The 44,893-nt window shown below is 38.9% G+C and carries 42 protein-coding genes (1 of these 42 running past the window's edge); 12 read left to right on the forward strand and 30 right to left on the reverse strand.

Translation table 11 applies throughout. The features are described from left to right. Positions 1–1,218, forward strand: partial view of a sensor histidine kinase gene (locus ACTJKN_RS26245; RefSeq protein ID WP_440828581.1) — the 3' portion only. Its footprint begins 159 nt before the window's first position; only the last 1,218 of its 1,377 coding nucleotides appear in the window; its start codon lies off the left edge, out of view; the stop codon is at positions 1,216–1,218. 91 nt (positions 1,219–1,309) lie between these two features. Here ACTJKN_RS26245 and ACTJKN_RS26250 read toward each other — a convergent pair whose 3' ends face one another. Continuing rightward, the gene (locus ACTJKN_RS26250) at positions 1,310–1,696 is read right to left on the reverse strand and encodes a hypothetical protein (protein ID WP_440828582.1); all 387 of its coding nucleotides are present in this window, start codon (positions 1,694–1,696) and stop codon (positions 1,310–1,312) included. A gap of 159 nt (positions 1,697–1,855) precedes the next feature. Here ACTJKN_RS26250 and ACTJKN_RS26255 point away from each other — a divergent pair, with 159 nt between their 5' ends. Together ACTJKN_RS26255 and ACTJKN_RS26260 are read left to right on the forward strand one after the other, a co-directional pair. Beyond that, on the forward strand, positions 1,856–2,671 hold the full coding sequence (locus tag ACTJKN_RS26255) for an AraC family transcriptional regulator (RefSeq protein ID WP_440828583.1): 816 nt from the start codon (positions 1,856–1,858) through the stop codon (positions 2,669–2,671). A 76-nt stretch (positions 2,672–2,747) separates the two neighbouring features. After that, positions 2,748–4,301: an FAD-dependent monooxygenase gene (locus tag ACTJKN_RS26260; protein ID WP_440828584.1), complete on the forward strand. Its 1,554-nt coding sequence runs from the start codon at positions 2,748–2,750 to the stop codon at positions 4,299–4,301. Between the two features lie 83 nt (positions 4,302–4,384). Here the strand turns inward: ACTJKN_RS26260 and ACTJKN_RS26265 are convergent, their stop codons facing one another. Beyond that, positions 4,385–5,116: a DUF3667 domain-containing protein gene (locus ACTJKN_RS26265; RefSeq protein WP_440828585.1), complete on the reverse strand. Its 732-nt coding sequence runs from the start codon at positions 5,114–5,116 to the stop codon at positions 4,385–4,387. A gap of 5 nt (positions 5,117–5,121) precedes the next feature. Continuing rightward, a complete protein-coding gene (locus tag ACTJKN_RS26270) occupies positions 5,122–5,370 on the reverse strand; it encodes a hypothetical protein (RefSeq protein WP_440828586.1) in 249 nt (82 codons plus the stop codon). Between the two features lie 85 nt (positions 5,371–5,455). Here ACTJKN_RS26270 and ACTJKN_RS26275 point away from each other — a divergent pair, with 85 nt between their 5' ends. Next, positions 5,456–6,214 (forward strand): response regulator transcription factor, encoded by a 759-nt coding sequence (locus ACTJKN_RS26275; protein ID WP_440828587.1) that lies wholly within the window; start codon positions 5,456–5,458, stop codon positions 6,212–6,214. Positions 6,215–6,288: 74 nt separating this feature from the next. On the opposite strand, the gene ACTJKN_RS26280 is transcribed toward ACTJKN_RS26275, so the two are convergent. Next, positions 6,289–7,029 (reverse strand): SDR family NAD(P)-dependent oxidoreductase, encoded by a 741-nt coding sequence (locus tag ACTJKN_RS26280; RefSeq protein WP_440828588.1) that lies wholly within the window; start codon positions 7,027–7,029, stop codon positions 6,289–6,291. Positions 7,030–7,121: 92 nt separating this feature from the next. Between ACTJKN_RS26280 and ACTJKN_RS26285 the strand changes: the two genes are divergently transcribed. After that, positions 7,122–7,514, forward strand: a complete 393-nt coding sequence (locus ACTJKN_RS26285; RefSeq protein WP_440828589.1) for a winged helix-turn-helix transcriptional regulator — start codon at positions 7,122–7,124, stop codon at positions 7,512–7,514. 174 nt (positions 7,515–7,688) lie between these two features. Continuing rightward, the gene (locus tag ACTJKN_RS26290; RefSeq protein ID WP_440828590.1) at positions 7,689–8,147 is read left to right on the forward strand and encodes a DinB family protein; all 459 of its coding nucleotides are present in this window, start codon (positions 7,689–7,691) and stop codon (positions 8,145–8,147) included. Positions 8,148–8,812: 665 nt separating this feature from the next. Here ACTJKN_RS26290 and ACTJKN_RS26295 read toward each other — a convergent pair. From ACTJKN_RS26295 to ACTJKN_RS26345, 11 genes are all read right to left on the reverse strand, one after another. Beyond that, on the reverse strand, positions 8,813–9,781 hold the full coding sequence (locus ACTJKN_RS26295; protein WP_440828591.1) for a helix-turn-helix transcriptional regulator: 969 nt from the start codon (positions 9,779–9,781) through the stop codon (positions 8,813–8,815). Between the two features lie 50 nt (positions 9,782–9,831). Beyond that, positions 9,832–10,422, reverse strand: a complete 591-nt coding sequence (locus tag ACTJKN_RS26300; RefSeq protein ID WP_440828592.1) for a YdeI/OmpD-associated family protein — start codon at positions 10,420–10,422, stop codon at positions 9,832–9,834. A 107-nt stretch (positions 10,423–10,529) separates the two neighbouring features. Beyond that, entirely contained in the window at positions 10,530–11,048 is a 519-nt protein-coding gene (locus tag ACTJKN_RS26305) for a DinB family protein (RefSeq protein ID WP_440828593.1), read from the reverse strand. A gap of 64 nt (positions 11,049–11,112) precedes the next feature. Beyond that, on the reverse strand, positions 11,113–11,601 hold the full coding sequence (locus ACTJKN_RS26310; RefSeq protein ID WP_440828594.1) for a putative immunity protein: 489 nt from the start codon (positions 11,599–11,601) through the stop codon (positions 11,113–11,115). 255 nt (positions 11,602–11,856) lie between these two features. Further along, positions 11,857–12,018 (reverse strand): hypothetical protein, encoded by a 162-nt coding sequence (locus tag ACTJKN_RS26315; protein WP_440828595.1) that lies wholly within the window; start codon positions 12,016–12,018, stop codon positions 11,857–11,859. Positions 12,019–12,089: 71 nt separating this feature from the next. Beyond that, a complete protein-coding gene (locus ACTJKN_RS26320) occupies positions 12,090–13,826 on the reverse strand; it encodes an STN and carboxypeptidase regulatory-like domain-containing protein (RefSeq protein ID WP_440828596.1) in 1,737 nt (578 codons plus the stop codon). Continuing rightward, positions 13,826–14,785: a FecR family protein gene (locus ACTJKN_RS26325; RefSeq protein ID WP_440828597.1), complete on the reverse strand. Its 960-nt coding sequence runs from the start codon at positions 14,783–14,785 to the stop codon at positions 13,826–13,828. The genes ACTJKN_RS26320 and ACTJKN_RS26325 overlap by 1 nt, the downstream gene beginning before the upstream one ends. 10 nt (positions 14,786–14,795) lie before the next feature. Then, a complete protein-coding gene (locus tag ACTJKN_RS26330; protein WP_440828598.1) occupies positions 14,796–15,380 on the reverse strand; it encodes an RNA polymerase sigma-70 factor in 585 nt (194 codons plus the stop codon). A gap of 137 nt (positions 15,381–15,517) precedes the next feature. Next, positions 15,518–16,612, reverse strand: coding sequence for a hypothetical protein (locus ACTJKN_RS26335; RefSeq protein WP_440828599.1), 1,095 nt, complete (start codon positions 16,610–16,612; stop codon positions 15,518–15,520). A gap of 167 nt (positions 16,613–16,779) precedes the next feature. Further along, positions 16,780–17,574, reverse strand: coding sequence for an SDR family NAD(P)-dependent oxidoreductase (locus ACTJKN_RS26340; protein ID WP_440828600.1), 795 nt, complete (start codon positions 17,572–17,574; stop codon positions 16,780–16,782). 264 nt (positions 17,575–17,838) lie between these two features. Continuing rightward, positions 17,839–18,414 carry a Crp/Fnr family transcriptional regulator gene (locus ACTJKN_RS26345; RefSeq protein WP_440828601.1) on the reverse strand — a complete coding sequence of 192 codons (576 nt, stop codon included), beginning with the start codon at positions 18,412–18,414 and terminating at the stop codon, positions 17,839–17,841. Between the two features lie 120 nt (positions 18,415–18,534). Between ACTJKN_RS26345 and ACTJKN_RS26350 the strand changes: the two genes are divergently transcribed. Then, positions 18,535–19,275, forward strand: a complete 741-nt coding sequence (locus ACTJKN_RS26350) for an SDR family oxidoreductase (protein ID WP_440828602.1) — start codon at positions 18,535–18,537, stop codon at positions 19,273–19,275. Between the two features lie 155 nt (positions 19,276–19,430). Here ACTJKN_RS26350 and ACTJKN_RS26355 read toward each other — a convergent pair whose 3' ends face one another. From ACTJKN_RS26355 to ACTJKN_RS26385, 7 genes are all read right to left on the reverse strand, one after another. Next, positions 19,431–19,793 carry a hypothetical protein gene (locus ACTJKN_RS26355; RefSeq protein WP_440828603.1) on the reverse strand — a complete coding sequence of 121 codons (363 nt, stop codon included), beginning with the start codon at positions 19,791–19,793 and terminating at the stop codon, positions 19,431–19,433. A gap of 87 nt (positions 19,794–19,880) precedes the next feature. After that, positions 19,881–21,011 carry a sensor protein KdpD gene (locus ACTJKN_RS26360; protein WP_440828604.1) on the reverse strand — a complete coding sequence of 377 codons (1,131 nt, stop codon included), beginning with the start codon at positions 21,009–21,011 and terminating at the stop codon, positions 19,881–19,883. 325 nt (positions 21,012–21,336) lie between these two features. Further along, positions 21,337–22,407 (reverse strand): porin, encoded by a 1,071-nt coding sequence (locus tag ACTJKN_RS26365; RefSeq protein ID WP_440828605.1) that lies wholly within the window; start codon positions 22,405–22,407, stop codon positions 21,337–21,339. 166 nt (positions 22,408–22,573) lie between these two features. Then, positions 22,574–23,134 (reverse strand): K(+)-transporting ATPase subunit C, encoded by a 561-nt coding sequence (locus tag ACTJKN_RS26370; protein WP_440828606.1) that lies wholly within the window; start codon positions 23,132–23,134, stop codon positions 22,574–22,576. Between the two features lie 128 nt (positions 23,135–23,262). Further along, on the reverse strand, positions 23,263–25,290 hold the full coding sequence (kdpB, locus tag ACTJKN_RS26375) for a potassium-transporting ATPase subunit KdpB (RefSeq protein WP_440828607.1): 2,028 nt from the start codon (positions 25,288–25,290) through the stop codon (positions 23,263–23,265). A 29-nt stretch (positions 25,291–25,319) separates the two neighbouring features. After that, positions 25,320–27,038, reverse strand: coding sequence for a potassium-transporting ATPase subunit KdpA (gene kdpA, locus ACTJKN_RS26380; protein WP_440828608.1), 1,719 nt, complete (start codon positions 27,036–27,038; stop codon positions 25,320–25,322). A 37-nt stretch (positions 27,039–27,075) separates the two neighbouring features. Then, a complete protein-coding gene (locus tag ACTJKN_RS26385; RefSeq protein ID WP_082035969.1) occupies positions 27,076–27,153 on the reverse strand; it encodes a potassium-transporting ATPase subunit F in 78 nt (25 codons plus the stop codon). Between the two features lie 539 nt (positions 27,154–27,692). On the opposite strand from ACTJKN_RS26385, the gene ACTJKN_RS26390 reads away from it, so the two are divergent. Both ACTJKN_RS26390 and ACTJKN_RS26395 read left to right on the forward strand, forming a co-directional pair. Further along, positions 27,693–27,878 carry a hypothetical protein gene (locus ACTJKN_RS26390; protein WP_440828609.1) on the forward strand — a complete coding sequence of 62 codons (186 nt, stop codon included), beginning with the start codon at positions 27,693–27,695 and terminating at the stop codon, positions 27,876–27,878. A 94-nt stretch (positions 27,879–27,972) separates the two neighbouring features. Then, positions 27,973–28,611 (forward strand): Crp/Fnr family transcriptional regulator, encoded by a 639-nt coding sequence (locus tag ACTJKN_RS26395; RefSeq protein ID WP_440828610.1) that lies wholly within the window; start codon positions 27,973–27,975, stop codon positions 28,609–28,611. Between the two features lie 69 nt (positions 28,612–28,680). Here the strand turns inward: ACTJKN_RS26395 and ACTJKN_RS26400 are convergent, their stop codons facing one another. From ACTJKN_RS26400 to ACTJKN_RS26430, 7 genes are all read right to left on the reverse strand, one after another. Next, the gene (locus tag ACTJKN_RS26400) at positions 28,681–30,168 is read right to left on the reverse strand and encodes a redoxin domain-containing protein (protein WP_440828611.1); all 1,488 of its coding nucleotides are present in this window, start codon (positions 30,166–30,168) and stop codon (positions 28,681–28,683) included. A 4-nt stretch (positions 30,169–30,172) separates the two neighbouring features. Next, positions 30,173–31,294: a redoxin domain-containing protein gene (locus tag ACTJKN_RS26405; RefSeq protein ID WP_440828612.1), complete on the reverse strand. Its 1,122-nt coding sequence runs from the start codon at positions 31,292–31,294 to the stop codon at positions 30,173–30,175. Between the two features lie 39 nt (positions 31,295–31,333). Beyond that, positions 31,334–32,713: a RagB/SusD family nutrient uptake outer membrane protein gene (locus ACTJKN_RS26410; protein WP_440828613.1), complete on the reverse strand. Its 1,380-nt coding sequence runs from the start codon at positions 32,711–32,713 to the stop codon at positions 31,334–31,336. 11 nt (positions 32,714–32,724) lie between these two features. After that, entirely contained in the window at positions 32,725–36,108 is a 3,384-nt protein-coding gene (locus tag ACTJKN_RS26415) for a SusC/RagA family TonB-linked outer membrane protein (RefSeq protein ID WP_440828614.1), read from the reverse strand. Between the two features lie 179 nt (positions 36,109–36,287). Further along, entirely contained in the window at positions 36,288–37,280 is a 993-nt protein-coding gene (locus tag ACTJKN_RS26420) for a FecR family protein (RefSeq protein ID WP_440828615.1), read from the reverse strand. Positions 37,281–37,441: 161 nt separating this feature from the next. Next, complete coding sequence (locus ACTJKN_RS26425; protein ID WP_440828616.1) at positions 37,442–38,038, reverse strand: RNA polymerase sigma factor; 597 nt, start codon at positions 38,036–38,038, stop codon at positions 37,442–37,444. A gap of 393 nt (positions 38,039–38,431) precedes the next feature. Next, the gene (locus ACTJKN_RS26430) at positions 38,432–39,397 is read right to left on the reverse strand and encodes a phosphatidylinositol-specific phospholipase C (protein ID WP_440828617.1); all 966 of its coding nucleotides are present in this window, start codon (positions 39,395–39,397) and stop codon (positions 38,432–38,434) included. A gap of 172 nt (positions 39,398–39,569) precedes the next feature. On the opposite strand from ACTJKN_RS26430, the gene ACTJKN_RS26435 reads away from it, so the two are divergent. Genes ACTJKN_RS26435 through ACTJKN_RS26445 form a run of 3 tightly spaced genes read left to right on the forward strand, consistent with a single transcriptional unit; the run spans position 39,570 to position 42,467 of the window. Further along, positions 39,570–40,754, forward strand: coding sequence for a glycosyltransferase family 87 protein (locus ACTJKN_RS26435; protein ID WP_440828618.1), 1,185 nt, complete (start codon positions 39,570–39,572; stop codon positions 40,752–40,754). Beyond that, entirely contained in the window at positions 40,751–41,683 is a 933-nt protein-coding gene (locus tag ACTJKN_RS26440) for a glycosyltransferase family 2 protein (protein ID WP_440828619.1), read from the forward strand. Before ACTJKN_RS26435 ends, ACTJKN_RS26440 begins: the two co-directional genes overlap by 4 nt. Before the next feature lies 1 nt (position 41,684). After that, positions 41,685–42,467, forward strand: a complete 783-nt coding sequence (locus tag ACTJKN_RS26445) for a polysaccharide deacetylase family protein (protein ID WP_440828620.1) — start codon at positions 41,685–41,687, stop codon at positions 42,465–42,467. Positions 42,468–42,491: 24 nt separating this feature from the next. On the opposite strand, the gene ACTJKN_RS26450 is transcribed toward ACTJKN_RS26445, so the two are convergent. Further along, a complete protein-coding gene (locus ACTJKN_RS26450) occupies positions 42,492–44,258 on the reverse strand; it encodes a S8 family peptidase (RefSeq protein WP_440828621.1) in 1,767 nt (588 codons plus the stop codon). Positions 44,259–44,893 lie beyond the last annotated feature (635 nt).

Here is a 44,893-nt window from a genome sequence, read left to right on the forward strand (position 1 = left end):
CAGATTGCTTCTAACTACACCAACTTTTCGCTTAGAAACCAGCAGAAAAAAGTACTCCAAAACATCAATAAAAAGGGAATAGATTATTACTTCGAAGGGGATAACAGTTATGGAAGCTACACCATGCTGAAAGATGAATACATTGCACTCGAAACGGTAGCACAAACACTGAAATTAGATACCATACGCGATACCAAACGTATTGTAGAACAAGATACCATCGCGTATCGGGTACTGAGTTTTACTTTTCAAAAAAACCAAAAAAACTATCTCTTAGAAATCGGTAAAGCCACCGCCAGTATCAACCTTTATAACGATGCGCTCCAACGTTTTGCTTTGTACGTGCTCATCATTCTTATTGCCTTAAGTATTATTATAGATTTGATTTTTACCCGGCAGTTAATTAAACCACTCGGTCAGATTATCAAATTAAGGCTAACCAATAGCCGGTTTCCCTTTAAAAAGAAACATGGCCATATCAACACCAGTACACAAGACTTTAAATACCTCGATCATTCGCTCATTTCATTAATGGACCAGATTAACGAGGCTTTTGAAAAGGAGCGTGAATTTACGGCCAATGCCTCTCATGAGTTTATGACGCCCATTAGTATTTTACAAAACAAGATGGAAAACCTGCTTACTGAAGAATCGGCATCCGAAGCGGTACAGGAACACATTGTTGATATGATGAAAACACTGGAGCGGTTAAAGAAAATATCGCGTTCGCTCCTACTCATTTCAAGAATAGAAAATGAGCAATTCTCCAAACAGGATGAGATAGAACCGCAAACGCTCTTTAATGAAATAGTGGAAGAAATAGGCCATAGGCTCGAAGAAAAAAACATTCAGATCGACATCAACCTTAGCCATAACAAACGTTTAAGCCACATCAACCATGATCTTTTGTTTCAGCTCTTTTATAACTTAATTAACAATGCCATTAAGTTTAACAAAGAAAATGGAAGTATTCAGATTTCAGATCATCTTGAAAAAGGTTATTATTCTATTCAGGTTAGCGATAGTGGCCAGGGTATTAAAGCAGAAGATATACCACATGTATTTGATCGTTTTAAAAAAACCGGCCATGCCGAAAATGCGGGCTATGGGTTGGGGCTTGCCATTGTAAAAAGCATAGCGAATTACTTTAACTTAAAGATTCAGGTGAATTCAATCCCGGGGGAAGGAGCAAGTTTTAAAGTTATTTTCGAGGTATAAGATTAAAAATGTCATTTGTTACGTTTGATATAGATTTCCACAGCAATGGTCACAACTACACAGATGGCAAGAAAAATTAATGTCCAAATCCTCATCGATTTGCCTTGATATATTCAAAATAAGCTTTTGCACTTGCTAAAAAATTCACTCTGTATAAAGCTAAAGAATAGATGATCAAACCGGTAAACAGGGGAATCTTGTTCTCAATTGCACTATCATTGAATATCGCTGGTATCAGGATCAACATACTCAGAGCAGTAAGTACAGTAAAAAGATTTCGAGCCCAACTATAGCCTTTAAATACCAGGTAGAGCATCAGTCCTGTTAGCACTAACCTAATAACTTGCACTACAAGTTTAGACTTATCTATGTACCCCAAGGCCACATGATAAGTTACCAATACATATATGCTGAACAAAAGCATACTTGCCAATGAGCGAAGAATATCGTTCCTGCCCTTTTTTTCAAATTCATCCATGAGAAGCGTCAGATTTTTTTCTGATAGACGAATATAATCATTAGCCACCCTTTCAAGAAATCAGATAACGAAAATCCTTACGAAGTTTTTGCCAATTGAAAATAAGTATAATTAGCACTATACTTGCATGCAATCCCCTAGAATATGCCGCAATTAAAAATGCATCATCAAGAATTCGAACCTCCAGAGGAGCTGCAGGATACGATAAAGTGCTTTTGGTACAACAGAAGAGTATCTGGAGCAGAGCTATCAAGCTTTGAAGTTGTACCTGATGGTTACGCAGAGATTATTTTTCACTTTGGCAGCGGCTGTAACATTTCTTCCAATGGTGAATTGCAACCCTTACCCTCACCTTTTATGATGGGATTACTTAACCAGCCTGCTATTTTTTACGCAAAAAACCGTTTTGAGATCGTCGGGATCAGGTGCTTTCCATGGACTGTATTCGATTTGCTCGGTCTCCCATCCAACAAACATGGATTACATATATTTGAGCACCCCATGGCCCAGCTTCAACCCAAACTGAGCGCATTTATTCTTGATGGAAAAATAGATGAGGCGGTGGCAGAAGTAAAGCAATATTTCTTACAGGCAAGGGCGCAGGTTGCTGCGAACAGCATGTTGTTCAAAGCTGGAATGGCAATGCAGGAAGCAATGGGTACTATACCTGTGAGTGAGGTTGCGGCGGCGGCCCATGTAACAGTGCGCACATTGGAAAGGAACTTTAAACGATCTTCTGGCCATACAGTTAAAGATGTATCGGGCCTGATGCGTTTTGAGCAGGTACGCAACCGATTGTGGCATGATCCAAACGCCAACCTGGCCAGTTTGGCGCATGAGTTTGGTTTTACGGATCAGCCTCACTTGAGCAGAGAATTTAAACGTTATAGTGGCACTAGCCCTGCAGCATTCGCCCGAAAGGCAAAGAAAGGCAAACAGGCGTTAAGCAACGACCTGCTTAATCTCTCATCCTGAACCCAACGGAGAATTGTCGCGTTTATACAAGCCTAACTTAAGTACATTGCTAAATTTTGTGTTTCAATCATACGATATGAACACAACACTTAAAAAAAAAACCAAACACATACCTGCTTCTTACGATGTTATCATTTCTGGTGCAGGCCCTGTAGGCCTGTTCCTGGCCTGCGAATTGGCCTTAGCCAAATGTCGGGTATTGATACTCGAAAAAACAGTAGAGGCTCACTCTCCTTTAAAACAGCTTCCCTTCGGTATCCGTGGCTTATCGGCACCAACTATTGAAGCGCTTTATCGCCGTGGCTTGCTTCAAGAACTTGAAATACATAAACACCTTAAAAACCCTCACCAAAATGCTGTGCAGGGAGCCCGCCGCCAGGCAGGGCACTTCGCTGGTATTCCATTTCATGACGGCGATATTGATATCACCCAATGGAAATATCGCTTACCGAATGCTACACCTACCAGTTTAATTACTGAAATGGAGGAGCTGGAAACGGTACTTTCCCGACGTGCAGTAATCTTGGGCGTTGAAATTAAACGAGGTTTTGCCGTTACGGGTCTCCATCAAAATGACAAAGGTATAACTGTACAGGCGAGTGCGCATTCTTTCGAAAGTAAATGGCTTGTAGGCTGTGATGGCAGCCGGAGCGCAGTACGCAAAACCGGCGGTTTCGAATTTGCCGGAACTGAGCCCGAATTTACAGGTTACTCAGCTAAGGTAGACATACTCAATCCAGAGTTGCTTAAACCAGGCCGAAACATTACTTCAACAGGGATGTACATGCAATCGCAGCCAGGTTACCTGGCCATACAGGATTTTGATGCTGGTGCATTTCATGGTTCGGCAAAGCCAGTTACACGAGAACATCTGCAAGAGGTACTGCGCCGTGTTTCAAACACCGATGTCACCATCAGTACACTCCATATTGCAAGCACCTGGACCGACCGGGCAAGGCAAGTTACAAGCTACCGCAACGGACACATAATTTTAGCTGGTGATGCTGCCCACATCCATGCACCATTAGGTGGCCAGGGGCTTAACCTGGGTTTGGGTGATGCCATGAACCTGGGCTGGAAACTTGCAGCCACCATCCAGGGAAAAGCTCCCGAGGGTTTATTAGACAGCTACAGCATAGAACGACACCCAATTGGCGCACAGGTACTCGATTGGTCCCGTGCTCAAGTAGCAATTATGAAACCCGACCCTAATGCCCGTGCCTTACACGCCATTATTACCGATCTTATCAATACCACTGATGGTGCCACCTATTTTGCGGGGAGGGTTTGGGGTGTTTCTACTCAAATTAATATAAATGGCATGCATCCACTGGTTGGTTGCAGTGTTCCTAACTTTGAATTTGAAAACGGAACGGAAATTGGCGAACTAATGTACAATGGCCGAGGAATACTGCTTGATTTCGACCAAAACACTTCAATCAAAAAGTTAGCTAGTGAATACAATGGACAAATTGATTATATTTCGACAACTGCGAAAGAACAATTGGGGTTATGTGCTGCACTGATCCGCCCTGACGGAATTGTAGCCTGGGCTACAGATAATGTGATGGAGATTAGCGAACTGCAGAAAGCAATGGCAAAGTGGTTTGTAAATCAGCATATTGATTAACATAAAAAAAGGATGATCATAAGTTCTAAGTCGCATCTATTTTTGATAGCGATCATGGTAAAATATGGAAATTTCATGTCTGTTTAATGTTTGATCAACACATCGATTAAAACTCCAAAAATCACTAATACGAGGCCAAATGTTAACACTCCCAAGCTATAAGCAATAATTGCTTTTAAGTAGCTTGCCACTTTTTTCCCATTAAAAAACTGCGCTATAGCCCATGTAGTATAAACTGCCCCTGTAATGCCCGAAACTTTCATGAAACTGATTTTACTAAGTCCTTCAGCAATGGCAAAAAACGAAATGATTAACATGCCAATTCCCATTACAAAGCACAGCAGGATCAATATTTCGAAGAAGTTGTAGCTGTATTTTTTAAAAAATAATTTTAACCACAAGGAAATGCAAACACCCATTAAAATATTGGCATAACCATAATGCCCCTGTACCCAATCGAAAATTAAACCAATGCTTGTTTTTTTTACCTCCTTAAATTCAACATAACCTTCCTCGATATGGAAGAAATGACTAATTACGGTATAAATTAACGAGCTAACGATGATAAATATAACCGGTTTTACCAAACGGCTCCGGTTCCCGGTAATGAATATTCTAATATTTTGGCCGGGCCTGATGAGCAGTTCTTTTACGGTAAACAATATTCCTTTTTCGAAATGTAGAATATGTTGTATTTCGTGTAAGATATAGTGCGCATCTACCCTTTTAACATGCGCCGGCTGACCACAACGGCCACAGAAATTATTATTTACAACATGACTGCAGTTTTTGCAATTTATTAGATCAGGATGCATATAATTTATTGATTAATATTTGTTGTATTACGTAATCTGATCTCATCATTTACCGATTTTATGGAGATGTAAATAGGCAGCCAGGTGATGGGCAGCACCATTACCGGGATGAATAATACCAATTTTGCCTTGAGAAAAAACAAGACTAAAGAAATAAGCACTCCTAATATGATAAATGCAATTAAGGCACCCTTTAACTTCGACCTGGTTTTATTTAATTCTGCCAAGCTTAATTCAGACCATTTTTTCATCATTCAAAATCTTTTCTATAAAAGTGGGTACAAAAATATTTTCAAAGGCTACACTTTAGTGTAAATTTGCTATTAAGCCATCCCTTAAATGAAAGACAACATCGCCTCCGCTCTGCTGACCAAGAATAAAGTTGAAAAAATATCAACCGAAGATCTTCAGCAGCAAGATTATATGGAAGCTATAAAAGCTTTTGCACGTTTAACCTACGAAAGCGTATATGTTATCGATTACGAAAAAATGGCATTTGAGTACGTTTCAGAAAATCCTTTATTTTTATGTGGTTATTCGCCTAACGAAGTTTTGGATTTAGGCTATGAATTTTATTTTAAAAATGTACCTGAAAAGGATCTCATATTATTGAGTCTGATTAACGAAGCGGGATTCGATTTTTTCGCAAAATTGCCTGGTGGAGAAAAAAAACAATATAGCATTACTTACGATTTTCATCTGATTAACCCGGAAGGTAAAGCCACACTGATTAACCATAAACTCACCCCCTTATTTTTAACTGGCGAAGGGAAGATGTGGAAAGCGATGTGTATTGTCTCCATCTCGCACCATCAGCAGGCTGGTAATATCTGTATTTACAAACAAGGCACCGATGATGTGTGGGAATTAAATATCGAAAGTAAAATCTGGCAGAAATCACAGAAACCAAAACTCAGCAAGAGGGAAATCGAAATATTGCAATTGCACGCCCAAGGTTTAACCATTAACCAAATTGCCGAAAAAATATTTGTCGCCTCTGATACCGTAAAGTATTATAGGCGACGGATTTTTGAACGATTGGAAGTGAGTAATATGGTTGAAGCCCTTTCACGTGCGGTTAATAGTAAGATGATTTAGTATCATCTTTTTTTACGATATTTTGGCCAAGGTTTGTCGCCCCGACCAAAGCCTGGCTTTACTGGCGGGTTGCTTTAAGCGTTCAATCCACCATCGATTGTTAAAAACGAACCGGTGATGTATCTGGCTTCTTCGCTTGCAATAAAGCTTACAAATGATGCAATATCTTCTACCGTACCGTAATCTGGCAAAGCCATACGGGTTCTCAAGAAATCAGCCAATGGTGCATCTGCGGGATTCATATCGGTATTTATTGGTCCGGGCTGAATCAGGTTTACCGTAATTTTTCGAGCACCAAGATCGCGTGCTAAACCGCGTGTAAAACCCTGAAGCGCCGATTTGCTCATGGTATACAAAGTGGTTTCAGGACCAAGAGCGTTATCGCCCATGTTGCTGCCAATGGTTATAATCCGGCCACCTTCGGGCATGCCTTTTACCGCAGCTAAAGCGGCCACAAAAACGGCTTGTACATTAACGGCCATAATTTCATTATAGTCCTCTAGAGTATGTTCCTCAAAGGCTTTGCCAATGTAAATACCGGCATTATTGATCAGGATATCAATGTGGCCAAAATCGGCAATTGTTTTAGCCACTGCGCCAGTTACTTCTACTGATACAGTACTGCTTGCTTTTAATGCCACAGCAAGCCCACCTGCAGCTTCAACCTCAGCCACTACGGCCAAAGCTTTTTCGGCTGAATTGGCATAAGTAAATACTACTTTCGCACCTTCGGCAGCTAATCTTTTTACAATCGCTGCACCTATGCCCCGGCTTCCTCCAGTTACCAAAGCAATTTTATCTGTTAATTTTTTCATGTGTATATTTTAAATTTTCTACTAAATTAGAAGAGATACTTTACATTTGCAGGTAAGCAACAAATTGTTAGGTACTAACAAAAAAGTAAGAAATGAGAAAAGAAACATCAACCAATGCTTTGAACGAAAAAATGATGATCGACAGCTGTGGCATGTCTTCATCGCTGTCCGTAATTGGCGGCAGGTGGAAACCCGCAATATTGTGTCGCCTTTCTTATGGCACCATGCGGTATGGCGAGCTTAAAAAAGACATTTTAGGCATATCAGAACGGATGTTGGTGGCGCAGTTAAGAGAACTGGAAAAAGACCAGATTATTACCCGGGTTGTTTTTCCGGAAGTACCGCCAAGAGTAGAATATCGCCTAACCGATTTGGGCCGTACCATGAAACCGATGCTGGATGCAATGTCTGACTGGGGCAATATGTACCGTGGACACATCAACCAAATGCAAGATTTATCTGCTAGCGTATTGCAAGACAAATAATGGAACAAGATGAACTTGTTTTATGATCGTTAAAAGCTATTCCTACCTTCCAGATTCAAAAAATAAATAGAAATTTAATAAAAAAAAATATGTTGTTTTTCGGCTGACAAACAGCTGTCATAGGCCAGTCTTAGTTTTGTTCTATTAAATTAATATAACAAGATGTCAGCAACTATGATTACTAAAAGCGAATTACTACAGCATTGGTTAGGCCACAGAAAACTAACCAGAAAAACCATCGAAAAATTTCCCGAGAAAGAATTATTCGAATTTTCGGTCGGTGGAATGAGGCCTTTTTCTTCATTAATTAAAGAGTTGTTATCGATTAATGTTCCTGGTTTAAAAGAAATGGTTACCAGAGAAACAGCTCCTTTTAGTCATGATCTCCCGCTTAATAACAAAGAAGAGCTACTAGCAAAATGGGATGAGGATACCCCAAAAATTGTGGAATACTTTAACCAAATCGCTGAAGATCAGCTTCACGAAACAATTAAATTATTCGGGCAATACGAGTTTTCGATCATTAGCCACCTGTTGTATTTTATCGATAACGAAATACACCACCGTGGGCAGGGCTTTGTATATTTAAGGGACTTAGGCATTGAGCCTCCATTTTTCTGGGACCGTTATTAAAAAGCAGGAGACTGTATCATAAAGGCTATTTCACCTCAGATGCTGTCATGTTGAGCCTGTTGAAACACCTTATGAGGTATTTAAATAAGCCCTTCAAGCAACCATTGATGGACTCAATAGAAAAATCGTAATTGCGAGGAGGAACGACGAAGCAATCTTTCATGCGAGTGTTCCTTGCATAGAGATTGCTTCGTCGGCTGGAAAAGCCTTCTCGCAATGACGATACTTGGAGCGGATTTATTATCTTTTAAATTTTCCCTTCATTTTTATAAAATAAATTATCCCTACCATTGACGTTCTTTTATAATCACCTAAACATGAATGATTTATGTCCGTTTTTTATTTCCGCCCAACTAGGCCGTAGCACTATATCTCCGTTCTACTTAAATCCGGCCTAACAAATTTTTCGGGCTCTACTGACCAAGCCCTATTACTGGCTTTGAAAGAAAACGGCGAAGCCCTCATGAATGCAACTGAAAGTTACAAACAACAAATGAATAAATTTTCAGCCGGCATTTTTTGTTTCTTTTTGATGCCAAAAAGAAAGAGCTCTTCGGCGGCGGCGAGCCGAGGCAAGACTGTGGCGTATTGCAAAAGAAATCAATTATACGTCACTCATATTGATTTTATAAAATAAACTATCCGTCAGGATGACAATTCTATATTTATGATACAACCTCTTTGTTTTGTATTCTCTTCAAACCAGCTTCCATTATTTCAATCAGCTCATTGTTTAAATAGGCTGGTTCTATAATGTCGGCAACATCAACAAATTTAACAAACCAGCGCACAAAAGAAACCACAGAAAGGGAGCAATCGAAATACATGATCACAAAATCATCTGAAATTTCTTCGCTTGTAAATCCGAAAATCTGCCGTTCCCAATATAAAAAATGCGCATACTTCCGGTCTACCCTGATTTCGACTTTCATCATATTTTCAGATAGACTTTTATCCCTGAATTCGTTAATTGGTGGGTGTGCAATAGTAAAGCTTTCTTCAAGCACCAGAACTTTTTTAATTCTGTCTAACCTAAAATTGCGGTAATCTTTCCTTAAATGGCAATAGGCCAAAAGATACCAAAGACTGTGCTCGTAGAATACACCGATTGGTTCTACAGATCTGCCAACCGTATGAATATCGCCACTTTTGAGGTAATCGATATGGGTTATTTTTTTCTTTAAGGTACTATTGAGTAAAACATCGATAATGTTCGGCAGGTAATCATTCGATTTAAAGTCGTTTTTAAGATGTATAGCATCTTCTAAATGCAGGAAATCTCTTTTTTGATTCACCTGAAAAGAGCTTTTTATTTTGATGAGTGCCGCCTCAAAATGTTTTTTAATAAACTCGGTTTCATGTTTCTGCATCACTTTTTCGGCAACCATTAAACTGAGAATTTCTTCCTGACTAAACCTTGATGGCTGCAGCCTAAACCCTTCCATAATCGAATAACCAGATCCTGATTCATTTACGATCGGAATGCCGGCAATCTCCAGTGCTTTTAAATCCCTATAAATTGTCCTTAAACTGATTTCGAAGCGCTTTTTTAATTCTTCAGTAGTGACTACGGATTTAGATTGCAACAGAAAAAATATCTGTAATATCCGGTCAAATCTTTTGGTAATATCCATTTTTAAAAATGTAGGTATTTATTAAACAGCTAATTTAGATGGTTTGCCCTTTAGCGCAGAAATTGCTTAGGCAATACGTTTTCTGATGAAGATTTTACAAGTTCAAGAATTCTGTTTTGCCGGGTTTCTGCTCTTTTTGCCAGTACAATCCATTGTAAGATGGCTTTCTTAGCGGATTTACTTAGGCCAAGAAAAAAAATCTTTGCGTCTTTATTGTTTTTAAATTCTAAGGCTAAATCTTTAGGTATTTTAAGTGTTTCTACTGCATCTAAAGTAGTCCATGACCCATTTTGTTTAGCTTTTTTAATGGCTTCTAAACCTGCTTTTGCGATAAGCTTTTGTGTCAACAGGCGCTTTACCTTTTCCTTATTGATTTTCGACCAAACGCTATTGGGTTTCCGTTTACAGAAAAACTGCATAAACGTGTCGCTATCTATGGACTTTTTTATACTGTCTATCCAGCCAAAACACAGGGCCACATCTACAGCTTCGCTCCAGGTGATGCTTGGCAAACCCGAACCTTTTTTGCCATAAACAAGCCAAACCGACGATTTAAGTTCGTGATGGGCGGCTAACCATTCCCGCCATTCTTTGATGTTGGCAGGACAAAAAGTTTCTATATCTTTTACTTTGTTTTCCACTATCTTGCAATTAATAAAATAATTTTCCGGAAGACATGCCCCATCAATTATTTTAAACATGCAACAAATTTAGCAGACGGAGTGACAACCCTATGGCAGTGGTGATTTTAAACTTGTTTATAATTCTTCACTACCGCTACGGTAACCATCAATTGCCCTACATGGCGCATGGTATGCTCTGCCGCATGGAACAACAAGCCGATAACAGTTGAAGGGAGTCCTGCGCGACCTACGCCTCTATAATCGGGCAATGTGGTTGCATCTGTACTTTTGATCTGCGCTAATGCAAGATCTACCTGTTTGTTGAAACGGTTAACAAGATCTGCCACGGTATATCCCGCTGCCGAATCTTTACCCTCTTCAGCCAACTGGGCAAACTGAAATTCAGAAAGACCTTCTGCCCTGGCATAAGTAAATACCCGATCGAGTACCCCACTTAAATGCTGAAGATGAAAACCTGTAGATGCCATTCCGGCGGGGCGTTGCCAAAGCAATTCGATTGGGAAGTTGACCATATACTCATTAATCTCTTCTCTTGCTTGTAATAAGGCATGTGCTACAGGCTGTAACATCGGGATAATTTCGGGCAGCGGCCCTCTTTGCCAAACTTCTAATTGTTGCGCCATTAATATTTATTTTTTAAAATTTAAGATCCGATTTAAAGAAACCATTACCTTAATTAAAACATTTTTATTCGGTTTGAGGCTCTTCTCCTTCCTTGGCTATTATCTTCTTTAATGTTTCCAATTGCCAGGTACGTTCGGCTTTAATCCGGTTTAAATCTTTAGGAAAAGCTAAGCCAATGGTTTTAATTGCGTAATCAGCGCATACCATAGCATGCTCCCTCATGTGCCCAACACCTACCGCCTGACCAGCCGTTCGAATGGCATTTTTCGTCACCTCGGTGCTACAAGCCCTGGCAAGCTCATGAATTCTGAAACCAGCTTGTCTGACCTCGTGAACACTTGCTTTTCCAGCTTGCCAGCGTCTATTTATTTCGAATCCGATTTCAACAACAGATAAATCTATAATTTCATCCGGCAAACAGGTTAACACATTTTTCGCACACTTAATGGCCCACTTTGCTAAAGAGGCCTGATCTGTTTGCGCGTAAATGTTATCAATTTCAGCTCTTAGATCGCTATCATCAACTATTTTAATTTTCGGTATAGTCGGCATAAACTTTAAACTAGTTAACTCCTTCTTTATTCAGTTTCAGGCGGCAGCGCTCCTTCTTTATCTGGATAATAGATTTCAAAGGCATAAACAAAAATAACTTAGTCAATATTAAAGAAAAAGCTGGCAATTCAAACAGCGAATACAGTAGAATACCTAGTTTACAATGAAACGGTAGGCCTTAAGGTTAAGCATCTGTTCTGCGTTTTTAAACGATGACGCAAGCAGGAGTCAAATCCTTTATAATGACTAATGTAACTAAATATAGGCAATGGTTACAATCACAATCCAGATCAAGCTAAACACACCTCCAAAATAAAACATTGGCATGTTTTGTTTCAGGTTCTTCTTAACCAGGGCAGCGTAAATGATCCACCCAAAAAAGGCAATAAAATATAGCGGAACCGCAAATAATAACATAAGATTAAAATTGGTAATCAAATATAACCATTTAATTAATTGAAGTCATAAAATTGACAAAAATAAACGAACTATAGAGAAACCGTAAAGCCAAAATTCCAACCTAACCAACCTTGTGCACCGTTTTTAAAATGACGACTCCAGACAGGCGCCACGTCTTTTTTATAATTTTCGCCAGAAATGGCTTCTCCCTTCACGTAATAGGAATACGCAGGTCCTGCAAAAATAGCAAGCCTCGACAAAGCGTTAAACTGCAGATTTGCCTGTAGCCTGTAGAGGTTGTTTGCTTCTTCAAAATTACCTAGATATATGGATTGAATGGTTCCTTCGGCGGCGATAGCAAAACGTTTGTTTAATATAAAATCATGACCAAGGCCTAATCCAAAAGTAAATGCCCGGACAGTATCTGAAAAATTTTTACCTGCAATTAATAAGGTATATAATTTGGCATTTCCGGTTTTAAAGGCGACATTGGTATTGATTAGCTCATTGCTATATACCGTTATTTTGCGATAGCCATCATTGGATAGGTTGATCAACCCGATACTGATACCGGATGATGAATCGGCCAGATTTACCACAGACAGTTGAAAACCATCCATGTTTTTAGCCTGGTTAACCAATCCGGCAAGCTGCATGCCCTTTAAACGGCCCGAGGTTTTATTCATTACACCTGCCAGCTGAACACCTGTGGTATTTTTGCTCACATTAATCAGTCCGGCTACCTGCGCGCCTTTAACATCTTTGCCTGCAAGGTTGCCTACCCCCGCCAATTGCAGCCCCCTTACCTTACTTTCTACCCTGTTTAACAAACCGGCCACCTGTACACCATCCATATTGAGATTTACATCGTTGTACGCGCCTGAAAATTGAGTACCTTTTACCGATCCACCTACTACATTGAACAAACCCGCCACCTGAATCTTTTTAATATCGCCTTTAGTTAAATTAAACGCACCCGCTACTTCAAAACCATTTGTTCCGGCAGTATAACCACCAAGTATATTTAAAGATGCCTTGTTTACTACACTAGAACTCATGCTGCCATGCGAACTTAGGCCAGGGGTAAACGATGCCTGAAATGGTGTCTGTGCCAAAAAATCAGGAATATTCAGGTTTTGGATGCGTTGCTTTGAGGAGAGCAAAAAACGCCATATTCCGCGCCCCCCAAAAGTATTGGTGAAAAATGCGCCTTTTTCTTTGTCCGGATCTTCGTATTTCTCAGGTTTTATATTGATGTCAGCCAGGAAAACCAGGGCTGTATCGCGATAGGTTTCTTTACTTGCCGTTAAAATTACGCCATTATGCTCGCCTCTAAAACGCAATGTAAAATAACCGTTGTTATCTGTAAGTGCAGCCTGAAGCAGCTTTTTTTCGTAAACACTGGCCTGTTTAACCTTATTGCCTGTTCTGGTATCAACCACATAACCGCTTATTGCATATTCATTATCGCCATTTGCAATGTGCGCTGCTTCTATTGTTAAATGATTTACGGCATAGCGAAGAATAATGTATCCGGCATTTTCTTTATAATCTACCTTACCATCAAATAGCCGATCTAAAACCTCGCGTACCGGAACATTTTTAACATTAAGGCTAACCAGACTATCCTGCCTGAACAGCACACCATTGTAAGAAAAATAGAATCCGCCAGCCTTGCTTATCATCTGCAAAACATTGCCAACCCGTTCTTGCTTAACATTTAAGCTTACTCCTTTGGATAAATTTCTTCTATAATCGACTGCGGTAACCTGTGCGCTACAATAACCCGAAATAAAGAGCAATAAAATAATTAGTCTTGTCTTCATTATTTTTTAGCAGACAACAAAATGGTATTGCCGTTACGTGATAACTTTAAATTTAAGGTTTGGCAGATAATTTCAAGATTCTGGTTTACCGATCCCATTTTTAAAGTGGTATTAATTGTTAAGGCTTTAATCTTTTCATCCAAAGTGATGTTGCTTCCGTAAGCCTCATTCAAAGCATTTACCAGCTTGGATAAAGAAATGTTATTCGCCTGAAACAGATTGCTACGATAGTAATTATAAAGCTGATCGGTACTTTGTTCTTTTATCAGTTTACGGGTATTGTTATTAATGATAATCTTTTCACCCTTATAAAGCTTAATCTCATCATTGGCCAGGCGAACCTTCACAATTCCGGTTTCTACGTTAATTTCGGTATCCTTTTTTATATGCTTGATATTGAAGGACGTACCCACTACTTCTACACTGATCTTTTCGATATCAATTACAAAAGGGTGCGCTTTATCTTTGGCCACATCAAAAAACACATCACCTTGTTCCAAATTCAGTTTTCTGTTGTTTTTAAAGTTAGTGGCATAGCTTATTTTGGTATTCTTGTTTAAGGTCAGCGCTGATCCATCAGGTAAGGTTTCTGTACGTACCTGGTAGGTAGCCGCGAGTTCGGTATATTTTCCTGGGCCGTACAAACTATATGCGATCCATCCACCTATGGCAATAAACAAAACTGCTGCTATCCTTAGCCAAACTTTACCAGCATTTAACCGCTTAATGTTGTCGCCCCCTGGTTTTAAATCTGCTCTTCTCGCCTTAAAACTTGCCCACGCCTGCTCTTCATCCCTTTTGTTATCATTTTTTAGGGTGTTGCTTACCTGCCAGATGGTTTCTAACTGCGTAAAATGCTTTTTATTGGCTTCGGCAGCGTCTAGCCACTTTTCTACCTTTTCGTTTTCTTCTATAGTACTTTCTTTTAGAAGAACCTTTATCAATAATTCATCAGTCATGCGCTTTCTTCTAATTAAAAAAATCGTTGTAATACCATAATCCGAGTAAAATAAACACCAGGAAATCGGCAAGTTTTAGCCTTAAAATCCTTAAAGCTTTTCCCATTTGATTTTCTACCGTTTTGATTGAGAGACCTAAATGATCGGCAATTTCGCGGTATTTCAATTCTTCGAACCTGCTCATTTGAAAAATGGTGCGGCATTGTTCTGGTAAATGGTTCAAGGCATCTTTTAAATGCTGCTGTAGTTCAGTAAATTCGATTTTTGCAGCAGCAGGTTCATGTTCTGTATTCATGGTGTGTACCGTAAATTCCTGGTATTTGCTTTTGGTTTTTTCCTGTTTAATGTAGTTTAAACTATCGTTGTAAACACATTTGTAGAGGTATGCTTTTATAGATTGTATTCTAAGGTTTTCTCTTTTTTCCCAAAACTTTAAGAACATTCCCTGTACAATTTCTTCAGCAACATCTTCATCTTTTAAAATCACCTGAGCATAAGCGTGCAGTGCATTGTAATGCGTTTTGAACAAATGTTCAAATTCGGTATCATCATGGTATTGATGGCTAATTTCGGAAGATACTGCTGTTAATTCCACGGGTTTAATTGTAATCAAATATATAGGTTTATTAATTATTGAATTTTGAATGATTGATTGAGTGAGTGTTGGATGTATGCGAAACTCAATCATTCCCTCATTCAAAATTCAGTCATTCAATCATTAAATCATTCATCTTAAAAACTAATTGCCAAACCACCTGTATAACCTAAAAATAGTGCATGTAGGGTGTTGTCTTTTCTATCCCAGCTTTTCACATAGTGTTTCTGTAAGGTTTTTCCCTCTTCGGTATTGGTTGATACAAAATTGAACGACGGACCAGCAAAAATTTCTAAATTCTGGCCTATCCTAAGCGAAGGCAGTAACTGAAACGTAGATTTGAAATAATTGCCCCGTTTAAAGTTTTGTAACGAACTCCCGGTAAGTTCTGCATTTAACCTGAAGTGTTCTGATTGAAAAAAGTGAGCACCTAAACCTGCTTCGAAAGCGTAAACTTCATCTTTATTTTTAAAGTTATAACCAGCGCCGATAATACCATATAATACTTTCCCGCCCGATCTGAATATGGCCATGGTAGTTAAATTCTGGTTGGTAGTTAAAGCAATACTTTTCTCGCCATTTTTAACAATATTGATAATGCCGATCGGATAATCGCTGCTATCGGCCACGTTAATAAAACCTGCAAGCTGAACGCCTTTCACTTTCTTTGCCACATTGATAAAACCTGCAATTTGCGATCCTTTTACATCGGCGGCTTTATTCATAAAACCTCCTACCTGCACGGCAGAAACATTTTTAGAAGTCCAGTTCATAAAACCAGCGACCTGAGCACCGCTATTTTCTTTTGAGATATTGGCGAAACCTGCTATAGCAGCCCCATTCCCTCCACCATAGGTATTGATAAAACCTGCAAACTGTGCCCCACTTGCTTTGCCACCAATGTGGTTAGAAAAACCTGCGAACTGTGTACCGCTTGCATTTTTACGCACGATATTGGAAAGGCCTGCAAATGAGAGTCCTTTTTCTGCTGCCGAAACACCAACCAAAGCGTTTAAAGAAAATACATTTGTATCTAGCGCTGCATGGGTTCCGTTTGTGCTTATTGGGTATACAAAACCAATATTTACTTTACCTTTTTTGCTTTCTTGGGCAAAACCATTTAATCCAATACTTAATAATATCGCTAAACCCAATGCTTTAACACCAGATGCATTTTTGAAGCTGATGTTTGTTGCACAGCTGTTTTTAATTTTTGTCGAAGTTGTGTTCATTTCTGTCTAATTTTAAAATGAGACAACAAACACGACACTTACCCCTACGTGCAGCAAAAAAATATTTCTGTGCACACCAATATTATTAGAAGTCTTTTTTCAGCATCCGAAATGATAAATTAAAAGTTCACTAGCATAATATAAACGCCTAAATCAGCTATAATATACTATAATATCGATCTCACTAAACCGCCTTCTACCCTAATGGCAGCGCCATTGGTTCCGGAGGCTAACGGACTTACATAAAAAGTAACGGCATTTGCAATTTCACTCACATCAAGAAAGCGTTGCAGTAAGGAAGTGGGCCGCATGTTCTTAAAGAAATCGGCTTCTACCTCAGCAATAGTGATGTTTCCATTTTTGGCTAAATCTTCAATAAAAGTACCTACACCTTTTGATTTGGTAGGGCCGGGCAAAATTGAATTGACGGTTACCCCGGTACCTTGAGTTAATTCTGCCAAACCACGGCTAACGGCCAGCTGTGCAGTTTTAGTCATGCCATAGTGGATCATTTCATCCGGGATAAACACAGCCGATTCGCTGGAGATAAAAATAATCCTGCCCCAATTTTTCTTTAACATCTTAGGGAAGAGTTGCCTCGACAACCTGATTCCACTCATTACGTTAACTTCGAAAAACCTAAACCAATCTTCATCACTGATCTCTTCAAAAGCTTTAGGTTCAAAAATGCCTGCGTTATTGATCAGAATATCTATCTCCGGTAATTTATCGATCAGGTTATTTACTTCATCGGCTTTCGAAAAATCAGCAGCTATTCCTGAAATAAATTCATTCCCGGCAATACCTTGCAATGATCTGACTGCATCGTCTACACCGCTTTGCGACCGGCCATTGATAATTACTTTTACACCTTCTTTTAATAAACTTTCGGCAATCGCGAATCCGATCCCAGCGGTAGAGCCGCTTATAAAAGCCGTTTTATGCTTTAATTGTAAATCCATTTTTCCTTTTTAATAATGTTTATACTAAAATAATTATTGCCCTAGGGTTATACAAACTGAACAATTTTTTGGGTAAAAAGTGTCATAGGAATATGCTAAAATGAATGGCAAGGCTACAAAAATCGGTACTGTTTCGAACAGGGGCGGGTTAAAGCAAGAAATGCCAAAATAGCCTCCTTTATCATCTTCCAATAAACATATTTTCTTATTCCATGGACGTATCCCTGATCAGTTAGGTGATTAACGTTTAAGTTAAGATAATCACTAGTTATTGATCTGCCTTCTGATCCTGGATAAAGATTGTGGCGTGATTCCTAAATAAGAAGCTACATCAGTTAATGATACGCGCAGGGCAATGTCGGCCTGACGGGTAACAAACAACCGGTATCTATTGGCAGAATCCTGCCCCAAATAGACATTTCGGATATTGATCTTGTCTATTAAAGCTTGTTGTGTAATCTGATCAATAACTGTTTTAAGATATGGTACCTGTTCGTAAAGTTTCAAAAGCGCTGTTCTGTTAATCCCTAAAACCTCACAATTGCAGGCTGCCTGTATACATTCTTCTGCCGGTATCTGCTTATGGAAACTATTCAATATCGTACAAAACTGGTTTTCTTTTAAAAAATAATGGGTCACTTCATTCCCCTTTTCATTTCGGATAACAATCCTGAGTACGCCGTCAACAATAAAAAAAAGTTCTTTGCTAATACTGCCTGGCTGGGAGAGCGCTTCTCCTTCTTTAAACATTTTGGGATTAAAGGCTTCCACGATATACTGCTCTTCTGCTGCCGAAATTTGATGGTACAGTTTCAGGTAGCTGATAAGTTTGTTCGGCATTGGAATTTATATATAGTATGGAATTGAGTTGAACAAAAATACAGGCTCAGACCGTTTTTACCAATTGGTAAGTGAATTGGTTGTTGATATCTCAAAATTTGCACTTCAATTTACAACATCATGAAAATAAAAGCAAATGAATTTACACTGAAAGGAAAAACAGTGATTATATTGGGTGGAAGCTCGGGCCTAGGTTTTGCAACCGCACAGGCCGCAGCGCACGATGGCGCAAAAGTGGTAATCGTTTCTGGTAATGAAAACAGGATTAATGAGGCGTTAAAATCCTTACCCGAAAACTGCAAAGGCTTTGCCGTAGATCTGAGTAAAGAAGAAAACATTAAGCAGTTTTTTAATTCAGTCGAACCTTTTGATCACCTGGTATATACCGCAGGCGAAAATATAGTATTGAATACGATTAATGAAACCAGCCTGGAAGATGCCCGTCAGTTTTTTACCTTAAGGTATTGGGGGGCTTTTGCTTCAGTTAAATATGCAGCAAAAAAGATTAAAGCAGGCGGTTCTATTAATTTAACAGGAGGTATTGCCAGCCCGAGACCAAGTGCCGGCTGGGGCGTAGCGGCCAGTATTTGTGGCGCCATGGAAGGTTTTACCCGTGCAATGGCTGTAGAACTGGCACCAATACGTATAAATTCGGTATCGCCAGGTGTGGTTAAAACCAATTTATGGAACAGCATGAGCGATGAGGATAGAAATAACCTCTATGTCGGTGTAGGTGAACGTTTACCTGTAAAGCGTGTTGGAGAAGCCAGCGATATTGCACAGGCATTTTTATACACTATGAAACAACAATACGGCACAGGGCAAGTAATTGTGGTAGATGGTGGTTCGGTATTGGTGTAAACCACAATAAAGAAATCGTCATTTCGATCAGCGTATAACGTGGTCTGGAAACCAGGTAGTGCTTAGCGAAGCTAAATCATTGAGATCCCCCATTTCATTACCTTTCATCCGATAGCGATTGGATCGAGATGACGACTTTCCGCAACTCCAAAATATCACACAATTTGCCGTTTTAATGCTTTAAGTTGCGTTGCTAATAATACGCCTCCAAGTGCTGCGGTGAGAAAAACGCCTTCAAAAATCAACAATCGTTTTTTCTTTTTAAAGCCGCGGTAAAAGGTATGTGCTGCAATAACCCCCAAGCCAACAAACTCTATATCTCTTTGTACCCTTTTCGACGAATCTTTACTTTTAACCAGCACAATGCGCAATAATTTATCGATTAAACTGATGTTTTTAGAAACACCTTTTCTAATCTGTGCCTTACTCGCCGAAGCGCCCAGTTTCTTAGCCGCTGTTTGTAATCCTGTAGTGGTGATCTCGTTGATCAATTGTATTTTGGTATCTTTTTTTTCCATATTGCTTCTATAGGTCTTATTATTTCAACCCGATATAAAGGGATATGGTTTTGATTATTTGAGAATGATGTGACTAGCCATCGTTATTTACGATAGGATAACCAAGTCAATATCCTTCATCGCCAGATTCTTCAGTAAACCATTAAAAACTGCTGTACGCAGAATGACCTGAAAAATATTAAGATGGGGTTTCCCGATACAAATGGTGGTAATTTCTTTCTCGTTGGCAATATCGATGATGGTTTTGGTTATCGCATTACTCTTTACCTTAATCACTTCGGCCCCAAGCTCGGTAGCCAGTTTAAAATGGTTAATCAGATGGCGCTGCTTATCGAGTTTAATACGTTCCATGCTTTCACTATCACTCTGCACATACAGTACAATCCATGGCGACCGGTAATAGGAAGCCAGTCTTGCAGTTTTCCTGATCACTACCCCTGCAGTTTCGGCATTAGAGGAAATACAGGCTAAAAAACGTTCAGGCCGAAGTTTGATTGATTTTGGAATTTCGGTCTGGATTTTCCGTTCTACCTGGTGCACCACCTCTTTTAAGGCCAGTTCGCGCAGTTGAAGAATTTTATCGGACTGAAAAAAATTGCCAAGTGCCCTTTCAATTTTCGATTGATCGTAAATTTTGCCTTCTTTAAGCCGGGTAACCAATTCGTCAGCGGTAAGGTCGATGTTTACGATCTCGTCGGCAATTTCCAATATCTTATCTGGAATACGTTCGGTAACCAATATCCCGGTAATCTGCTCAATTTCCTCGTTAATGCTTTCCAGGTGCTGAATATTTACGGCCGAGATCACGCTGATTCCTGCCTCAAGTAAATCGAAAACATCTTGCCAGCGTTTGGTATTTTTGCTTCCTCCTGCATTGGTATGGGCAAGCTCATCAACAATAACAATCTCAGGATGGCGATTCATAATTCCTTTTAAGTCCATCTCTTCGATTTCCTTGCCACGATAGAAAATTTTCCTTCGCGGAATAGTGGGAAGGCCTGCAACAAGGGCTTCTGTTTCTGCTCTTTTGTGGGTTTCAACATAGCCGATACAAATGTCTACCCCATTCCGCAACAGCGCATGAGATTCCTGGAGCATCCGGTAAGTTTTACCTACACCGGCACTCATGCCGATATAGATCTTGAGCTTTCCGCGCCTCGATTTTTTTACCAGATCCAAAAAGTGCCTGACCGATTCTTCTTTTTGTTCTTCTTCCATGATCATGTACTTTTCAGCTGTTTAATTTTAGTTCGAATAGTGGGTCGTCATCTCGACTGAAGCGCAGCGCAATGGAGAGATCTTTGAACTATGTTACCGAAAAGTTTAAAGATTTTCTCCATTACGCTACCGATGAAACCTGTGAAACAAGCAAGCATGCCTTCAGTAAATAAAAACAAATGCTTAAATCGGTAAGCTTCAGTCGAAATGACGATATTATTTCTTTTAAATTCAAATGTCATTTATATTGATTTTTATAAATAAATTACCTCTCAGGATGATAAATCTTAAAGAGTAATCCTCATACCCACGCAGACGAATCGTATTAAAATGAAACCGCTATACTCGCTGTAAGGGCTGCATTCGCATTTACCGCAGCGCCATCTCTTGCAAATATTTTGTCTTTACTATCATAGGCTTTTCCTTCCAATCTGATTACTGCATTTGCTACGGGCGAATAATCAAGATTTAACGAGTAACCCTTGGTTTTAAAACCCTGTGGCGTTCCGGTTGCAATAAAAATTCCATTTTTATCTTCATAATATTCGAATCTTCCGGCAACTGCCCATCTTGGTGCAAATTTATATTGTAGAATTGCTACCGGTGAGATCACCTCATTTTTATCATCACTTCCTTTTTGTTTTTGCTGCGTTCCGTAATCAAATCCAAGGGTTACACCAAATTTATCAGTAAGCTGAAAGATGCCATAAATATTGTGGTAAAACCTGTTTACCCTAACCGAATCGGCCCCTTCCGTTCCAAGATAATTGCTGTAGTTTACCGTAATCTTAGCTGTTGGTTTCCAACTTAATTGAAGTCCACCTGCGGGTTTGTTGTTTCCATTCTGGCGGCTAATGCGTTGCCATCCGTTCAGATAAAGTGCCGTTGCCGTAAATTTGCCATCTTTGGTACCATAGGTAATTTTCGCACCCGACTCGTAATAAGGGGTATTCTCTGAAGAAATATTCCTGGTGAGTACCCAACAGTCTTTCGAAACCGCACCTTCAAAACCAATGTGTGAAGAAAAGATTCCGGCGTCGATCCAAAGGTTTTCCGACTTCGATAATTTTACGCCTGCATTGGCCTCGAAGATATTTTTTAATACCCCAGGTTCGGCAGCAAGATTGGCATTGGCATAAGTTCCGGCCATGACTGCTAAGTTTGCGCGGATATTTCCTGTATCATAGGCGGCTTTAATAAATCCAAGGTTCAGGTTAACTTCGTTTGCACGGTTATGTGAATAAATAAACCCCGGTCGGTTATGATCGGCTGGTTTGTTAAAATCGTATCCATAATAGGCCTCAAGATAACCCGTTACTTTAATTTTGGGTTCATCCTGTGCTTTTGCAAAAAAAGTGATGGTAAGTGTAGCGGCAAGTAATAATAATTTTTTCATCTGTATTCTATTTATTTTATCTGATTTTTTTATTGAGTAAAGTATAGCACGATCGTCATCTCGATCCGATAGCTATCGGATGAAGTGCAGCGGAATGGAGAGATCTTAAACAGGCAGTAACTAGATCTATTCACTACGGTCGGACGATTTATCGTTAAACCACCATTTAAAGCTCATCAAGGGCAAGGTTTAATTTCAACACATTTACCGATGAAGGACCAAAAACACCCATAAACGGTTTAAGGGTATTCATTGCAATAAGTTCTTTCACCTTTTTCGCATCTATATTTCTGGCTTTTGCAACCCTCTGGATCTGAATCGCGGCGCCTTGCTCGGAAATATTTGGATCAAGCCCGCTTCCTGATGCAGTAACCATATCGGCAGGGATATCTGATTTCTTGATGCCCGGATTGTATTTTAATAAAGTATCAATACGCGACTGCACTTCCTTTAAATAATCGGGGTTGGATGGCCCTTTGTTAGAACCTGCAGAACCAGCTGCATTGTAAGCAACCGCCGATGGTCTGCCCCAGAAATACTGCGGTTTGGTAAAAGATTGACCCAACAAGGCATAACCAACTGTTTTACCATTTTTGGTGATTTTTTCTCCTCCACCGTTCCCTTTAGACATTTTGCCAATAAAGGCCACAGTGATTGGATATACTACGCATAACAGTACCAACAGTACTAGGGTTAAGCGGATGGATTGAATGATATACTTTTTCATGATGATAATTTTAATTTTTCTTTGCTGTCATGCTGAGGGACGAAGCATCTTTGATTTAAGGCAGTGCCAGATTTTAGGGGCTTCCCTTTCGCTTGCAGATTCTTCGCTGCACTCAGAATGACAGGTTTTTAAACAAATAAGCCAACCAATAAATCGATTATTTTAATCCCTATAAATGGGGCTATTACACCACCAATACCATATATAAACAGGTTTCTGCGCAATAAGGCAGTTGCGCCGATAGGTTTGTAAGCTACCCCTTTTAATGCCAGAGGAATCAGGATTGGAATAATGATGGCGTTAAAAATTACTGCCGACATGATGGCTGATTCTGGTGAGTGCAGGCCCATAATGTTCAGGCTTTGCAAGGCAGGAATTGAAGCGATAAACAATGCCGGAACGATGGCGAAATACTTGGCCACATCATTCGCGATGGAAAAAGTGGTCAGCGTACCACGTGTAATTAGTAACTGTTTACCGATCTCTACGATTTCGATCAGTTTAGTGGGGTCGTTATCCAAATCGACCATGTTACCTGCCTCTTTTGCAGCCTGTGTTCCACTGTTCATGGCTACACCAACATCGGCCTGTGCTAAGGCAGGTGCATCATTGGTTCCATCCCCCATCATGGCTACCAATTTACCTAAGTTCTGTTCGTCTTTGATGTAGTTCATTTTATCCTCGGGTTTGGCCTCAGCAATAAAATCGTCAACACCGGCTTTCTCAGCAATATATTTAGCTGTTAATGGATTATCTCCGGTAACCATCACAGTTTTCACACCCATTTTTCTTAAACGTTCGAAACGTTCACTGATCCCTGGTTTAATGATATCCTGTAATTCGATTACGCCAAGGGCTTTTTCATTTTCAGATACCACGAGTGGCGTTCCTCCATTGGTAGCAATGGCCTTTACATGATTTTCGATATCGGAAGGAAAAATATTCCCAGCTTTTTCTACAATATTCCTGATCGAATCGAAGGCTCCTTTTCTAATTCGTCTTCCTTCAAGGGTGTCTAATCCACTTGAGCGGGTTTCTGCAGTAAATTTGATAAAAGTAGATCCCTGAGGTGTTCCGGCAGACATAACACCCTGATCAGCAGCAAGTTCTATGATTGATTTTCCCTCTGGGGTTTCATCGGCCAAAGAGCTCAGCAGACAGGCATCAGTAAAAGCTTTAATATTTACACCTGCTGTTGGATAAAAATTGGTCGCTTTACGGTTACCAATAGTGATCGTTCCAGTTTTATCTAAAAGCAATACATCAATATCTCCTGCAGTTTCTACCGCTTTACCTGATTTGGTAATTACATTGGCTCTTAATGCCCTGTCCATTCCGGCGATACCGATGGCAGATAAAAGTCCGCCTATAGTGGTTGGGATCAGACATACAAACAGCGAGATCAGTGCAGCAATTGTAATCGGCGTATTGGCATAATCAGCAAAAGGTTTTAGTGTTATGCATACGATGATAAACACCAACGTAAAACTGGCCAGTAAAATGGTTAAAGCAATTTCGTTTGGTGTTTTCTGGCGCGATGCACCTTCAACCAAGGCAATCATCTTATCTAAAAAGCTTTCGCCTGGGGCAGTACTCACCTGAACTTTAATCTCATCAGATAATACTTTTGTACCGCCTGTTACCGAAGATTTATCGCCTCCCGATTCGCGGATTACAGGAGCAGACTCGCCGGTAATGGCCGATTCGTCGATGGTGGCAATACCTTCAATAATCTCTCCATCAGTTGGTATGGTATCGCCTGTTTCGCAAATAAACACATCGCCTTTTTTTAACTGATTAGATGAACGGATTTCGATGGTTCCATTAGCCAAAATTACTTTTGCGGGTGTTTCTTCTCTTGTTTTACGAAGACTGTCTGCCTGTGCTTTTCCTCTTGCCTCTGCAATGGCTTCGGCGAAGTTTGCAAACAACACAGTAAGCAAAAGCACTAAAAAGATGAAGAAATTGTATAATGGCGATCCTTGTCCACTGTGGCTAAAAGAGTATACGGTAACATAAGCCATTACCAGCGTTCCGATTTCGACGGTAAACATGACCGGGTTACGCACCATTACCCTCGGATCTAGTTTGATGAAAGATTGTTTTAGCGCGGTCTGCACCAAGGCAGGTTCGAACAATTTATTATTGGGTTTCATTTTTTTATTTATTATGTGATTTCACAGATTTATTTAAGCATGGTAAAATATTCCGCCAAGGGTCCTAAAGTCAGAGCAGGGAAATAAGATAATGCGTTCAGCACCAGAATAACTGCAAAAGTCATCAGGGCAAAGGTTTTGGTATCTGTTTTAAGCGTACCGGCTGATTCGGGTATGAATTTTTTAGCACCTAATAATCCGGCGATGGCAACAGGTCCGATAATCGGTAAGAAACGGCCTAGAAAAATCACAATGCCTGTGGATAGATTCCAGAAGATATTGTTATCGCCCAATCCTTCAAACCCTGAGCCGTTGTTGGCGTTGGATGAAGTCATTTCGTATAACATTTCTGAAAATCCGTGGAAACCAGGGTTATTGAGCCAATTTTTAGGTTGTACTGCCCATGCGGCATCGCCATGACTTGTAATAACATAACTTGCAATGGCAGTTCCGGCAAGGATTAAAAACGGACTTAACAAAGTGATAATGGCCGCAATTTTAATCTCTCTGGCCTCCACTTTATGCCCAAGAAACTCCGGCGTTCTTCCCACCATCAAACCTGAAATAAATACAGCAACAATGAGGTAAATGAAGTAATTCAATAAACCTACGCCGCAACCCCCATAGAATGAATTAATCATCATTCCAAGTAATTGCCATGTACCTGACATCGGCATGGTACTATCGTGCATGCTGTTTACCGATCCGGTAGAAATAATTGTCGTCACAGTTGCCCAGTAAGCAGAGGCAGCCGGGCCAAAACGGACCTCTTTACCTTCCATTGCTCCCGTTGTTTGTGAGATACCCATTTTCGCTAAAGCTGGGTTTCCGCCCAACTCCGAGCTAAGCATCGGGATGAGCAGCATAAACAAACCAATGGTCATTACACCAAAGATGGTCCATGCTAGTTTTTTCCTGCAGATGAAATAACCAAATGCAATTACCATTGCAATAGGAATGATTACCTGCGCAATCAGCTCAACCATATTGGTAAAATAACTTGGGTTTTCAAATGGATGTGCCGAATTGGCTCCAAAATAACCTCCACCATTAGTGCCTAAATGTTTAATGGCAATCATTTGAGCAGCAGGCCCTCTCGAAACATGTACGGTATCGCCTTGCAGGGAAATAAATTGATCTTTACCCTCATAACTTGCCGGGGTACCGTTAAAGGTTAAGATTAGCGCCATCACAAAAGATAATGGCAATAATAAACGGGTAATAGATTTTACAAAGAATTCCCAAAAGTTGCCAAGCTCGCTAGTTGTTTTATCTCTAAAAGCTTTGAAAAGGACAACTGCAGCCGCAATACCGGTTGCGGCACTTACAAACTGAAGAAACATGAGCACATATTGCTGGGTAAGGTAACTTACACCACTTTCGCCCGAATAATGTTGCAGGTTACAGTTGGCAACAAAACTGATAATGGTGTTAAAAGCCAAATCTGGCGACATCGCAGGGTTGCCGTCGGGATTGAATGGAAGTTTATCCTGAAAGATGAGTACAAAAAAGCCGTAAAACAACCATAATATATTAATGGTAAGCAGTGCTTTTAACTGCTGTTTCCAGTTCATCTGTTCTTTAATATTGATTCCGGAAAGCTTGTAAATGCCAGTTTCCAATGGTTTTAAAAAATCTGTCCAGACTTTTTCTCCTGCAAAAACCTTAGCCAGGTATTTACCCAATGGTATTGCGATGACCAGGGTGAGCAGGAAGGTGGCGATAATGCCTGTTGATTCAGTGTTCATTTTTTGATTTGTTAATTATCCTCCGTAGAGGAGAGGATTAAAATTTTTCGGGTTTGATCAGCACGTAGATCATATAGATAAATACGGCGATGGCGATAATGAATAATGCGATCATAATGTTAGATTTTTTCGAACCAGTCGATTGATTTGTAAGTAGCCCAGCAGAGCAGGATTAGGATTAAAAAAATGAGTATGGTCATGATTGTATTGATTTTACATGCCATTAGCCAACTCTTATACCACAAAAGGAAAACAAATCATAAACAAATGTTTTACAGTTAGTTACAAACAAATAGAGCTTTTAAAATTAAATTAGACATAAAAAACCCTTCCATTTTGGAAAGGTTTTTTTCATTTGGGAAGAGATGATATCGTTGTCATTCTGAACGAAGTGAAGAACCCGAAGGCTCTGCGAAGCAAATCTTTAACGATTGCTCTGTTCAATCTCTTGTTATGTCCTGCTGAACTAACTCTTGCCTTAGTCTCTTGCTAAAACCTCATAATATAATTCCGTGTTCTCCGAGTCTCCGTGGCAAAAAACTAAAGCCTTAGCGAGACGCTAAGACTAGAAAAGCATTAACAAGTCAAAAAACTTTGTTGCCACATTACACGTATGTCAGTTAAAACGCAAACAGACGTATAATGAGAAAGGGCATGGTAATACAAATCGATCAATCGTTTGGCTTTGGACTTATACAAGATGAAAACGAACAGGAAATTGCATTTTGTTTAGCAGATCTTAATGAAAGTATTAATACAGGTGACCTGGTAGAATTCAAAATCGAACTAATGGCGCATGGGCTTACGGCCACCAACCTTCGCCTATTATTATTTATTTAAATACACGTTTCAGATTATTTTTGTATATTATATAACAGCAGGATGATTATTTATCAAAAAAGATCTCTTTTTGAACCTAAAAGTTTATAACATTATGCCCAATTCTAACAACAGTTCTTTTGTACGGCCACTTCTCCAGTATATGGAACAATACCATAAGCTTTCCAGTAGCCTTATTGCACAGTACGAAAAACATTGCTCATTAGTCACAATCAGAAAGAATAAACACATTGTTTCCCCTATTGATAGTAATGCAGCACTTTACTTTGTAAAAAGTGGCATTGTTCGTGGTTTTATAAAAGATGGGGGCAAAGATATTACCACCTGGTTTTGTTTTGGGAATAATATTGTAGGCGCCATTCGTCACCCTGATTTACAATCTAACCACTCTGTAGAATATTTACAGGCGTTAGAAGATTGCGAATTGATCCGCATTCCTTATACGTTAATCGACTATGCGTATTCCCATTTCGAAGAAGCCAACATTATCGGGCGAAAACTTTTAGCGGTACATTACTATGCTGCGTCTGAAAGATCTATACTGGCCAGAATACCCAATGCATTGCGACGGTACCAAAAGCTGGCAGAAAGCGGAAAAGTAGACTTAAACAAAATACCGCTACGCTATTTGGCAAGCTATTTAGGAATGAGATTAGAAACCTTAAGCAGGGTTAGAAGCAAAGAACTGCATAACAAAGTAAATCACGGTGTTACCGTATTAATAGAGAAATAATGGCCTTTAAAAAAACAAACCCCGTACAGTTATTTGTACAGGGTTAAAATTTCAGTAAAACACAAAGGATTAACCTTTTTTAATCATATCGATCATCATCGAAATTTCATCTACTGCAGCTTCATTGCTACCATCAAAACCCATTAGGTTAAATCTGATGTTCCCTGCAGGATCGATCACAAATTTTGAAGGAATTCCCGATACTTTATAATCAGTAACCACCTTGTTAATTTTCGAATCAGGATCTTTGGTATCCATTAACACCTCGAAACTATATTTCTGCGATTTAATATAATCGCTCGCATCCTGAGTTGGCGAAGCTGTTTTCTCCCAGGTATGAATAAACAAAAACTTCACGTTTGGATCTTCTTTATATTTATTAACCGCCATTTGCATTGCAGGGAACGAAGCCTTACAAGGCCCACACCAGGTAGCCCAAAAATCGAGGATTACCACCTTACCCTTTAAACTGCTCAATGTAACTTTTTTGCCTTCAATATCGGTTAATGTAAAATCTACAGCTGGTTTATTGATAATTTCTTTATTGAGTTTTTGCTGTAGATTGGCCAGAATCCCTTTTCTGATTTCAGCAGCATAGGCGTCGAAACCCGCATCACTTCCCTTTACTTTGATATAAAGTGTTTTAAAGGCACTGCTCATTTCATCATTGGCTTTGCCCGATTTTACGGCCTCTTCCAATTTAGTATAAGCCTCCTGATTTCTATTCAATGCCATCAATATTTTGGCGTATTGAAAATTTGATCTTGGAGAAGCTGTTTTTGGGTTTTTAGCCGCTAAATCGGCATAAATAAGTGCTTCATCATACTTTTTTTGTTCGAAAAGAATACCTGCATAAGTCATGGTTAAACCTGGGTACCCAGATGCAGCAAATTTGGATGAATTTTCGTTAGGTAACTTTCCATCGTAATAAGTTTTAGCAATTTCCATGGCTTTTTTATAATATACAGCTGCATTTTTTAAATCGCCGGTTTTATAAAAAGCCTCTGCAACACCACCAAACCCGTTTCCTTTCCAAAAATCTACCTGCAGCTTGTTAATATACTCAATAGCCTTAGCCGCATTTTTTTCTCTGGCATATTTGGAAGCAATAGCTGATACCACATAATCGTACACAATCAATTCTTCTCCAGAACCCGAAACCGGAAATTTCTTAATCCAGACTTTATAGGCATTTTCTTTACCTTGTGCTGTTTTCTCGTCATAAATTTTGCCAGCTTCCTGCGCCCTCGCTCTCGAACCTTTAGGAAACTTCTGTAATTCTACCTGAACAAGCGAATCGGAAGCTTTTACGTTTTTTAACCGATAATAATAATTAATGGCCAGGTCAACATCTTTTTCCTGATCGGCAGCAGCCAGTTTTTGTAATTTGGTTGCCAATAGTACTTTATCTGCAGGTTCCTTCGAAGCTACCAGTTTGTCTAGATAAATCCTGGTTGTATCTACTGGTTTGGTTTGTGCTTTTAAACCACTTGTACTTCCTAAAATGAGGATAGAAAGCAATCCTAACATTTTGTTACTGATATTTAATGTACTCATGTGATTAATCTTTAAATAGGTTTGATAATGTATTGTTCAATTCTTCTCCACGTAAATCTTTTGCAACCACTTTTCCGTCCTTATCCAATAAAAAACTTGCAGGAACCGATTTTACACCATATAATGCCGCGGCAGAATTTGACCAGCCTTTAAGTTCAGAAACATGTTTCCAGGTTAAACCATCATCGTTAATTGCTTTTAGCCAGGCTTCTTTTTTACTGTCTAACGATACGCCCAAAATTTCGAAGCCTTTATCATGATATTTTTTGTAGGCTGCAACTACATTCGGATTTTCCTTACGGCAGGGACCGCACCAACTTGCCCAAAAATCTACTAAAACATATTTTCCACGAAGTGCAGAAAGTTTAAGTGGTTTTCCATCTACATCATTCATTACAAAATCTGGAGCCAGTTTTCCCGGAGCAGTTTTATTGGTTAATGCTAAACTGGCTTTAATGGCTTTTCCATAAAATGAAGCTTTAACCGCTGGAGCAAATAATGCATACATAGCTGCTGCTTGTTCCGGATATGGATAATTAATAAAGCGATCTTCTACAATTGCGGCAACTGCTACCGAAGAGGCATGTGCTGTTACATAAGCTTTTATTGCATTTTGGTTAAGCACATCAAGTGCTTTAAATTCATCATCGAAGGATTTACGCTGTGCCGGGCTTAAGGTCACTTTGCCTTTTTGGTTTGCGCTATCTAAACGATGGTAAATATCACCAGCTTTTGATGTTATCGATTTCCAAGGGCCATTATAAAAACCAAAATAAACGTCGGTTTCCGGCGAACCGATCACTTTGGCCATAAACAACGAATCCTTATCGCCAATGATTGAGATGTTTCTATTTTCTAAAAGAAAGTTTTTTTGTTGTTTACCGCCTTTAAGCTTTAAAGCATACATTTTAACCTCAGGCACGGTACCACTAAAAGTGAAACTGCCATTGGTAATAACAGCAGAATCCTTAATTTCTTTCTCGCCAATGTTATGCGAAAGATAAATTAATCCCTTATCTATCCCTTTTATCTTACCCGTTAATTTATATCCTTTTTGTATGTTAAACGCACTTGCTACTAAGAGAACCAAGGTAGCTGTTGCTATTAATTTTATTGTCTTTTTCATGATTGATGTAGTTATGGGAGCCAAACAAGCTCCCAATAGTTAATTTTGATAACCTGGATTTTGTGTTAAATTGGTATTGACAAGAATTTGTGCCTGAGGAATCGGGAATAAAATGGAAGTTGATTTCCAGGTCGGTTTTAATGCACCAATTACAGCGTTTGCACGATTGGTTCTTTTTAAATCGAACCAGCGGTGGCCCCATTCTCCAAAAAATTCTACTTTTCTTTCTTGTTCAATGGCTGTTAACATTTGCGCCTGATCTAAAGTAGCACTTACACCACCTAAGCCAGCCCTGCTTCTAACCATATCGATATCTGATTTTGCACCAGAAAGATTGTTTTGCTGTGCCCTGGCTTCTGCACGGATCAGGTATTGCTCAGCAAACCTAAGCGCAACATTATATTCATTGCCAGTTCCAGTGCCTATTTTATATTTGCTTATGCCATAGTAGGTTTTCCCGCCAATTGTTTTGCTAACTGTCCAATTGGTTCGGCGTAAATCAGTTATGTTTTCAAAGCTTTGATACGTTACATCTGCAAGAGTATAAGTTGGAATTACCGAAGGCAAGGTTACATATGCAGCACCAGGCACAGAAAGACCCGAAATATTACCGATCTGCCAGATAATTTCATTACTGGCATTAACAAAAGCCGCTTCTGGAGCTGGAAGTGTATAAATGGCTGAACTTATAACCTGTGTAGCCTGTGCTTCTGCATTTGCATAATCTTTTTGATAGAGGTAAACACGAGCTAAAAGTGCTGTTGCTGCATACTTGTTCACCCTACCTCTAAATGTGCCTACATAAGCTGTAGGTAATAGATTTTGCGCTTCAGTTAAGTCCTTTATAATCTGTGTATAAACTCCTGTTATTGCTGTACGCGGTAAAGCTGCATTTTCGAAGGCTGAATAATCGTCTTTTAGTGGCAACGGTACGTCTCCATAAAGATTTACGAGGTGGAAATAAGCAAACGCCCGCATAAATTTAGCTTCACCCAAAAGTTGATTTTTTACAGAAGGGGTCAAAGTTGTGGCAGCGCTAAGACCACTAATAGCGTTATTAGCATTTTTTACCAATTGGTAAGTTGTTCCCCATATGGTATTAGCTGTGCCATTATTATTTGAGATTGAATTGTTTGCGAACTCCTGGGTTAATACTACACTTGCATTATACTGCAAATCATCACTAGAAACCCCCGAGTAAAAAGTAAGCGAAGTAATTAAGCCATTGGTAGCCTGCGAAGAAAAAGAATACAGGCCCATCACAACGCTCTGTGCAGCGGCGTCTGTTTTAAAGGCATCTTGGAACAAAATCTGAGTGGGGGGCGCCCCCAATTCTACAAATTTTTTGCAAGAAGAAACAGTTAAGACTGTTGTAAGGATAATTGCTTTATAAAAGAAACTTCTATATATATTTTTCATGATTTAATCAGTTAAAATGAACAGTTAACACCAAATACAATTGTTCTTAATGGAGGTAACACCTGACTAAGTGTACCAGTGCCCAAACCCGGAGGCCCACCTTGAATCGTTGTCTCGGTATCTAAGATGTATTTGTTCTTTGCCCATGTATATAAATTCTGGCCTTGAATAAAGATGTTACAGCTAGACATTTTAATCTGCTTTAACCATTCTGTAGGCAAAGAATACGATAGGTTTACAGACCTTAGTTTTAAATATGAGGCGTCCCCATATACTGCATCAGAAGATGTGAAATTGTTATAGGAAGCGGCAATTACTGATCCTGCTGTTGCCGATGCTCCGGGTAAGTTAGCATTTGTGTTTGTCGGCATCCATCTTCCCAACCAATAGTCGTTTTGGTTACCAAGTGCCCCAGGCCTGTTATTTACAATTTGCGTAACGCCAAAGCGGTGGTTAAATTGAAAAAATATGCCAAGTTCAAAATTCTTATAAGTGAAAGTATTGTTGAAACCTCCAAAAAATGGTGTTCCTAAATCTGCAATATAAAGGTCCCTGGTGGTAATACTACCATCACCATCTTTATCCTCATAAACCGCTGCGCCGTTGGCAGGGTTAACGCCTAGAAAGTGATACAGACGAATGACATTGATTGGTTGCTCTACAATATAAGATGATGAATAAAAAGATTTCTCCAGACCTGGGAAAGCTGTAACTTTATTACTGGTAAAAGTGAAGTTCGCAGAAGTTTTCCACGAAAAATCTTTTGTCATCACATTGATGGAATTCAGTTCAAGTTCCAGCCCTTTATTCTGTATTGTAGCTGGTAAGTTTAACATATAACTGTTGTATCCGCTTTGACTGGCTAGCGCATTCGAAGTGATTTGATCTGCAGACCTGTTTCTGTAATAGTTGGCAGTAAAAGAGATCCGGTCCTTTAAAAAACCCAGATCTATAGCAAACTCCAATTTTTTGGTGGCTTCCCATTGAATTGATTCGTTAGGTAATGTGTTAACATTTGTGGCGGCATTGCCCAAATACGCAGTAGATGAAGAATACAACGGTAAATAGATATAATTAGGAATCTGATCATTTCCTGTTGTGCCGTAACTTCCTCTAATTTTACCAAAACTCAGGAAAGGAAGTTTGTCTTTTATAAATCCTTCATTTGAGAATACCCAGCCTGCACCAATAGCACCAAAATTACCGAAGCGGTTTATCGTTCCAAACCTTGATGAACCATCTCTTCTGAATGTAGCATTAAAAAGATATTTTTCCTGCCAGTTGTAGTTCAATTTGGCAAAAATAGCATCATATTTATACTTTACAATATTGTTATACCTTACCGTAGTGGTACCGGCAGCGCTCAATGTACCCAAGAGCGCTTCATTGCTATAATTGGTTCCGGAAAGATAAAGGCCGTTGGATGTGTTTTGCTGAAAACTTGTTCCAATAAGCGCAGTTAACACTCCTCCACCAATATTTTTAACATAATCTAACGTTGGCTCAATAATCCAGTTTTGGGCATTCAGATTAGTGAAATCAGCCGAACTTGAAGGATTGTTCGCAGGATTTTGAGCTGATGCCGGATTTGTAGCTGTCTGATCCAACCTGGTATTGGTATAACCAAAATTTGCTTTTGCCGTTAAGCCTTGTAAAATGGTGTACCTCAAATTGGCATTAGCAATTAAGTTATTGGTTACCCCATTGTATCGCTTTAGTAAAGTTGCCAGCGGGTTAGTATAATTTGTAGACCAAAACAATTTACCTGCAGCATCGTAAAGTGGCAAATTTGGCGGCAAATTGTACACTGATGAAATATCTTCGGTTGGTATATTGGTATTATCATTAGCATAACTAACAGAAAACGAAGCTGTGAATTTCTTATTTAGCGAGCTATGGTCTAAATTCAATCTCGAAGAGAATCTTTTGTCATTATTATCGCCTAAAAAGACAGTACTTTCTTTTCGGTATGCAGAATTGAAGAAAAAGCGGGTCTGCTCATTACCACCAGACATTGATGCCTGAATTTCATTTATATGGCCCCTGTTCCCAATAAACATTTTTTGGAAATCGGTTGAGCTGTTTCTGTCCCATACCGTCAAATCGGGGGCATTATTGCTATTCGGCGTTGCACCATCATTTTTAAACGCTTCTGTCCGCAGTGCCAGGTATTGTTCCAGATCTAACATGGGGATAAAACGGTTCACTTCTGTAAAGCCAGTGTTAAGGTTGAGTCCAATTTTTACGCGTCCGGGTTTTCCTTTTTTGGTCGTAATTAAAACTACGCCATTAGCACCCCTCGATCCATAAATTGAAGTGGCATCAGCATCTTTCAAAATATCGATACGTTCAATGTCAGATGGGTTGATCATACTGAATGGACTAATTCCCCCACTTGCGCCAGAAATTCCAGAAGCATTTAAATTATCTGTTGGCGGCTGACCTCCATTGAAATTGGTAAACGGAACACCATCAATCACATACAAGGGAATCCCTCCTTGCGAAAGCGAATTCTGCCCTCTGATCTGCACCTGAATGGCTCCCCCCGGAACGCCGTTATTCTGGGCGATCAATACACCCGACATCCTGCCGGATAGTGCTGCCAAGGGATTTCCAACTGGTTGTTTTTCGATTTCTTTCGCTGTAATAGATGCAATAGAGCCTGTACTCGTTTTTCTCGTTGTAGTACCATAACCAATAATCTGTACCTCGTTCAGGCTACCAACTGAAGGTTTCATTACAATCTTATACGAATTTTCCGAGCCGATAACCTGTTCTGCATTCTGATAGCCAATACAAGTAAAAAGCAACACTTTTGTTCCCTCATCCGGCACGTTAATTCCAAACTGGCCGTTTCTATCGGTCGCAGTACTTACCTTATTACTTTGTTTCAGCAGGATTGAAACCCCAGGGATGGGAACTCCATCTTCATCTACCACAATACCAGAGATCCTGATGTCGACAGGCACCGCTTTAACTTCTGGTTTTATCGAAGAAATTAAAATCCTGTTATTTAACTGCGTTATTTTAAAACGTTTGGAGTTAAACAGCACATCAAGCAGTTCCTGAACCGTACGTTTTTGCACCGGGATATTTATTTCCTTTAGTTCTTTAAGATCGGTATTCCTGTAAATAAAAATAAAAGGTGTTTGCTTTTGAATTTTTTCAATAGCAGAGAATACACTCTCATGATTTAATCCAAGCACTACTTCTGTATTGGAGATCGATTGACCTTTGGTATTAGAAGCAAAGATTAATGAAGAGGTGGCAAAGGTTATTATAGCTAATACAAAGCTTAAACGCATAATCTGACGAATTAGATATCGTGATTTTTTGGAAGCGAAAAATTTCTTACAGGGATTCCCGCCCTCTGCTGATTGTGCAGAAAATTTCATAATTTTAAATGTTTTAAATGATGCCTAAATTGTTTAATACATGCTGTTCCAATTCCAGCTGGAACAGCGCAAACTTTATCTCTCTGTCTTGCAAGGACAGGGAGATTTTTTCATCAGATGTGGAAATAGTAGAGTTCTTTCATGTAGTTCGGTTTGTTTGGTTTTAGTTGATTGATTATTTAATTATTGCAATCCTTGCCCGAAATAAAAATCTCGTTGGCTTTGGTTACATATGCTGCATTATTAAAAGAAGTTATCACCTGCAAAATCTCATCGAGGCTTTCACCCTTCTGAAAAGTAGTGGTAAAACGGCAATTTTTGCCCCGGTCATCTACAAATGTAATTTTGGTTCCAAATCGTTTGGCTAGTACGTCAATGGCATCTTTCATGGTAATATCCTCAAAGAAAATATCTTTTGCCTGCCAGTCTACAACTTCCTGCGATATCACTTTGGTCAAGCTTGGCATTTTTCTTTTCTCATCAAAGGTTAGCTGTTGATTAGGTGTAAGTACCCCTAAAAGCTTTTGATGATCTTGCACACTTACTTTTCCACGCGTTACTGTTACCACAACCTGCTGTCCGTCAATGGCTTTAATATTGAAAGCGGTACCTAAAACAGTTGTTTTAACTTTTCCTGCATAAACAATAAAGGGCTTGGCCGAATCATGAACAATATCAAAATATCCTTCCCCCTTAAGTGTAACTTCTCTGGTATTGCCATCAAAGTGTTGGGGATACAGCAAAACCGCACCATTGTTTAAGATCACTGTACTCCCATCCGGTAATACTATTTTTTTATGCTCCGTTTCTGCTACTACATTAACAACTGCGAGATTGGTTTTAGCGGTTATTTTTTGTGTGGCAGGTTTTAAAAAATAAAAAGTAGAAAAACCTGCAATTAATAATATAGCGGCCCAACCTATCCAGCCAAAATTTAATTTAAAAGACCTCTTTTCTTCCGCGCCGACAATTTCATTAAAAATTTTATTGGCCTTACTTTCTGCTATAGTTTCTTCAGATTGAAATAAATCCCAATCCTTTTCCATTAAGCGTTTTTCAAATTCAACATTGCTTGAGGCGTTAAGATGATTAAATAAAACGCTCTTTTCTTCTTCGGAGATCGTATTTTGAGTATACTTCTCCAGAAGTTCACTTATTTCTTCATTTTTCATACAAATGGCGATATAGAAAAGATATTATTTTGTTCGTTTTAATAGTTGACGTTTGTGAAACACAAAAAGAGGTAGTCAAAAAAAGTTTTTTTTAAAAAAAAACAACCAATACTAAGAAACAACTTAAATCTTAGCAAAACCCTATAGAATTGATGAAGCGCTTATTTTAATAGTCCCAGAAAAACGAAAGAGATGAGTGGTATAGCATTATTTTCACCAACCAGGCTACGTAATGTTTTTAAGGCTTCCCGTAAATGAACTTTAACAGTAGCGGGTGCAATATGAAGTATTTCTGCAACTTCTTTTTGTTTCATCCCTTCAATATGGCACATGCGGTAAACCAATCCTTGTTGCTTAGGAAGTTTAGCCAGTAATTGATCAACGTAGCTTTGCGCATCTTTCCGCATAATGGCATCTTCAGTCCCTGTGTCCTGCTCGCTCCACACAACTTTCTGTAAGTCTGATGTTTTGTTTTCAGCGGCAATAGCCCTAAGCAAGTCTAAAGTAAGGTTAACGGCAATTCTTCGAATGTATCCACCAAAGTTTTCAACAGCATTGAGATTTTCTCTTTTTAACCAGATTTTCAGAAAGGTTTCTTGAACCACCTCTTCAGCTCTTTCTTTAGATTTAAGGTAGCGGTTGGCGTAAGAAAAAACTTTATTTTTATAAGCATCAAAAATCAAGCGAAAGGCCTGTTGATCGCCAACAGCTATTTTGAGAATTAAATCCCGTTCCTCTCCCAATTCCTTATTTTGCATATACTAATATAATATTTTCAAAGCAGGTTTTTTGGTTGGCGACGTGTTTTTGCAGTGCAAAAACGCCTCATTCATTAATTACACTGAATTTAAAAACAATCCATAAGTGCTAAAAAATTAGTCCCTAACCTACAATGGTTGCAAATTATATCTTCGGTCCAAATCTATAATTTTTGGTAAGACTACAAAAAATCACACAATTATTTCTAATTCTTCTATAATTTGACAATAAAAACCGCTAAACAGTCAAAATATGATCAGTCACTCCAAAAATAAATCAAGAATTAAAATTAATCATCGAAATGTATGAATTTTTATAAAATGTTGCACCGTACTTTACAATACAGTGCATCATTTTATATTTTACTGAACCAATAAATCTATGCGTTAAGATTAGAAATTTGTATTAATGATTAATTGGCTTCTGCCCGAATCAACAAAATCAAGTGGAATGATTCCGAATTTACCATGGGTATTGTTGGTAAAAAACGTATTGATTTTTGGATTGATGAAATTAGATACAGTAGTAATACTTGGGATACTGAATATACCTGCCTTATAACCACTTGCATAGTTCAGATAAAGCCTGTTGGAAGCATCATTTTTTGCCTCATTTAACAATGTTTCTACTTTTGTCCATTTAGTATTCACATCGTTAACATTGTAAAAATCCTGAACTTTTAACGTTGCAGCATTATTGATATCAAATGTGGTATTATCAGCCCAGGCCGTAGCATCGATTCCTTTAGGCGATGATCCGGAAAACCTTCTTAAGAGTCTGATTTTTCCACGGATACTGCCCAGTGTTGGAATATTATTCCCCAAATCCCATTTTACAGGATTTTGCTGAACATAAGCATCAAAAGTTTGCTCAAACGACCTGGTGTTGTTTGTTGGCGTATGCTCCTCTTTAACACTCATAATGATTGTTTCGGTTGGATGGCTATTCAGAAAATTGATACACGCATTTAGTACGTCATTAAAATTAAGGTTCTGATAAATTGCCCCGTGATGGATCGCGAAAGCATTATCAATGTGCCTGCAGCGAATGTCTAGATAACGGACGCCCGCATTTAATTGATCGGTAATACTCAGGTTCTGGCATTTTGCAGTACCTGCAACTTGCTCTTGTGTTGCGCCAGAATCATGCGTACCAGGAATAGAAATGGCAGCGATGCTTGTTTGGTCGGCTACTACACTCATCCAACTGTTTAATGAAAAGCTTAACAATTGAGCATTTGCATTTGCCGTGCTTTTTAGATTGGAGTTTGAAAAATTGCCTTTTGGTTGTTCTTCTTTTTTACAGGCACTAAAGGTTAGCACCAGGGCCACAAAAAGTGGTAGTTGTAATTTTCTCATAGTTTTTTAGAAAGATTGATGATCTATTTGGTTCAGGATAATAAAGCTAGTAAAAGGCTTTACTAAATCGATATACCATAAATAATTTCATAATTAATTAATATTGATCGGGCTAAGCTGATCCATTTCGGATTGATGGACCGAAATAGTTATATTAGCAGCATTAATCATAATGAACACGTTCACACAAACCAATCTGACGAAGCTATCTTCATTCCTTTTAAAAAAGCAATGCGTAATTGCCATTTATCTTCTACTGGCTATTGTTGCGGGTTACAAACAGTATCACCATCATTCTTACAATAATTATCTGATTTTCAAATATGTATACTGGCATACTGTAGATCTGCAAAATTTATACAGTAATTATCCAGAATATTTTGACAGTAACCACTACGGACCTGTATTTTCAATCTTTATTGCGCCTTTTGTACTGTTGCCCGATGGTTTAGGTGCTATTCTTTGGAATGTGGCCAATGTATTGATTTTGCTTTGGGGAATTTACAGTCTGCCGATATCGTTAAACAAGCGCACTATTATTGCCTGGATCTGTGCACACGAAGCCTTAACTGCACTCTTCAGTTTTCAGTTTAATATCGCCCTAACGGGGATTATTTTACTCAGTTTTTCTTACCTTATTAAAAAGAAAGAAATACAGTCTGCTTTTTTTATCGCTTTTGGTACTTTGGTTAAATTATATGGAATTGTTGGACTGGCATTTTTCTTTTTTAGCAAGAATAAGCTAAAATTTATCATAGGCTGTTTTATTGCTTTTGCGGTATTATTTGCTTTGCCAATGGTTATTTCATCTCCGGCGTTTGTAATTCAATCATATAGCGACTGGTATCATTCCCTTGCCCATAAAAATGATTTAAATGCATCATTGACTTCATTCCAGGATATTTCTTTAATGGGTATTGTAAGAAGGGCAACAGGTAACATAAACATTCCCAATGCTCCATTTTTACTGGTTGGTCTTGTATTATTTGGTTTGCCCTATTTACGGATTAAGCAATATAAACACCTTGGTTTTAGGTTAATGTTATTGGCATCGACACTTATTTTTACGGTTATATTTAGCAGCGGTTCTGAATCGCCAACCTATGTTATCGCTTTTGCAGGTATTGCCATTTGGTTTATCGTACAGCAAAACCCTAAAAAAGGATGGATAATTGCCTTATTTATTTTTGCATTTATATTAACCAGCCTATCGCCAACCGATATTTTCCCAAGGCCGGTTAAAGAATTTATTCGTCTATATTCGCTTAAAGCCCTACCTTGCGTTATCATTTGGCTAACCATAGTCTATCAAATGATGAAAGAAGATTTTGAGTCTTATCTGATTGCCGATAAATGAATAAACTAGTTTCTATAGTAATTCCTGCTTACAACGAAGCCGATAATATTTTTGTAATAGCCGAAAGTATTAAAAAAGTTTTTTCGACCATCAACTACGATTATGAAATTATCCTGGTTGATGATGGAAGTGCCGATCATACGCTCGAAAAAATAAAGGATTATGCTTCAACCGCAAACAACATATTCTTTCTCGAATTCTCTAAAAATTTTGGCCACCAATTAGCGGTTAAAGCGGGCATGGACCATGCTTTTGGCGATTGTGTAATTTCTATGGACTGCGATATGCAACATCCTCCGGAACTGATTCCGGAAATGCTACAGAAATGGCAGGAAGGTTTTGAGGTAGTATACACTATCAGGGAAGAAGATAAAAATTTATCCAAAGGAAAAAGAAGTTCATCAAACCTATTCTACAAAACCTTAAACTGGTTATCGGATATTGATCTCGAACCAGGTGCAGCCGATTTCCGCTTACTTGATCAAAAGGTTGTTAGCGTTTTTAGGAATTTTCATGAAAACGAGCCCTTTTTACGTGGTTTGGTAAAATGGCTTGGCTTTAAGCAATTCGCCATTCGTTACAATCCTGCTGCACGCTTTTCGGGGAATAGCAAATATACCTTTAAAAAGATGTTAAGGCTGGCCTTACACGGCGTTACCTCTTTCAGTATAAAACCCTTATATTCTGCGGTTTACCTTGGTTTTATTCTTTCTTTTGCCTCTATATTATACATACCCTATATTATTTACGCTTTTGTAAATCATGTGGAGGTTTCTGGTTGGGCATCTGTAATTATGACTATTGTCTTTTTTGGAGGGCTACAACTCATTATCTTAGGTATTATAGGCATTTATGTAGGTAAAATGTTTATGCAGTCTAAAAACCGTCCTAATTATATTATCCGTTCAACCAATATTCAGCAAAAATAAAATGGTACTGTTAAGTTTTGATATCGAAGAGTTTGATATGCCTTTTGAATACGGAAAAGATATTTCATTTGAAGATCAGATTGCCATTTCGAGGGCTGGCACCATAACGATTTTAGACATTTTGGATAAATTTGAGGTGAAGGCTACTTTTTTTTGTACGGTTACTTTTGCCGAAAATATTCCGGATCTGATTAAAAGGATTACAGAAACAGGGCACGAACTTGCCTCGCATGGCTATTACCATTCTGATTTTAAACCCGAACATCTTCTCCAATCCAAACTAAAATTGGAAGAACTTTCGGGCAAAAAAATTACGGGTTACCGCATGGCGAGAATGATGCCCGTTGACGAAAAGGAAATCGAAAAAGCCGGATATACTTATAATACGTCCATTAATCCAACCTATTTACCAGGACGGTACAACAATTTTAATGTTTCCAGAACATACTTCATTAAAAATAACGTATTGCAGATTCCAGCTTCGGTAAGCCCGTTAATTAGGTTTCCACTGTTTTGGTTATCTTTTCACAATCTGCCTTTAGGCATTTACAAAACATTAGCCAGCTGGACATACAAAAAAGATAAGTACCTGAATATCTATTTCCACCCTTGGGAATTTACAGATTTAGAAGATTTTGATCGCTTTGGTTTCCCGGCTTACGTAAGAAAAAATACAGGTACAAAAATGGCAAAACGCACAGAAAATCTTATTTCGTGGATGAAGGCCAAAAATTATCCTTTTGGCACCTTTCAGGAATTTATCCGAACTATTTCTTCAAACTGAAAATTGCCAATTCTAAACTGAAAACTATCTATACGTTTCGGCCAATTTAAGGGCATTGTAGGCATTAACAATACCTCCGCTAACGCATATTTCGCTAAAAGGCGTTCTAACATTCTCACCTCTTTCATTTTTATATTTCACCTTGTGTGCTACTTTCGAAACAGATTTCATGATAATCTCTCTTACCTGCGCTGGTTTTAAATCTGGGTAATAGCCTAAAATCAATGCCGCCAGGCCAGCAACAACAGGCGAGGCCATACTCGTTCCATCAGCTTCTTCATATTTGTTACCTGGCACCGTTGAGTTGATTAAAAATCCAGGGGCAAAAACATCTACATTATATTTGCCATAATTAGAGAAATCGGCTTTCAGGTTATCATCATCTTTGTATGCACTTGCTCCAACTTCGATCCAATTATTGGCATGAGGCAGATTAAATTTTGCTGAGTCGATTGGTACTGGCTTTACTAATGCAGATCGGTCATAAGCTGGCCTCATACCCATTCCGTTATTTTGTGACATAGGCTTAGGTGGGGTAAAATCTGGTTTGCTAGGCTTTTTATTGGCTTCTTTATAAGCTTCAGCCTCTTTGCTATCGAAAAACTTATTAGGGAAATTCTCCTCGATATCATTATTCTGGTTATCGTTTCCAGCTGCGTGTACCAATAATACACCTTTAAGTTCTGCATATTTTACAGCTGAGTCTACTGCTTTTTTATCCCATTTATAGCTTTTACCAAAGCTCATGTTAATTACTTTAGCACCGTTATCAACCGCGTATCTGATGCCATTGGCTACATCTTTATCCCGCTCATCACCTGTAGGTACCACCCTAATGGCCATAATACTCACATTATTGGCTACGCCCAAAATACCTATCGAATTTGTGCGATCAGCACCAATAATTCCCGACACGTGTGTACCGTGAAAAGCATCAGGGCCTTTTACGTCATTGTTTCCATAATCTTTTTGATAAGCATTACTGTAATCATCGCCAACTAGTTCTTCACGCATATCATACTTAGGGTTTAAGTTGTACTTCAGCATCGCATCGTATTGCTTGTACCCCTCTTTTATGCTTTTATAAAATTTCTCGAAACTACCATCTTCTTTGGCCCCTTTTCTGATGATTGTTTTTACCTGCTCCTCAGTTTCATCATCGGCTTTATATCGGTCAATATCCTCCATAGTGGGGATTTCTTTTTTATTGATCTTGGCTACAGAATCTAAAACTTTGTTAATGGCAATCAAAACTGAAAAGGTATTGCTGGCATCTTCGTACTTTTTGCCGAAATCGCCAACCATCTTCTTATACAGCTTAAATTCTTCTTTTTGTGTACTGTCTAAAGGTGTCAAATTAGTTGTCGACTGATATTTTGGCGTATAAATCCTTAATAAACGCACCAATTCCAAATTATCAAACTCCAGATTACCCTTTTTTGATCCGATAAAATTCCAGCCATGAACATCATCAACATAACCGTTGCCATCATCGTCGATTCCATTTCCGGGGATTTCTCTTTTATTCGTCCATAAGACATTTTGCAAATCAGGATGCTTGGTATCTACTCCACCATCAATTACCGCTACAATAATATTTTGCTTAGGTTTTTTATCTTTTAAAAGCTCACGATAAGCTTTCTCCGTACTGATACCGAAATATCCATTTTCCAATAAATCGAGGTTAAACCAATTGGCAGGGAGTTGTACATTCTTACTTTGAGCAAAAACGCTAAAATTTACACACAAAACAAAAGCAAGAAAAGTTAATTTCTTAAGGTTAACATTCATCATCATAATATGTACGTAATACTACAATAATACGGTTTTATTACCTTGAGGCTGAAAGATTTTACATTTTTTAACAAGAGTAAAATAATCATCTTTGAGTAGCTATAGTTGAGCATAATCAAAAAAATTAAATATTTTGATAATCTGGAGCGCAATGACAGTAAATATAGGTTAGGTTCCGTCCTGCTGTCCGCTGCAATCCTTTTGGATATCCACGCCTATCAAACAATTCATCATTAACCAAAAGGGATTTCCGCTGCCATCAGGGCTATCGAACTTGGGCCCGAAGGTGTAAACGGCAGAGGGATCGGGCTCTGCGCAAATTAGTGTAATCTGCGGGAACAGTTCCTTAACGGCATAAATAAATCATCTGGAGCTATGAGGATAGTATTTAATCAGAATCCTTCATTTTTATGACCTGGAGCGCAATGACAACAACTTATAAGGTCGGGTTCTGTCCTGCTGTCCGCTGCAATCCTTTTGGATATCCTCGCCGATCAAACAATTCATCATTAACCAAAAGGGATTTCCGCTGCCATCAGGGCTATTGAACCTGGGATTGAAGTGTAAACGATTGATGAATATACTCTGTGCAAATCAGCGTAATCTGCGGGAACAACCTCTTAACTCATCTT

The sequence above is a fragment of the Pedobacter sp. 22163 genome (genome assembly GCF_052045595.1).
Taxonomy (GTDB): Bacteria; Bacteroidota; Bacteroidia; order Sphingobacteriales; family Sphingobacteriaceae; genus Pedobacter.

Bases quoted from the DNA above. Each gene is read 5' to 3' on its own strand.
- ACTJKN_RS26390 (WP_440828609.1), top strand. From the start codon at position 27,693: ATGGTAATACAAATCGATCAATCGTTTGGCTTTGGACTTATACAAGAT.
- ACTJKN_RS26410 (WP_440828613.1), bottom strand. From the start codon at position 32,713: ATGAAAAATATATATAGAAGTTTCTTTTATAAAGCAATTATCCTTACA.
- ACTJKN_RS26350 (WP_440828602.1), top strand. From the start codon at position 18,535: ATGAAAATAAAAGCAAATGAATTTACACTGAAAGGAAAAACAGTGATT.
- kdpB (WP_440828607.1), bottom strand. From the start codon at position 25,290: ATGAAACCCAATAATAAATTGTTCGAACCTGCCTTGGTGCAGACCGCG.
- ACTJKN_RS26325 (WP_440828597.1), bottom strand. From the start codon at position 14,785: ATGACTGATGAATTATTGATAAAGGTTCTTCTAAAAGAAAGTACTATA.
- ACTJKN_RS26450 (WP_440828621.1), bottom strand. From the start codon at position 44,258: ATGAATGTTAACCTTAAGAAATTAACTTTTCTTGCTTTTGTTTTGTGT.
- ACTJKN_RS26335 (WP_440828599.1), bottom strand. From the start codon at position 16,612: ATGAACACAACTTCGACAAAAATTAAAAACAGCTGTGCAACAAACATC.
- ACTJKN_RS26420 (WP_440828615.1), bottom strand. From the start codon at position 37,280: ATGAAAAATGAAGAAATAAGTGAACTTCTGGAGAAGTATACTCAAAAT.
- ACTJKN_RS26265 (WP_440828585.1), bottom strand. From the start codon at position 5,116: ATGCATCCTGATCTAATAAATTGCAAAAACTGCAGTCATGTTGTAAAT.
- ACTJKN_RS26395 (WP_440828610.1), top strand. From the start codon at position 27,973: ATGCCCAATTCTAACAACAGTTCTTTTGTACGGCCACTTCTCCAGTAT.
- ACTJKN_RS26430 (WP_440828617.1), bottom strand. From the start codon at position 39,397: ATGAGAAAATTACAACTACCACTTTTTGTGGCCCTGGTGCTAACCTTT.
- ACTJKN_RS26345 (WP_440828601.1), bottom strand. From the start codon at position 18,414: ATGCCGAACAAACTTATCAGCTACCTGAAACTGTACCATCAAATTTCG.
- ACTJKN_RS26415 (WP_440828614.1), bottom strand. From the start codon at position 36,108: ATGAAATTTTCTGCACAATCAGCAGAGGGCGGGAATCCCTGTAAGAAA.
- ACTJKN_RS26320 (WP_440828596.1), bottom strand. From the start codon at position 13,826: ATGAAGACAAGACTAATTATTTTATTGCTCTTTATTTCGGGTTATTGT.
- kdpA (WP_440828608.1), bottom strand. From the start codon at position 27,038: ATGAACACTGAATCAACAGGCATTATCGCCACCTTCCTGCTCACCCTG.
- ACTJKN_RS26255 (WP_440828583.1), top strand. From the start codon at position 1,856: ATGCATCATCAAGAATTCGAACCTCCAGAGGAGCTGCAGGATACGATA.
- ACTJKN_RS26405 (WP_440828612.1), bottom strand. From the start codon at position 31,294: ATGAAAAAGACAATAAAATTAATAGCAACAGCTACCTTGGTTCTCTTA.
- ACTJKN_RS26250 (WP_440828582.1), bottom strand. From the start codon at position 1,696: ATGGATGAATTTGAAAAAAAGGGCAGGAACGATATTCTTCGCTCATTG.
- ACTJKN_RS26365 (WP_440828605.1), bottom strand. From the start codon at position 22,407: ATGAAAAAATTATTATTACTTGCCGCTACACTTACCATCACTTTTTTT.
- ACTJKN_RS26295 (WP_440828591.1), bottom strand. From the start codon at position 9,781: ATGGATATTACCAAAAGATTTGACCGGATATTACAGATATTTTTTCTG.
- ACTJKN_RS26270 (WP_440828586.1), bottom strand. From the start codon at position 5,370: ATGATGAAAAAATGGTCTGAATTAAGCTTGGCAGAATTAAATAAAACC.
- ACTJKN_RS26370 (WP_440828606.1), bottom strand. From the start codon at position 23,134: ATGAAAAAGTATATCATTCAATCCATCCGCTTAACCCTAGTACTGTTG.
- ACTJKN_RS26435 (WP_440828618.1), top strand. From the start codon at position 39,570: ATGAACACGTTCACACAAACCAATCTGACGAAGCTATCTTCATTCCTT.
- ACTJKN_RS26445 (WP_440828620.1), top strand. From the start codon at position 41,685: ATGGTACTGTTAAGTTTTGATATCGAAGAGTTTGATATGCCTTTTGAA.
- ACTJKN_RS26305 (WP_440828593.1), bottom strand. From the start codon at position 11,048: ATGGCGCAACAATTAGAAGTTTGGCAAAGAGGGCCGCTGCCCGAAATT.
- ACTJKN_RS26280 (WP_440828588.1), bottom strand. From the start codon at position 7,029: ATGAAAAAATTAACAGATAAAATTGCTTTGGTAACTGGAGGAAGCCGG.
- ACTJKN_RS26355 (WP_440828603.1), bottom strand. From the start codon at position 19,793: ATGGAAAAAAAAGATACCAAAATACAATTGATCAACGAGATCACCACT.
- ACTJKN_RS26425 (WP_440828616.1), bottom strand. From the start codon at position 38,038: ATGCAAAATAAGGAATTGGGAGAGGAACGGGATTTAATTCTCAAAATA.
- ACTJKN_RS26290 (WP_440828590.1), top strand. From the start codon at position 7,689: ATGATTACTAAAAGCGAATTACTACAGCATTGGTTAGGCCACAGAAAA.
- ACTJKN_RS26285 (WP_440828589.1), top strand. From the start codon at position 7,122: ATGAGAAAAGAAACATCAACCAATGCTTTGAACGAAAAAATGATGATC.
- ACTJKN_RS26385 (WP_082035969.1), bottom strand. From the start codon at position 27,153: ATGATCGCATTATTCATTATCGCCATCGCCGTATTTATCTATATGATC.
- ACTJKN_RS26340 (WP_440828600.1), bottom strand. From the start codon at position 17,574: ATGGATTTACAATTAAAGCATAAAACGGCTTTTATAAGCGGCTCTACC.
- ACTJKN_RS26440 (WP_440828619.1), top strand. From the start codon at position 40,751: ATGAATAAACTAGTTTCTATAGTAATTCCTGCTTACAACGAAGCCGAT.
- ACTJKN_RS26315 (WP_440828595.1), bottom strand. From the start codon at position 12,018: ATGTTATTATTTGCGGTTCCGCTATATTTTATTGCCTTTTTTGGGTGG.
- ACTJKN_RS26275 (WP_440828587.1), top strand. From the start codon at position 5,456: ATGAAAGACAACATCGCCTCCGCTCTGCTGACCAAGAATAAAGTTGAA.
- ACTJKN_RS26360 (WP_440828604.1), bottom strand. From the start codon at position 21,011: ATGGAAGAAGAACAAAAAGAAGAATCGGTCAGGCACTTTTTGGATCTG.
- ACTJKN_RS26400 (WP_440828611.1), bottom strand. From the start codon at position 30,168: ATGAGTACATTAAATATCAGTAACAAAATGTTAGGATTGCTTTCTATC.
- ACTJKN_RS26310 (WP_440828594.1), bottom strand. From the start codon at position 11,601: ATGCCGACTATACCGAAAATTAAAATAGTTGATGATAGCGATCTAAGA.
- ACTJKN_RS26260 (WP_440828584.1), top strand. From the start codon at position 2,748: ATGAACACAACACTTAAAAAAAAAACCAAACACATACCTGCTTCTTAC.